At 69.4% G+C, this 43,083-nt stretch carries 30 protein-coding genes and 2 tRNA genes; 14 read left to right on the top strand and 18 right to left on the bottom strand.

Features of this window, described 5'->3' with window-relative positions:
- Nucleotides 1-107: 107 nt before the first annotated feature.
- Nucleotides 108-7,553 carry a non-ribosomal peptide synthetase gene (locus tag ACQR3U_RS21665; protein WP_230811433.1) on the top strand — a complete coding sequence of 2,482 codons (7,446 nt, stop codon included), beginning with the start codon at nucleotides 108-110 and terminating at the stop codon, nucleotides 7,551-7,553.
- Nucleotides 7,477-12,708, top strand: a complete 5,232-nt coding sequence (locus ACQR3U_RS21660) for a non-ribosomal peptide synthetase (protein WP_230811434.1) — start codon at nucleotides 7,477-7,479, stop codon at nucleotides 12,706-12,708. The genes ACQR3U_RS21665 and ACQR3U_RS21660 overlap by 77 nt, the downstream gene beginning before the upstream one ends.
- Here the strand turns inward: ACQR3U_RS21660 and ACQR3U_RS21655 are convergent.
- On the bottom strand, nucleotides 12,687-13,358 hold the full coding sequence (locus ACQR3U_RS21655) for a TVP38/TMEM64 family protein (protein ID WP_006551536.1): 672 nt from the start codon (nucleotides 13,356-13,358) through the stop codon (nucleotides 12,687-12,689). The two genes, ACQR3U_RS21660 and ACQR3U_RS21655, sit on opposite strands and share 22 nt — an antisense overlap.
- 278 nt (nucleotides 13,359-13,636) lie before the next feature.
- Here ACQR3U_RS21655 and ACQR3U_RS21650 point away from each other — a divergent pair, with 278 nt between their 5' ends.
- From ACQR3U_RS21650 to ACQR3U_RS21635, 4 genes are all read left to right on the top strand, one after another.
- On the top strand, nucleotides 13,637-15,502 hold the full coding sequence (locus ACQR3U_RS21650; RefSeq protein ID WP_033096641.1) for a methylmalonyl-CoA mutase family protein: 1,866 nt from the start codon (nucleotides 13,637-13,639) through the stop codon (nucleotides 15,500-15,502).
- Nucleotides 15,503-17,749: a methylmalonyl-CoA mutase gene (scpA, locus tag ACQR3U_RS21645; RefSeq protein WP_006551538.1), complete on the top strand. Its 2,247-nt coding sequence runs from the start codon at nucleotides 15,503-15,505 to the stop codon at nucleotides 17,747-17,749.
- Between the two features lie 7 nt (nucleotides 17,750-17,756).
- Complete coding sequence (meaB, locus tag ACQR3U_RS21640) at nucleotides 17,757-18,806, top strand: methylmalonyl Co-A mutase-associated GTPase MeaB (protein WP_230811432.1); 1,050 nt, start codon at nucleotides 17,757-17,759, stop codon at nucleotides 18,804-18,806.
- 186 nt (nucleotides 18,807-18,992) lie between these two features.
- On the top strand, nucleotides 18,993-19,412 hold the full coding sequence (locus tag ACQR3U_RS21635; protein WP_230811431.1) for a lysoplasmalogenase: 420 nt from the start codon (nucleotides 18,993-18,995) through the stop codon (nucleotides 19,410-19,412).
- Here the strand turns inward: ACQR3U_RS21635 and ACQR3U_RS21630 are convergent.
- From ACQR3U_RS21630 to ACQR3U_RS21605, 6 genes are all read right to left on the bottom strand, one after another.
- The gene (locus tag ACQR3U_RS21630; RefSeq protein WP_024100846.1) at nucleotides 19,394-19,651 is read right to left on the bottom strand and encodes a hypothetical protein; all 258 of its coding nucleotides are present in this window, start codon (nucleotides 19,649-19,651) and stop codon (nucleotides 19,394-19,396) included. The two genes, ACQR3U_RS21635 and ACQR3U_RS21630, sit on opposite strands and share 19 nt — an antisense overlap.
- A gap of 289 nt (nucleotides 19,652-19,940) precedes the next feature.
- Entirely contained in the window at nucleotides 19,941-20,978 is a 1,038-nt protein-coding gene (locus ACQR3U_RS21625; RefSeq protein WP_230811430.1) for a sulfite exporter TauE/SafE family protein, read from the bottom strand.
- Between the two features lie 293 nt (nucleotides 20,979-21,271).
- On the bottom strand, nucleotides 21,272-22,507 hold the full coding sequence (locus ACQR3U_RS21620; protein ID WP_230811429.1) for a saccharopine dehydrogenase family protein: 1,236 nt from the start codon (nucleotides 22,505-22,507) through the stop codon (nucleotides 21,272-21,274).
- Between the two features lie 14 nt (nucleotides 22,508-22,521).
- Complete coding sequence (locus tag ACQR3U_RS21615) at nucleotides 22,522-22,902, bottom strand: DUF2784 domain-containing protein (protein WP_006551544.1); 381 nt, start codon at nucleotides 22,900-22,902, stop codon at nucleotides 22,522-22,524.
- A gap of 61 nt (nucleotides 22,903-22,963) precedes the next feature.
- Nucleotides 22,964-23,332, bottom strand: a complete 369-nt coding sequence (locus ACQR3U_RS21610; RefSeq protein WP_006551545.1) for a universal stress protein — start codon at nucleotides 23,330-23,332, stop codon at nucleotides 22,964-22,966.
- A 123-nt stretch (nucleotides 23,333-23,455) separates the two neighbouring features.
- Nucleotides 23,456-24,925 (bottom strand): SDR family oxidoreductase, encoded by a 1,470-nt coding sequence (locus ACQR3U_RS21605; RefSeq protein WP_006551546.1) that lies wholly within the window; start codon nucleotides 24,923-24,925, stop codon nucleotides 23,456-23,458.
- Nucleotides 24,926-25,011: 86 nt separating this feature from the next.
- On the opposite strand from ACQR3U_RS21605, the gene ACQR3U_RS21600 reads away from it, so the two are divergent.
- Nucleotides 25,012-25,245: a PLDc N-terminal domain-containing protein gene (locus ACQR3U_RS21600; protein WP_230811428.1), complete on the top strand. Its 234-nt coding sequence runs from the start codon at nucleotides 25,012-25,014 to the stop codon at nucleotides 25,243-25,245.
- Nucleotides 25,246-25,320: 75 nt separating this feature from the next.
- Here the strand turns inward: ACQR3U_RS21600 and ACQR3U_RS21595 are convergent.
- Together ACQR3U_RS21595 and ACQR3U_RS21590 are read right to left on the bottom strand one after the other, a co-directional pair.
- Nucleotides 25,321-25,406: transfer RNA gene (locus ACQR3U_RS21595), tRNA-Leu, on the bottom strand.
- A 279-nt stretch (nucleotides 25,407-25,685) separates the two neighbouring features.
- A tRNA-Leu gene (locus tag ACQR3U_RS21590) sits at nucleotides 25,686-25,771 on the bottom strand.
- A gap of 133 nt (nucleotides 25,772-25,904) precedes the next feature.
- Here ACQR3U_RS21590 and ACQR3U_RS21585 point away from each other — a divergent pair.
- Nucleotides 25,905-27,257: a M20/M25/M40 family metallo-hydrolase gene (locus ACQR3U_RS21585; RefSeq protein ID WP_006551951.1), complete on the top strand. Its 1,353-nt coding sequence runs from the start codon at nucleotides 25,905-25,907 to the stop codon at nucleotides 27,255-27,257.
- Between the two features lie 30 nt (nucleotides 27,258-27,287).
- Nucleotides 27,288-27,830, top strand: a complete 543-nt coding sequence (locus ACQR3U_RS21580) for a YbhB/YbcL family Raf kinase inhibitor-like protein (protein WP_006551954.1) — start codon at nucleotides 27,288-27,290, stop codon at nucleotides 27,828-27,830.
- Between the two features lie 57 nt (nucleotides 27,831-27,887).
- On the opposite strand, the gene ACQR3U_RS21575 is transcribed toward ACQR3U_RS21580, so the two are convergent.
- From ACQR3U_RS21575 to ACQR3U_RS21540, 8 genes are all read right to left on the bottom strand, one after another.
- Nucleotides 27,888-28,958 (bottom strand): quinone-dependent dihydroorotate dehydrogenase, encoded by a 1,071-nt coding sequence (locus tag ACQR3U_RS21575; RefSeq protein WP_006551955.1) that lies wholly within the window; start codon nucleotides 28,956-28,958, stop codon nucleotides 27,888-27,890.
- Between the two features lie 46 nt (nucleotides 28,959-29,004).
- Complete coding sequence (locus tag ACQR3U_RS21570) at nucleotides 29,005-29,259, bottom strand: DUF5703 family protein (RefSeq protein ID WP_006551956.1); 255 nt, start codon at nucleotides 29,257-29,259, stop codon at nucleotides 29,005-29,007.
- A complete protein-coding gene (locus ACQR3U_RS21565) occupies nucleotides 29,259-30,281 on the bottom strand; it encodes a hypothetical protein (protein WP_064060331.1) in 1,023 nt (340 codons plus the stop codon). The genes ACQR3U_RS21570 and ACQR3U_RS21565 overlap by 1 nt, the downstream gene beginning before the upstream one ends.
- Nucleotides 30,282-30,420: 139 nt before the next feature.
- Nucleotides 30,421-31,293, bottom strand: a complete 873-nt coding sequence (locus ACQR3U_RS21560; RefSeq protein WP_372477739.1) for a heme ABC transporter ATP-binding protein — start codon at nucleotides 31,291-31,293, stop codon at nucleotides 30,421-30,423.
- Complete coding sequence (locus ACQR3U_RS21555) at nucleotides 31,284-32,381, bottom strand: FecCD family ABC transporter permease (RefSeq protein ID WP_121208744.1); 1,098 nt, start codon at nucleotides 32,379-32,381, stop codon at nucleotides 31,284-31,286. Before ACQR3U_RS21555 ends, ACQR3U_RS21560 begins: the two co-directional genes overlap by 10 nt.
- A 7-nt stretch (nucleotides 32,382-32,388) precedes the next feature.
- Entirely contained in the window at nucleotides 32,389-33,414 is a 1,026-nt protein-coding gene (locus ACQR3U_RS21550) for a heme/hemin ABC transporter substrate-binding protein (protein WP_230811426.1), read from the bottom strand.
- Between the two features lie 3 nt (nucleotides 33,415-33,417).
- The gene (locus ACQR3U_RS21545) at nucleotides 33,418-34,083 is read right to left on the bottom strand and encodes a heme oxygenase (biliverdin-producing) (protein WP_006551961.1); all 666 of its coding nucleotides are present in this window, start codon (nucleotides 34,081-34,083) and stop codon (nucleotides 33,418-33,420) included.
- A 95-nt stretch (nucleotides 34,084-34,178) separates the two neighbouring features.
- The gene (locus ACQR3U_RS21540) at nucleotides 34,179-35,117 is read right to left on the bottom strand and encodes an aldo/keto reductase (protein WP_006551962.1); all 939 of its coding nucleotides are present in this window, start codon (nucleotides 35,115-35,117) and stop codon (nucleotides 34,179-34,181) included.
- 211 nt (nucleotides 35,118-35,328) lie between these two features.
- On the opposite strand from ACQR3U_RS21540, the gene ACQR3U_RS21535 reads away from it, so the two are divergent.
- From ACQR3U_RS21535 to mshC, 5 genes are all read left to right on the top strand, one after another.
- Nucleotides 35,329-36,174 carry an undecaprenyl-diphosphate phosphatase gene (locus ACQR3U_RS21535; protein WP_174556291.1) on the top strand — a complete coding sequence of 282 codons (846 nt, stop codon included), beginning with the start codon at nucleotides 35,329-35,331 and terminating at the stop codon, nucleotides 36,172-36,174.
- Between the two features lie 36 nt (nucleotides 36,175-36,210).
- Entirely contained in the window at nucleotides 36,211-36,939 is a 729-nt protein-coding gene (locus ACQR3U_RS21530) for a histidine phosphatase family protein (protein WP_019289330.1), read from the top strand.
- A gap of 45 nt (nucleotides 36,940-36,984) precedes the next feature.
- Nucleotides 36,985-37,575, top strand: a complete 591-nt coding sequence (locus tag ACQR3U_RS21525) for a DUF3090 domain-containing protein (RefSeq protein WP_230811425.1) — start codon at nucleotides 36,985-36,987, stop codon at nucleotides 37,573-37,575.
- Nucleotides 37,576-37,579: 4 nt separating this feature from the next.
- Nucleotides 37,580-38,386 carry an SCO1664 family protein gene (locus ACQR3U_RS21520; protein ID WP_200360090.1) on the top strand — a complete coding sequence of 269 codons (807 nt, stop codon included), beginning with the start codon at nucleotides 37,580-37,582 and terminating at the stop codon, nucleotides 38,384-38,386.
- Nucleotides 38,387-38,461: 75 nt separating this feature from the next.
- Nucleotides 38,462-39,703 carry a cysteine--1-D-myo-inosityl 2-amino-2-deoxy-alpha-D-glucopyranoside ligase gene (gene mshC, locus ACQR3U_RS21515; protein ID WP_230811424.1) on the top strand — a complete coding sequence of 414 codons (1,242 nt, stop codon included), beginning with the start codon at nucleotides 38,462-38,464 and terminating at the stop codon, nucleotides 39,701-39,703.
- A gap of 51 nt (nucleotides 39,704-39,754) precedes the next feature.
- Here the strand turns inward: mshC and ACQR3U_RS21510 are convergent, their stop codons facing one another.
- On the bottom strand, nucleotides 39,755-42,973 hold the full coding sequence (locus tag ACQR3U_RS21510) for a DEAD/DEAH box helicase (RefSeq protein WP_230811423.1): 3,219 nt from the start codon (nucleotides 42,971-42,973) through the stop codon (nucleotides 39,755-39,757).
- Between the last annotated feature and the right edge of the window lie 110 nt (nucleotides 42,974-43,083).

Genomic DNA, 43,083 nt, shown 5'->3' with positions numbered 1-43,083 from the left:
GACACCACATCCGACAACCGCCGATCCGAGACCGGCTTCACCCATCCACTCCGAGGCACACCTCATCGTAACGCAAACCCCCCTAACTGAACGGTATTGTCGTCAACGTGGTTCCCCTGCGGATCCGGGTGGATCCGAGCGAACCTGTCGAGGATCTCGTCCGGCGGATGCAGGTCGAGCTCGTCGGAGCCCTCCGACACCAGGCGTGCGGACTCGACGACATCCGCCGGGCGACATCCGAACCGGTGTCCCGCTTCTCGGTCCCCCTGGTCAACGTCATGCTGTTCGATCAGCAACCCGTACTGGGCGACATCGTGGGAACACCACATGTCCTGTCGCGCGGGCCCGTCGGGGACCGGTTGATCACCGTCCACCGCCGCAGTGTGCCGGTCGGCACCGTGATCGAATTCCGGGCGAATCCGAACCGATACGAGGAGAACGAGATACAGGCGCAGTGCATCTGTTTCACCGAGATCCTCGAGCAGTTCGTCGCAGCCGACCCTCGAACGCCGGTCGGTTCGATCCACCCGCCGAGCGCCGGAGCGGCCGCACCTCGTTACCGGCGGAACACCGTGCTCGATCACTGGCGGCATCTTCTGGCCGGTGCACCTACCCCGCCCGCCCTGTCACCGTCCACGCAGGCACCTGCCGGTGGACGGGCGGGCAACGCGGGATCTGCTTCGGCGTGGGCGCAGTTCGTCCATCCCCTCGGCATCGGACCGGGTCGAGCGAGCGCCGAATGTGCCGACGATCGTGTCCCGATCCTGCAGGCTGCCACCGCGATCCTCGTCGCCAGGTCGAGTGGTATCGACGAGCCGTTCCGAGATCTCCTCGAGGACATCTCCCGGGGGACTCGGGACGCTCTCGCACACGCCGACATACCTGCCGCGACACTGCTCGACGCGCTGGCGCCGACACGGAACGGATCGCGCGCCCCACTCTTCCGCGTCACCGTCGAAGGACGGGGCGATGCGGACAGGGAGGTGGAGAACGCCGTCCTCGGCGACGTCGGCCTGCGTATCGATCTGGAGCGTCCGCGATCCGGCGACGGTGCCGGGCGCGAGTCGACGTCCACGGACGTGCTCCGCATCCGATACGCCACGGACGTCTACACCGCGCCGACCGTCGAGCGCATCGCCCGCCGACTGGAACGTATCCTCCTGACGGTCGAAGAGGATCCGGAGATACGGGTCGGCGACATCGATCTGCTCGACGCAGCCGAACGGACCGCACTCGCTCCCGTGACGGGTCCGCCGCCGGTGACCGAACGCCTGCTGCCGGAAATCCTCACCGACGCTGCACTCCGCACCCCCGCGGCCACCGCAGTGTCGTGCGGCGAGACCCGGATCGACTACCGGGAACTCGACGAACGATCGAATCGGCTGGCCCGCATGCTCGTCGAGCGCGGCGCAGGACCGGAACGTTTCGTCGCGATCGGCATGGCCCGGTCCGTCGACTCGATCGTCTCGATCTGGGCCGTGGCGAAGACGGGCGCGGCCTTCGTCCCGGTGGACCCCGCCTATCCACCCGTCCGGATCGAGTACATGCTGCGCGACTGCGGCGCCGTGCTCGGACTCACCACTACCGGCGAACGGTCCCTGCTTCCCGGCACCGTGCCGTGGACCGCGGTCGACGATCCGGAGGTGGTCACGGAGACGACGCGATACACCGGGTCTCCGGTGACCGAGACGGACCGGTGCGCGCCCGCGCGTTCGGATCAACCCGCCTACCTCATCTACACCTCCGGATCGACGGGACAGCCGAAAGGCGTGGTCGTCACCCACGGGGGACTGTCGAACCTCGTCGCGCACACCCGCACCCTCGCCGACCACGACGCGCGGGTCTGGCACGGGACATCCCCGAGCTTCGACCTGGCGGTACTGGAGTTGCTCGTGGCGTTCGGCTCGGCGGTGCACCTGGTGATCGGCCCGCCCGATGCGTCCGCCGGTGACGACCTCGCACATGCATTGCGCGCCGAGCGGATCACCCACTTCTGCACCACTCCTGCGGTCCTTGCAACGATCGATCCGGCGGTCCCCGAGGACCTGTCCTTCGTGAGCGTCGGCGGTGAGGACTGCCCGGCATGGCTCGTGGAGAAATGGGCGCCGGACCGCCGCATGGTCAACGGGTATGGGCCGAGCGAGATCACCGTGCAGATGGCGTCGGAGGACCTCGTGCCCGGCAGACCGGTCACCGCAGGCACTCTCGGACCCGGATTCCGGTCCGTCGTGCTCGACACACGCCTGAATCCGGTGCCGCCCGGGGTGATCGGCGAGCTGTATCCGGCAGGACCTGCCCTGGCGCGGGGATACCACCGGCGACCGGGGACGACGGCGACGCGGTTCGTCGCCGATCCGTTCGGGCCGGCGGGGTCGCGGATGTACCGCACCGGCGATCTCGTGCGGTGGTCGACGAACGACGACAGCGCAGAGAACGACAGCGCAGCGGCCACCTCGGGTCTGCGGCTGATCTACGCGGGGCGCGCCGACCTGCAGGTCAAGGTGAGGGGGCGGCGCATCGAACTCGGCGAAGTGGAAGCAGCACTGCTCCGCCACCCCGACGTCGAGCAGGCCGCGGCGGTGGTCCGGCGCGAGACCGGATCCGACCGGGTCGTGGCGTACGTGGTGCCGCGCACCGGTTCGGTCCCGGATGCCTCGACGATTCGTGATGCGCTCGCGGCGGAACTCCCGGATTTCATGGTCCCGGCTGCGGTGGTGCCGCTGGCAACTATGCCGATCACGGCCAACGGCAAGCTGGACCGTGCCGCGCTGCCGGCCCCGGACCGCCGGGGCGTGCTCCATCGTCCTCCGCGCACGGGGCTGGAACGGACTCTCACGGGGGTCTTCGCGGACGTTCTGCATCTGTCCCCGGATCGGGTCGGCGCCGACGACAACTTCTTCGAACTCGGAGGCGATTCCCTGTCGGCGACCGGCGTCGTGGCGGGGATCCGGTCCGCACTGCACGTCGAAGCACCCATCAGGATGCTCTTCGAAGCACCGACGGTCGCCGAGCTGGCACCGCGCCTCGCGGAGTGCGGTGTCGCCCGGACGCCGTTGACACCCCGACGCCGGCCGGACCGGATCCCGTTGTCCTACGCGCAGTCCCGGTTGTGGTTCATCCACCGTTACGAAGGTCCGTCGCCGACCTACAACATCCCCATGGCGGCACGCCTGACCGGACGGGTGGACATCGACGCGATGAGGGCGGCATTCGCCGATGTCGTGGCACGCCACGAGTCCCTGCGCACGGTCTTCGAGGAATCCGACGGAGTCGCCTTCCAGCGCATCCTGCCGGTCGAGCGGACCTCATTGTCGCTGCCTGTGCAGGCAGTGACCGCCGACGAGGAGCACGCGGCCGTGCGCGCCGAGGCGCGGCGGCCCTTCGACCTGTCCACCGACATTCCGGTGCGGGCCACACTGCTGCGGACCGGTTCCGACGACCACGTGCTGGTGCTCGTGCTGCACCACATCGCCGGCGACGGCGCGTCGATGGTGCCGCTGGTGCGCGACATGCTGCTGGCATACGCGGCCCGGTCGGCAGGGACCGAACCACGGTGGGATCCATTGCTGGTGCAGTACGCCGACTACACCCTGTGGCAACGGGACGTGCTGGGGGACGAGGACGAGACGGGAAGCATCCTGCACAGGCAGTTCTCCTACTGGCGAGAAGAACTCGCCGAGGTCCCGGAATGCCTTTCTCTTCCGCTCGACCGTCCCCGCCCCGCAGTGCAGTCCTTCCGCGGTGGCCGGGTGGAGTTCACGATCCCCGCGGAGCTGCGCCTCGCGGCGGACGACCTGGCTGCCGAGCACGGGGCCACCGCGTCGATGGTCTTCCAGTCGGCACTCGTGGTGCTCCTGCACAAGCTCGGTGCGGGAGACGACATCACGATCGGTGGTCCGGTGGCCGGGCGGACCGATGAGGCTCTCGCCGATCTCGTCGGATTCTTCGTCAACACCTGGGTGCTGCGCGTGGACGGCATCACCGGACGATGGACGCTCGCCGATGTCCTCGACCGCGTGCGGGCCAAGGCGCTGGCCGCCTACGAGAACCAGGACGCGCCCTTCGAACGGTTGGTGGAACTGCTCGCCCCGGCGCGCTCGACCGCCCATCACCCGCTGTTCCAGGTCGCATTCGCATTGCAGAACAACCCGCTGCCGAGCCTGGACCATCCGGACATCCACGTCGAGATGCTGCCCGTCGCGACCGACATCGCGCGGTTCGACCTGTACATCAGCGTGTCGGAGCGCGCGTCCGCCGAGGACGACGGGCTGCTCGGCAGCATCGAATACGCGAGCGATCTGTTCGAGCGCGACACCGTCGAACGATTCGCGGACCGGTATCTCCGTGTCCTCGACTCCCTCGTGAGTTCGCCGCACCGACGGGTCGACGCTGTCGACCTGCTCGATCGATCGGAGCGCGACCTGCTCCTCGACGCGTGGAACGGCCCGGCTGCCACCACCGATGACCGGACGGTTCCGGCCGTGCTCGCCGAACGGGTCGCGGCGACACCGGACGCACCGGCGCTGACCAGCGTCGCCGGCCGATGGACCTACCGCGACCTCGATGCCCGGGCCAACCGGCTGGCTCGTCTGCTTGTCGAGTTGGGTGTGGGGCCCGAGTCCGTGGTGGTCGTCGCCCTGGATCGGTCCCCGGCACTGGTCGTCGCTCTTCTCGCGGTGTCGGCGGCGGGTGGCGCCTATCTGCCGTTGGACCCCGCCTATCCGAGCGAACGCACCGCCTTCGTCCTCGCCGACGCCGCGCCCCGCGTGCTGGTCACCGACAGTCGATTCACCTCACATGCGACCCCCGCCGTCGTCGTGGTCGTCGACGAGGCGGGCCGCCCGACGTCCCACGCCCTGCCCGACGATGCGCGACCGCTCACCGACTTCGACAGGATCGCGCTGCTGCACCCGTCGAACACGGCGTACACGATCTACACGTCCGGTTCCACGGGTGTCCCGAAGGGCGTGGCCGTCACGCATCGGAATCTCGTGCACCTCGTCGAGCACGGATGGACCGGTTCGCGACCGCGACACCGGATGTCGCTGGTGTCCTCACCGGGTTTCGACGCGTCGGTGTACGAGATCTGGCCCGCCCTGAAAGGCGGTACCGAACTGGTGCTCGCGCCACCCGGTCTGCTCGATCCGTCGACGGTCGCGCGGATGATCTCCGAACACGGTGTGACGACGATGTTCGTCCCGACACCGCTGTTCCACGCCCTCGCCGACCCCGCCGTCGTTCCGGAGCGGGTGTGGGACGGTGTGGACCAGGTGGTCACGGCCGGTGACGTGCTGTCCCCGGAGGTCGCACGCCGCTTTCACGAATCGCATCCCTCGACGCTGCTCGTCAACGCGTACGGACCGACGGAAACGACGGTGTGCGCGACGATGTACCTCGTCGAGGACGCGTTCGCCCGCGGATATCCCGGTCGTCCGGCCACGACCGCGGCACGATTCGTGGCATCTCCGTTCGGCGGGCCGGGGGAGCGGATGTACCGCACCGGCGACGTCGTGCGGTGGATCCGCTCGACGAGCGATGCCGAGGGCCCGGGTGGGCACCTGGAATTTGTGGGCCGCTGCGACGATCAGGTCAAGGTCCGCGGCTTCCGGGTCGAACCCGGTGAGATCGAAGCGGTCCTGGGTGCGCATCCGGCGGTGGCCCGCGCCGCCGTGGTCGTGCGGGAGACTCCGGGCCACCACGAGACCGGACGACTGGTCGCGTATGTGGTGCTCGACCGGGAACAGACACTGCTCGCCGACCCGACCCGCGCGACCGGCACCGTCGAGCGGTGGAGGGCACTGTACGACGACGTGTACTCCGCGCCGCCGCCCGAGGACAGCGGCGACACCGGCGCCTTCGCGGGCTGGAACGCCACCGACACCGGGCAGCCCATCCCGGTCGAGCAGATGTGGGACTGGCGCGACGCCGCAGTGCGGGCCGTGCGGCGGTTCCGGCCCCGGCGTCTGCTCGAGATCGGCGTGGGCTCCGGTCTCCTGCTCCGAGAACTGGCCCCCGACTGTGCCGAGTACTGGGGCACGGACTTCTCGGCCCCGACGCTCGAGACGCTGCACTCCGCCGTGCGATCGCAGCCGTGGGCCGATCGGGTGACGTTGAGGACGCAACCGGCGCACGCGACCGAGGGGTTGCCCCAGCGGTACTTCGACACCGTCGTGCTCAATTCTGTGATCCAGTACTTCCCGGATGCGGCGTATCTGCTCGAGGTGCTCCGGAAGATCCTGCCGCTGCTCGCACCCGGCGGATCGATCCATCTCGGCGATGTCCGGAACCAGGCGCTGCTGCCGCACTTCGCCGCCGCTGTGGAACTCGCCCGTGCCCACGGCACCGAGACCGCGGACACGATCCGCGAACGCGTCCGCCGTGCCGCGCTCTCCGAACGGGAACTGCTGCTCGCCCCCGAGTTCTTCGCCGGTCTGCTCCGTCGTCTGCCCGGTGTCACCGGGGTCGACATCGAACTCGGCCGGATGCGGACGGCCAACGAACTCGGCCTGTACCGCTACAGCGTGGTGCTGCACACCGGTACCGGACCCAGGTCGCTCGCCGATGTTCCGTGCCGGACCTGGGCGGGATTCGGAACACTCGCCGCGTTCGCCGACCGGCTACGGACCGACCGTCCCGACGCCCTGCGCGTGACCGGCGTACCTCACACCGCCCTGCAGTCCGTGATCGCCGCGACGACCTCCCTCGATGCGATGCCCGGCCACACGCTCGTACCGGAACCGGACCTCCGGCCACGATCGGACGGCATCGGTCCTGCGGACTTCGATCTGCTCGGCGCCGAACTCGGCTACCGGGTGGCCGTGACGTGGTCGCAGGAACCGGGATCGATGGAGGTGATCGTCTTCCGCGACGACCCGGACGACGAGGCCGATGCAGCGCTGACCGATGTGTACCGTCCGGCCGATGACATCGGCAGCCTCGCCCGCTATGTCAACGACCCCGCCGCAGAGGAGCGACTCGACGACGTCCGTCGCTTCGTCCGAGAGCGGTTGCCCGACTACATGGTTCCGGCCGCGTTCGTCCACATGGCCGACCTGCCGGTGACGGTGCACGGCAAACTCGACCGCCGCGCGCTGCCGGCCCCGGAGGTCGCGACGCGGAGCGACAGCTACATCGCACCGACCACCGACACCGAACGGGCCCTCGCTCGGGTGTTCGCCGACGTGCTCGGCGTCGACCGGGTGGGAACACAGGATTCGTTCTTCGCTCTCGGCGGCGATTCGATCATGTCGATCCAGCTGGTCGCGCGGGCCAAAGCTGAGGGACTGGTGCTCTCGCCCCGAGATGTGTTCGAACACAAGACCGTTGTAGCGCTTGCCGCGGCGGTCACCCCTGGCCGGACGGGCCGAGATGACGCTCGAGGAACTGCCGGGTGGTGGCGTCGGCGACGTTCCGCTCACCCCGATACTGCGGTGGCTGGTCGGGCACGGCCGAACGTATCCGGGCTTCTGCCAATCGGTGTCGGTTCCGCTGCCGGATCGACTCCGCGAGGCCGACCTTCTCGCGGCCCTGCAGGCGGTCGTGGATCGGCATGACATGCTGCGGGCGCGGCTCCACGCGGAGCCCGGAACGCCTGACGCGCTGCATCTCGAGACACGGCCCATCGGATCCGTCTCGGCGTCGTCGATCCTGCGTCACGTCCGGGTCGACGACCTCACGGGGCCCGAATTCACCGCGATCGCCGCCGCCGAGCACGCTGCCGCGACCGGACGGTTGGATCCCGGCAGGGGAGTGATGTTGCAGGCGGTGCGATTCGAGGCGGGACCCGCGTCGCGGCTGTTGCTCGTGGCACATCATGCCGTGATCGACGGTGTCTCCTGGCGGATCCTGCTGGGCGACCTCGCTGCTGCGGCGGCTCGACTCGAACACGGACTCGACCCGGATCCCGCACCGACGGGCACCTCGATGCGCCGCTGGGCGCACGGTCTCGTCGAGGTCACCCGCCGCGGCACGCGCGCGGCCGAACTACCGTTCTGGATCTCGACCCTGTCGGGTCCTGATGCGCTGCTCGGCGCCAGAGAGCTGGACCCCGCGGTCGACGTCGGGGCCACCGTCGACACCGTCACCGTCGAGGTTCCCGCTCCCGCGACCACCGCGCTGCTGAGCGTCCTCCCGGTGGCCTTCCACGGGAGCATCGTGGACGGTCTCCTCGCAGCCCTGGCCGGAGCCGTCGTCGCGCAGCGCGCCGAGCGCGGGATCGACCTCGCTCGGGTGCTCGTGGCGTTGGAAGGGCACGGCCGGGAGGAGCAGGTCGTGCCGGGAGCCGATCTGTCCCGGACGGTCGGATGGTTCACCGCGGCCTATCCGGTGCGACTGGACCTGAACGGTATCGACGTGGAGGCCGTGGAACGCGGCGGCACCGCCGCGGGAACCGCGATCAAGACCGTCAAGGAACACCTGCGTGCCGTTCCCGACCATGGGATCGGATACGGGATGCTGCGGTATCTCGACGACGAGGGCCGCGCCGCGCTCGAACCCCTGCCGGCACCCCGGCTCGCCTTCAACTTCCACGGCCGGAGCACGCTGCCGGACGCCGTCACGGACATCGACTTCGGCGGTGGCCTCGATCCCGCTCAGCCGGTACCGGCGGTGATCTCCGTCAACGCCATGGTCGTCGACACCGCTGACGGTCCGGTGCTGCGCGCGGATCTCGCCTATGCGACCGGGGTCATCGCCCGCCCGGAGGTGTCGGATCTGGCCGAACGGTGGCGACGCATGCTGAGCGGCCTCGCCCGTCACGTCGCCGAACCGGGCGCGGGAGGGCACACCCCGTCGGATCTGCCGCTGGCCCCGTTGAGCCAGGAGCGCCTCGACGAGCTCGAGCGCCGTTATCCCGGCCTCGAGGACGTATGGCCTCTCACCCCCTTGCAGACCGGCTTCCTGTTCCATGCCCTCCGGAACGATTCGATCGACGCGTACACGGTGCAACTGACCCTGCACCTGGGCGGTGTCGTCGATCCGCGACGCCTCCGGCGGGCGGTGGCCGCCCTGGCGGCGCGGCATCCGAACCTGCGGGTGAACTTCGTCTTCGACGGGGAGTCCCCGCCCGTGCAGGTCGTGCAGGCGTCGGTCGAACTGCCGTTGTGTGAGCGGGATCTGAGCGATCTGGACCCCGAGGATCGTGTGGTGGCACTGGTCCGACTGCAGACCGAGGACCGGACGCAGCGTTTCGACACGGCGCACGGACCGCTGGTGCGCCTGAGCCTGATCAGGATGAGACCGGACGATCACCGGCTGGTGTTCACCAACCACCACATCCTGCTCGACGGTTGGTCGGCGCCGTTGCTGCTGAAGGAACTCCTCGTGCTGTACGGCACCGAGGCGGACACCGGGGTTCTCCCGCCGGTACGTCCCTACCGGGACTACGTGCGGTGGCTCGTGCAGCAGGACCCGGCGCCCGCGCGCGACGCCTGGTCGCGGTATCTGGCCGGTCCGGATCGGCCCACGCTGGTCGCCCCGGACGCCGAGCAGTCCTCCGTGCAGGCCCTGTCCGAGGAGACCACACGGGCGCTCGATCCTGCGGACACCCGGCGCCTGGAGGCCTTCGTCCGGGACCGCGGACTCACCGTCGGCACGGTGGTGCAGGTCGCGTGGGGGATCGTGCTGGCGAAGCTCACCTCGCAGCGCGACGTCGTGTTCGGATCGACCGTCTCCGGGCGGCCCGCGGAGGTCGACGGGGTCGAGGAGATGATCGGCCTGTTCGTCAACACGGTTCCCGTGCGGGTCCGGCTCGACCCGTACGAGACGCTCGCCGTGCTCGTCGAGCGAATCCGTGCCGAGCAGACCGCGCTGCTCGACCGGCATCACCTCGGCCTCACCGAGATCCAGCAGGTCGCCGGACCTGCCGCCGGGTTCGACACCCTGACGGTGTTCGAGTCGTATCCGGTCGACCGTGCGGCTCTGTCCGACGCGGTCGACATCGCGGGCATGCAGGTGCGCGAGGTCACCGGACCCGATTCCGGCCACTATCCGCTGACCCTCATCGCACACGTCGACGACGCGCTGCGGCTGCGACTGAGTTACCGTCCGGACCTGTTCGACGGGGCCGCGGCCGACGCGATCGTGTCGCAGGTCGCCCAGGTCCTCGAGGCCGTCGTCGACCGGCCGGAGGTGCCGCTCGGCCGCCTCCGCCTGTTCGGGGACGAGGTGCCGGTCGTGTCCGCTCCCGGCACCGCCCCTTCACGGATGTGGACGGAGATCCTCGACGACTGGATGTCACGGTCCCCGGAGTCCGTCGCCGTCGTCGATGCGGGCAGGCAGTGGACCTACGCGGAGCTGGACGAGCGGGTCGAGCGGCTCGCACATCTGCTCGTCTCCCGCGGAGCAGTACCGGAGACCACCATCCTGGTGGCGATCCGGCGATCGTTCCTGCGGGTCGTCGCGATGCTCGCCGTCGTCCGCGCCGGTGCCGTCTACGTGCCCGCCGACCCCGACCAACCCCGCGACCGCGTCACCGCGATGATCCGGACGGTCACACTGCTCTGCTTGCTCGTCGACGGACCCGAACCGGCGGTGCCCGACGGGGTATCCGTCGTGCCCGTCCGGGACCTCGACCTCGACGGTGCGCCGGCAACGCCGGTGCCGGATATCAACCGCCGCGTGCCGGTTCGCGCCGACAACACGGCGTACGTGATCTTCACGTCCGGATCGACGGGCACGCCGAAGGCCGTGACCGTGACCCATCGCGGTATCGCCGAGCTGGTCGATCGGCTCTCGACGGTCGCCGACCGCGAGTCGCGTGTCGCGCAGGCGATGCTGCCGGTGTTCGATGCCTCGTTGCTGGAGACGATCGTCGCGTTCTCGGCCGGGGCGCGGCTCGTCGTGGTGCCACCCGGTATCGCCGCCGGCGACGACCTCGAGCGTGTGCTCGCCGACGAGGAGATCACGCACCTGTACACCACACCCGCGGTGCTGGCGACGCTGGATCGGGACGCGCTGCCGGCTCTGACCTTCGTGAGCGTCGGTGGCGAGGCGTGCCCGCCGTCCCTGGTGGAGACGTGGGCCCGGAGCCGTCACATGGTCAACGGCTACGGTCCGAGCGAGGCCACGGTGATGTCGAACCTGCTCGATCCGCTCGTCCCCGGCGAGAATCCCACCGTGGGACCGCCGATGCCCGGTTTCGACGAGTACCTGCTGGACTCGTACCTGCAACCCGTCGCCGGCGGCGCGGTGGGGGAGCTGTACCTCGCCGGACCGGGTCTGGCGCGAGGGTATGCGGGACAACCCGGCCTGACCGCGACGCGTTTCGTCGCCGACCCCCTCGGCGCACCGGGGCGCCGGATGTACCGCACGGGGGACCTGATGCGCTGGACCCGCACCGCGGCGGGCGCCGAGCCCGTCTACGTCGGGCGCAGTGACTTCCAGATCCAGCTGCGCGGTCTGCGCATCGAGCTCGAGGAGGTCGAGGCGGCACTGCTCCGGCATCCGGCCGTTGCCCAGGCCGTGGTCGTAGTGCGTGACGACGGTAGCGGCGACCGGCTGGTCGGATATGTGGTGCCCACCGGGACCGTTCCGATCGAGGCGCCCGAGATCCTGCATTTCGCGGCCACCGGGCTGCCGCGGTACATGGTCCCGTCGGTGATCGTCGTGCTACCGGGCCTGCCCGTCACCCCGAGCGGGAAGGTGGACAGGTCGGCGTTACCGGCGGCCGCGCCGGTCGGGGCTGCCTACCGGGCGCCGCGCACACCGACCGAAGGTGCCGTGGCCCGCGCGTTCGCCTCCGTCCTCGAACGCGACCGGATCGGGATCGACGACAACTTCTTCGACCTCGGCGGCAACTCGCTCGCCGCGACCGCCGTGGCATCGAAGCTGCGCAGCGAGCTGGGCCGGGAAGTTCCCCTGTCCCTGGTCTTCCTCGACCCCACACCGGCCGGCCTCGCGGATCGCCTCGACGAGCCGACGGCGACCACTGCTCCGACGACCGGCATGTTCGATGTGCTGATCCCCCTGCGAGGGCACGGTCACCGCCCACCGGTGTTCTGCGTACATCCCGCGATCGGCTTGTCCTGGGTGTACGCGGGACTGCTGCGCCACCTGCCGGATCGGCCGGTGTACGGGCTGCAACTGCCGTATCTCTCGGGCGGACCCCTCGACGCGACGCCCGCCGAACTGGCGCACCGCTACGTCGAGGAGATGCGGGCCGTGCAACCGCAAGGTCCCTACACCGTGCTCGGCTGGTCCCAGGGCGGACTGATCGCCCACCACATGGGTGTCGAACTGCGCGCCGCGGGGGAGACCGTCGACCTGGTCGTCCTCGATTACTACCCGCTCGAACGCGAGCGGCGTGCCCACACCCACGCGGAGCTGCTGGCGGGACTGGGCATCGAACTGCCCCACGCGACGCCGGACGAGATGACCTCCGAGCAGCTGCTCGACGCGGTGAACCGCAGTCTCGGGCACGAGACCGGACTGTCCACCGCCGACCTGGAGCGGATCCTCACGGCCTATGCGCACGTCCATCGGGCCGCGCCGACGCTCGACCTGCGATGTTTCGACGGCGACCTGCTGTTCGTCGCCGCGGCGCGATCGCTCGGCACGGACGACGGTGCGTCACCGGCCCTGTGGCGGCCGTGGGTGTCCGGCACGATCACCGAGCACACGATCGACTGCGACCATCTGGAGATGATGACCCCGGCCGCGCTCGCCGTCCTCGGTCCGATTCTGGCCGACTATCTCGTCGCCGGATCCTGATCCGGCTCGACGACGGCGTCGAGCGCCGAACCGGCGGGCTCGGGGAGTCGAGCCTCGAGCAACAGCCCGGCGAGACCGAGCGCGATGCACACCCCGGTGATCACCATCAGCCGCGGATCGGTCTGCCCGGTCAGGGCGTCGCCGAGGAGTACGACCGCCACGGTGCCCGGCAGGATGCCCACGACCGTCGCGAGTGTGTAGGGGACGAGACGGACCGCCGAGACGGCGCAGCAACAGTTCACGACGAAGAACGGGGCGGCGGCGATCAGCCGCAGGGAGCCGACCGCGAGCCATCCGCGGCGTGCCAGCCGCAGATCGATCGCTTTCGCCGCCGGGTGCGTGAGGCGCGATTCCACGGCCTTGCGTCCGACGGCCCGCACGAGCAGGAACGCCAGGACGGCGCTGACCGTGGAGGCGGCGACCGTCACGCCGATACCGACGGCACTGCCGAACAGCACGCCGGCGCTGAGGGTGAACACCGTGCGCGGAATCGGGGCGATCGTGACCAGGGCGTGGACGGCGAAGAACGCCAGGACAATTGCCGGGCCGTGCACCGATTCCGACCACTCCCGGATCTGGGCGATCGTCGGATGCGGCACCACGAGAGCTACGACGACGAGAGCCGCCACCAGGCCCAGGATGCCGAGCACTCTGCGGTCTGCGGAAAGCCTCGTCACGAGCGTCCACACTACCGGCCGGGCGGTCTCTTGCATCCCCGCGAGCAGAGTGACGAAGGCGGCACGATAACGTTCCGATCGAGGACGTCGTTATCGAGCGCTAGAAAAACTGTGGTGATCCCCACAACGATCGCGCGATGTGCGGGGATAGCATCACACCGAAGGCAACCTACCCATTTCGAGGTTGCCCACCTCCGGCCGACAACGCCGTCCGTACAAAGCCTGCAAACCCGCAGTAGGAGGAATCGCCCGTGTCATTAGCTGCAGAAGCCGAGGATGCCGCGCGCGCATATGCGCAGTGGCAGGACGCGGTGGCGGGGGTGCTGGCCAAGTCCCGACGTGTCGACCCGGCCGAACTCGGACCCGAGCCGCAGCGTCTGCTCGAGACCACGACCTACGACGACGTCACCGTCGCGCCGCTGTACGGCGTCCGCGACGAGCGCGACGAAGCGCCGCTGCCCGGTGAGTTCCCGTTCGTCCGCGGCGGCTCGTCCACGCGCGACGTCAACACCGGCTGGCTCGTCGACGTCCGGTTCACCGGCACCGACGCGGCCTCGGTCAACGAGCGCATCCTCGACGCGCTGAACAACGGCGTCAGCTCGGTGTGGCTCGGTCTCGGCGCCGGCGCGGTCCCCGTGGACGCGCTCGACACCGCGCTCAACGGTGTGCTCCTCGACCTCGCGCCGGTCCGTCTCGACGCCGGTGCCGACGCGGTCGCAGCGACCACCGCCGTGTACTCCGTGCTCGACAACCGCACCGATATCGAGGACCGCGCCGCCGTGCGCATCTTCCTCGGTGCAGCGCCGCTCACCAGCGCGTTCTCCGAGCGTCCCGACGTATCTCTCGACGAGGCCGTCGAGCTGGCACGGGCCGCCGCCGACCGCACCGAAGCGGTGCGTGCCCTCACCGTGGACGGCACCGCCTTCCACAACGCCGGTTCGTCCGACGCCGAAGAACTCGGTGCCGCGATCGCCGCCGGCCTCGATTATGTGCGAGCACTCGTCGACGCCGGGGTTCCCGTTGCGGCCGCGCTCGGTCAGCTCGAGTTCCGTCTCGCCGCGACCGACGACCAGTTCCAGACCATCGCCAAGTTCCGCGCGGGTCGTCAGGTGTGGGCGCGCGTCGCCCAGGTCGCCGGTGCCCCCGAGGCCGGCAACGCTCCGCAGCACGCCGTGACCTCCGCGGCGATGATGGCCCAGCGCGATCCGTGGGTGAACATGCTGCGCACGACCCTCGCTGCGTTCGGCGCGGGTGTCGGTGGCGCCGACGCCGTCACGGTCCTGCCGTTCGACTCCGCACTGCCGGCCGGTGTGCTCGAGGTGTCCGAGGCGTTCTCCGCCCGGATCGCCCGCAACACCCAGCTGCTGCTGCTCGAGGAGTCCAACCTCGGGCGCGTTCTCGATCCCGCCGCCGGTTCCTGGTACGTCGAGGAACTGACCGCGCAGATCGCAGAGAAGGCATGGGGCTTCTTCCAGGAGATCGAGGCGGCCGGTGGCTACCGCGCCGCTCTCGAAGCAGGGCTGATCGCCGAGCGTGTCGCGCAGACGCGTGCCCGCCGCGAGTCCGACATCGCGCACCGCACGTTCTCGGTGACCGGGGTCAACGAGTTCCCGAACCTGGCCGAGAAGCCGCTGCCGGTCGGTGTCGCCGAGGCCGGCGCGTCCGCCGCGCGGTACGCCGCACCGTTCGAGGCGCTGCGCGACCGCTCGGATGCCTACCTGGCTTCGCACGGTGCCCGCCCGCGGGTGCTGCTCGCCCCGCTCGGGCCGATCGCCGAACACAACGTACGGGCGACCTTCGCGACGAACCTGCTCGCCGCCGGTGGCATCGAAGCGGTCAATCCCGGACCGCTCGATCTCGACGCCGACCTGTCGTCCCTGGTGGGCGACACCGGAACGTCCGTCGCCGTGCTGTGCGGCACCGACACCCGCTACGGCGAGCAGGCCGGTACGGCCACCTCTGCGCTGCGTGCGGCGGGGATCACGACGGTGCTGCTGGCCGGACCCGAGAAGGCCGTGAAGGACGCGCAGGGGGACGATCGTCCGGACGGCTTCCTCACCGCGCGCATCGACGCCGTCGCCGCCCTCACCGACCTGCTGAACACTCTGGGAGCGTAAGTGAGCATCGAACACGAAATCGGCAGCTTCGCCGACGTCCCGTTGACGGACCCGGCCGCGCCGGCGCCCACCGCTCCCACCGCGGAGCAGGCCGCCGCGCTCGTCGAGTCCGTCGCCGAGGCGAACAACTACAGCACCGAAGACGTCGTGTGGTCGACGCCCGAGGGCATCGACGTCAAGCCGGTCTACACCAAGGCCGACCGCGACGCCGTCGTCGCCGAGGGCTACCCGCTCGGCAGCTACCCGGGTCTGGCCCCGTTCGTGCGCGGGCCGTACCCGACGATGTACGTGAACCAGCCGTGGACCATCCGGCAGTACGCCGGCTTCTCCACCGCCGCCGAGTCCAACGCCTTCTACCGGCGCAACCTCGCCGCCGGTCAGAAGGGCCTGTCGGTGGCCTTCGACCTGGCCACGCACCGCGGCTACGACTCCGATCACCCGCGTGTACAGGGTGACGTCGGTATGGCCGGTGTCGCGATCGACTCGATCCTCGACATGCGTCAGTTGTTCGACGGCATCGATCTGTCGCAGGTGTCGGTGTCGATGACCATGAACGGCGCGGTGCTGCCGATCCTGGCGCTGTACGTCGTGGCGGCGGAGGAGCAGGGCGTCAAGCCCGAGCAGCTGGCCGGAACCATCCAGAACGACATTCTGAAGGAGTTCATGGTCCGCAACACCTACATCTACCCGCCGAAGCCGTCGATGCGGATCATCTCCGACATCTTCGCGTACACCTCGGCGAAGATGCCGCGCTTCAACTCGATCTCGATCTCCGGCTACCACATCCAGGAAGCCGGCGCGACGGCCGACCTCGAGCTCGCGTACACCCTCGCGGACGGCATGGAGTACATCCGCGCCGGACTCGACGCCGGCATGGATGTCGACAAGTTCGCGCCGCGCCTGTCGTTCTTCTGGGCGATCGGCATGAACTTCTTCATGGAGGTCGCGAAGCTGCGCGCAGGTCGCCTGCTGTGGAGCGAGCTCGTCGAGAAGTTCGGGGCGAAGAATCCGAAGTCGAAATCGCTGCGCACCCACTCGCAGACCTCCGGCTGGTCGCTCACCGCACAGGACGTCTTCAACAACGTCGCCCGCACGTGCGTCGAGGCGATGGCCGCGACCCAGGGCCACACCCAGTCGCTGCACACCAACGCGCTCGACGAGGCGCTGGCACTGCCCACCGACTTCTCGGCGCGCATCGCCCGCAACACCCAGCTGCTGCTGCAGCAGGAGTCGGGCACCACGCGGCCCATCGACCCGTGGGGCGGCTCGCACTACGTCGAGTGGCTCACCCACGAGCTGGCCGACAAGGCCCGCGCCCACATCGCCGAGGTCGAGGCCGCCGGCGGTATGGCGCAGGCGATCTCGGAGGGCATCCCGAAGCTGCGCATCGAGGAGGCGGCCGCCCGCACCCAGGCGCGCATCGACTCCGGTCGTCAGCCCGTCATCGGCGTCAACAAGTACCAGGTGACCGAGGACCACGAGATCGAGGTCCTCAAGGTCGAGAACTCGCGTGTGCGGGCCGAGCAGCTGGCCAAGCTCGAGCAGCTGCGCGCCGACCGGGACGAGGAGGCCACCCGCGCCGCCCTCGACGCGCTCACCCGCGCCGCCGGTGCGCAGAGCCAGGGTCTCGACAACAATCTGCTCGCGCTGGCCATCGACGCGGCCCGCGCGAAGGCCACCGTCGGTGAGATCTCGGACGCCCTGGAGAAGGTCTACGGCCGTCACCAGGCCGAGATCCGTACGATCAGCGGCGTGTACCGCGACGAGGCCGGCAAGGCCACCAACATCACCGCCGCAACCGAACTGGTCGAGAAGTTCGCCGAGGAGGAGGGTCGTCGCCCCCGCATCCTCGTCGCGAAGATGGGCCAGGACGGTCACGACCGAGGCCAGAAGGTGATCGCCACGGCCTTCGCCGACCTCGGATTCGACGTCGACGTGGGACCGCTGTTCCAGACCCCCGAAGAGGTCGCCCAGCAGGCGGCCGACAACGACGTGCACGTCGTCGGCGTGTCGTCGTTGGCCGCGGGTCACCTGACGCTGGTCCCTGCCCTCAAGCAGGCGCTGGCCGAGGTGGGCCGCGAGGACATCATGATCGTCGTCGGTGGTGTCATCCCGCCGGGCGACTTCGACGAGCTCTACGCGGCGGGTGCGGCGGCGATCTTCCCGCCCGGAACCGTGATCGCGGATGCGGCGACCGGTCTGCTGACCAAGCTCGCCGCGCAGCTCGGCCACCACCTCGGAGGCTGACGTCGGCATGAGCGACTCCTCGGTCGGCGCCGCGCAGACCCGCCGACGGCAGATCGACGTCGACGCCCTCGCCGAGGCCGTGCTCGCCAACGAGCGGGCCGGCCTCGCGCGGGCCATCACGTTGGTCGAGTCGACCCGCGACGACCATCGGGAGCGGGCGCAGCAGTTGCTGCTGCGCCTGCTTCCCAACGCGGGCAACGCGATTCGTGTCGGTATCACCGGTGTGCCCGGTGTCGGCAAGTCGACCTTCATCGACGCGCTCGGCATGCATCTGCTCGAGCAGGGGCATCGGGTCGCGGTGCTGGCCGTCGACCCGTCGTCGACCCGCACGGGTGGTTCGATCCTCGGAGACAAGACACGGATGGCGCGGCTCGCGGTGCAGCGGGACGCCTACATCCGCCCGTCGCCCTCGGCCGGCACGCTCGGCGGGGTCGCGAAGGCCACCCGCGAGACGATGGTGCTGCTCGAGGCTGCCGGTTTCGACGCGATCCTTGTCGAGACCGTCGGTGTCGGACAGTCCGAGGTGACCGTCGCGAACATGGTCGACACCTTCTGCTTCCTGACCTTGGCCCGCACCGGCGACCAGCTGCAGGGCATCAAGAAGGGCGTGCTCGAACTCGCCGACCTCGTTGCCGTCAACAAGGCCGACGGGGAGTTCGAACGCGACGCGCGGGTCGCCGCCCGCGAACTCGCCGGCGCGATGCGCATGGTGCATCCGCACGACGCGATCTGGAAGCCACCGGTGATCACCATGAGCGGCATGACCGGCAATGGTCTGGACACCTTCTGGGATACCGTGCTCGAGCACAAGAAAGTGCTCACCGAGGCGGGCATGTTCGACGAGAACCGGCGCCGTCAGCAGGTGGACTGGACGTGGACGATGGTGCACGACCAGCTGTTGCGTCGTCTCGAGACCTCCCCGCGCGTGCGGGCGATCCGCAAGGACGTCGAGGCCGGGGTGCGCGACGGTTCGCTGACCGCCGCACTCGCCGCGCAACGCCTGCTCGACGCCTTCGACGGGGTGCACGACCCCGGAACGTCCGGCGAGGACTCCTGATCCCGTGAGCCGCCGCACGATCGCCGTCACCGTTCTCGGTGCGTTCGCGATCGTCGCGGCGGCTCATCTCGTTTTCAGGTTCTCGCGCCCGATTCGGCGTTCACCGACGTTTCGCAGTGGTTCCTCATTCCGCTGCTCGCGCTCGGACTCGTTCTCGTCACGTCCGCACCGCGCGACCGGCTGGTCGTGGACCTCGTCGACGGTGATGCCGCGTTCCTGGTGCTGGTGGGTCTCGTCCTGTGCGCCCAGCTCACCTACATCGTCGCGTTGCGGCCGTACCGGCGGTCGAGCGTGCTGCGGACCCGCCCATGGGTGGTCGGTCTCTACATCTTCGCAGTGTTCGCCATGGTCGCCGTGTGTGCTTCGGCGGCAGGGATTCTCGTCGTCCCGGTGGCGATCTACGCGTCGTGCGTCGGGGAGTGGTTCGAGACCGCCGGTTTCGAGGTCGCTCGCCGACGGGACGTTGCCGGATCCCGGTGGCAGGACGATCTCCACCGACCGGATCTCGTCGAGGTTGGTGACGCTGTCCGGGGTCTCCCATGCGCAGTAGACGCTGTACTCGTCCACGCCGCTCGAGGAGCGCAGGCTCAGTGCCGCTCGATGTAGGGGGCGACGGCGGGCGCGACATCGTCGCACGAGTCGAAGCGGGCGAGGATGTCGCTGCCGAGGCCGGTCGGTTCGCTGACGGTGTCGGCGTCGAAGGTGGTGGTGTCGGAGGCTGCGGAGTCGGCGTCCGAGGCGGTGTCGGAGGTGGCGTCGTCGCCGGAGGAGCACGCTCCGAGGAGCAGGGCGCCGGCGAGGGTCGCGGATGCGACGGCGTATCGGGGCAGATTCCCACGGCGCATCGTAGCGTCCGTACGAGTTGTACGTGATCTTGGTTCTGCCCGGGCGGTCGAGGGCTGCGACACCGTGCGTTACAGCCCGAGAAGCTGCTTGGCGACCGTCACGGCACTGCGGGATCGAGGACCATCGCGGCCGCCGACGGTGGTCGACACGCAGGCCTGGGGGAGTTCGACGCCGGCCGCGGTGAAGGCGGTGCCGGGCCATGTCGATCGGCATGCTGTGCGCGGATCCGCCGGCCGCTTCGATGGCGGGATCGGGAAGCACCACCGCACGCGGGCATAACAGCGGTTATCAGGCCCCGTCGGGAGTCCGTGGTGACGTGGTGGAATTCAGGCGAGTTTCGTTGTGTCCGGGCACCTCCCGAGGCTCCGGACGGGCCCCGGGGAGAGGCGTCGCGTCGGTACCTTCGAGCAGTGCCGCCGGCGTCGGCTGCGCCAGCGGTTCGAGCGAACCGCTCTTCTCCGCGGAGGTGAGGCGCGAACGCTTCCAGGACACGATCAGCAGCGTGAGCCACGCAGCGACGATGGCGAGGTAGAGCACCGTCAGCGACGCGCCGGAGAGGTCGACAGTCTTGGCGAGCTTGTGCCCGTTGGTCAGCACGATGACACCGCCGACGCCGGTACCGAGCAGCGTCGCAGGGACGCGGCTGACCAGCCAGGCCGCGACCGGCGCCGCGAGGGCACCGCCGAGCGCGAGACCGGCGACGATCACGAGATTGCCGAGGGAGTCGTGGCCGAGCCCGAACAGGAAGCCGACGCTCGCCGCGACCGCGACGAGGAACTCCGACGCGCTCACCGAACCGATCACGGTGCGCGGTGCCGTCTTACCGCGGGAGAGCAGGGTGCTGGTGGTGATCGGTCCCCAGCCGCCACCGCCGCTCGCGTCGATGAAGCCGCCGAAGAAGCCCAGCGGCGACAGGAATTTCGCGGTGTGCGGGGAGGTGCGGGCGTGGGCGACCGCAGGGGGTCGTACCGAGAAGCGCAACGCGACGTATACGCCGATGGCCAGCAGGATTCCGGCGGTCACCGGTTCGGCGGCCTCGGTGGACAGTCCCGACAGCACGGTCGCGCCGAGGAAGGCGCCGATGGCACCGGGAACACCGAGTCGCAGCACGACCTTCCAGTCGATGTTGCGGAACCGCCAGTGCGAGGCACCGGAGACGAGGGTGGTTCCGACCTCGGCGAGGTGCACGGCGGCGCTCGCGTGCGCCGGACCGACACCGCTGAACAGCAGCAGGGTGGTCGCGGTGACACCGAAGGCCATGCCGAGTGCGCCGTCGACGAGCTGCGCGCCGACACCGACGAGCGTGAAGATGAGCAGATTGAACATGCGTTGGCTCCGAAAGCTGGAAGAACCCGAAAAGTTGGACGAGCGGCGAAGCGCTCAGCAACACTCCCGGGTGCAACACAGACAATCGAAGCAGGCGCCGCGACGGGTCGGCCAGAACGGCATGAGCGCGAGACGAGCGGCCGGAGCCATCTCGGTACTCGTCGCAGCCATGGTCACGTCCTCAGGTCTCGTTCCGCGCGCGGATCGTTCGGTCCGGTCGAGCATAGCCCGTCGAAGCGACGGAGCCACACTCGGCGGGCCCGGCGCGCCGATCGGGCGCGCCGGAGGCGAGGTCAGCCGAGGCGGCGCGCGGAGATCTCGAAACCGGCCGTGCGGAGCCGTTCGGTCAGCACGTCCCCGAAGGCCACCGCGGGGGTGAGGACACCGCCACCGGCGTGCAGGGCCGCGCCGCCGAGGGCGAGCGAGAGGGCGGACTCGCCGAGCATCACGGCCGTGGCCTTGTAACCTGGGTCGCCCTGCGCGGAGAACCGCGCGGTGTAGCGGGCTCCCGATTCGGTCGAAGCGTACAGATCCACCGTGAAGTAACCGTTCTCGCGGGTCTCCTCCGACGGTCCCTCACCGGGCGCGGGCAGGAGCTTGTCGAGGACGAACCGCGTGGGCGGGAACGACAGGCCGGCGGCGAGGGCTCCCGTGCCGAGTCCGACGAGCCCGGCGAGGACGGGGGAGAGCGGTGAGGAGCCGACACTCATCACCTCCCGGTAGCGGAACCGGCGTCCGTAGGCCCAGTCGCGCAATGCGTTGCTGCGTCGCACGATGCGGGTGTTGTAGGAGGCCATCACGAACGGTGCGAGCCGCCCCGAAATCTCCGGCGCCACGGATTTGCCGTCGACGAACGCGAAGTCGTTCTGGCGACCGAGATCGGGTTCCCGAGCCCGATCGGGGGACAGCGAGTACGGGCGCGCGGCGATCTTCCGTGCGGCGGCATCCTTGCGGACCGCGTCGAGCTGTTGCCGGAGCGAATCGATGGTTCCGCCGCTCACCCCGCCGCGGAAGGAGCCGAGCACGAAGGTCGTGTCGGTGAGCGGCAGGTTGCCGTCGGCCTCCGCGGCGCGGTAGAGCGCATGGACGCCGAGGTCGGACGGGACGGAGTCGAAACCGCAGGAGTGGACTATGCGGGCGCCGGTGCGCCGGGCCACGTCGTCGAATCGGTCGATGCTCTCGCGGTGGAAGAGCACCTCGCCGGTGAGGTCGACGTAGTCGGTGCCGGCCTCGGCGCACGCCTGCACGAGCGGCAGCCCGTACGTGACGTAGGGACCGACGGTCGTGATCACCACGCGGGTGGACTCGGCGAGCGCGGTCAGCGAGGCGGGATCGTCGGCGTTCGCCTCGATTAGCCGCCAGTCGGTTCCGAGGTCGGCGGCGAGCTTCTCGAGTTTGGTGCGTGAACGTCCTGCGAGTCCGACGGCGACGCCGTCGGGGAGGTTCTCGGCGAGATAGGCGGCGGTGAGGCGCCCGACGAAGCCGGTGGCGCCGTAGATAACGATGTCGAGATCCCGGGAGACAGTCATGCCCCTCACCCTACTCAGGAGTAAGTCTCGGGGGCGACCTTCGTCACACGGATCCGGCGCCACAGCACCACCCACGAGATGAGTACGGCGAGCGCGGCGAGGGCGCGGACCGCGCCGAGCGCGGACTCCGGGTAGATCACCCCGGTGAGGTAGTGATCGATGAATCCGCTCGGCGGCAGACCTTCCTGGCCGGCCTCGCGGCGTGCCCAGTTCTCCACCGCGGTCAGCGGGCAGTCGAACCCCACGGCCACCGAGGCCGCTCCCCACACCACCGCGACGACGTGCGCGACGATCGTGCGGGGCCACCGCCACGCGAGGAAACCACCGAACGCGACGTAGAGCACGAACAGCAGATGCACGAAGGCCGTGAGGTCGGCGACCACCCGGAACGCCATGTGCCCAGGGTAGAACGAACGGCCGCGGAACGAACGCGGTTGCCGGAGGGCGGGCGGTGCCTCAGCCGGCCTTGATGACGAGCACCGGCACCGACGACTCGGTGATCAGCCGCTGCACCGCCCGCTCGACGAGGAACTTGCCGGTCGCGGTGCGCCCGCGGCTGCCGATGACCACGCGTTCGGCGCCGCTGCGCGCAAGCAGTTCGACGGTCGTGCCGACCGGATCGCCGTCGTGGACGGCTGAGAGCAACTCCCAGCCGTCGGTACCGGCCACCTCGCTCACCTGTGCCCGCACGCCTTCCACCTCGTCGGGTTCGTCGAGCGGGTGGAGCACCACCAGCGACTGCTGCCGGTCGGCGGCCTCCCGCACCGCGGCCTGCAGAGCGATCCGGCCTTCGGGGGTATCGGCGTGAACGACAGCGACAGTCATGACTCTCCTCGTGCGGGCCTGCGGGGACGTCCTCCATTATCGCCGCGGCCCGGAGGCCGGGCCACGATCCTCGGTGTGGAACCGGTCTCCCCAAATCACGGGGTCCGGATCACCGGGTCCGGATCACCAGGGTGCCGGGCGGAAGTCCTTGAGGAAGCATCCGTACAGGTCCGTGCCGGCCTCGCCCTGGACGATCGGGTCGTAGACGCGGGCGGCGCCGTCGACGAGATCGAGCGGGGCGTGGAATCCCTCCTCGGCCAGCCGCATCTTGGTGTGGTGCGGCCGTTCGTCGGTGATCCATCCGGTGTCGACTGCGGTCATGAGGATGCCGTCGGTGAGCATCTCTTCGGCGCTGGTGCGGGTGAGCATGTTCAGCGCGGCCTTGGCCATGTTGGTGTGCGGATGCCCGGCGCCCTTGTAGCGGCGACCCCCGAATTGTCCTTCCATCGCGGAGACGTTCACGACGTACTTGCGGCGGGCCGGGGACGCGGCGAGCGCCGGACGCAGACGGTTGACGAGGATGAACGGCGCCACCGAGTTGCACAGCTGCACCTCGAGCAGTTCCAGCGGCTCGACCTCGCCGACGGTCTGGACCCAGCTGTTGGTGTGCACGAGATCCGGCAGCAGGCCACCGGCGTCGACGGCGACGCCGGCCGCGACCCGCTCGGGTGTCGCCGATCCGGCCACCAGTGCCAGCGAGGTCAACGAGTGCGCCGACAACTCGGCCGGCAGCGACCCGGCCAGAGCGGCCGGATGGGCGTCCGAGGGCTTGCCGAAGGTCAGGACCTCGGGGCGCGGACCGGCGGGCAGCGGATCGGCCTCCGCCTCGGCCAGCGCCGAGTAGGCACCGGGGGAGCGGCGCACCGTCTGCGCGGCGTTGTTGATGAGGATGTCCAGCGGACCCTGCGCGGCCACATCGTCGGCGAGGGCGACCACCTGGGCGGGATCACGCAGGTCGATGCCGACGATGCGCAGCCGGTGCAGCCAGTCGCCGCTGTCCTCCATCGCGGTGAAGCGGCGGATCGCGTCGTTAGGGAACCGCGTGGTGACGGTGGTGTGCGCGCCGTCGCGCAGCAACCGCAATGCGATGTACATGCCGATCTTGGCGCGACCGCCGGTGAGCAGGGCGCGACGGCCCCGCAGATCGGTGCGCGCGTCGCGTTTTGCGTGGTTCTCCTCGGCGCACGTCGGGCACAACTGGTGATAGAAGGCGTCGACGCGGGTGTACTTGTCCTTGCAGATGTAGCAGTGCCGCGGACGCAGCAGCGTTCCCGCGCTTGCACCGCGAGTCGACGACGCCAGCGGGAGTCCGGCGGTCTCGTCGTCGATGCGGGTGGGGGAGGCGGTGGCGGTCGCGGACAGCACCTGACGGTCGGCGTCGACGCGCTGCTTGCGGGCCTCGTTGCGGCGCAGCCGCTTGAACTTCTTGAACATGTGCCCCACGGCCCGCTGCACGGCGATCGCGTCGGGATGTTCGGCGTCGAGACCCGCTGCCTGGTCGAGCACCCGCAGACAGGTGGCCAGATCGTCGGGGTCGATGCGGGTGAAGCCGTCGGTGGCGGGTTCGGCGGTGGTGTCGCTGTGGGGGTTCATCTGCCTTTTTCCGTGTGCTGCTGTACGCCCGATCGTATCGGGCAGGATGATCGTGTCCGAATTCCCGTGCAGGTACCGGAGGAACGATGAGCCCGAGCTCCCCCTTGTCCGAGAAGAAGTTCGCCGAACTGAGCCGCCCCCAGCAGGTGCTGGTGGTCCTGCTCGCGGTGGTGCAGTTGTCGCTCGCCGTCGCGGCCTGGGCCGATCTGGCGAGGCGACCGGCCGACAAGATCAACGGCAGCAAGCTGCGCTGGGCGCTGACCATCGCGGTGAACTTCTTCGGCCCGATCCGTTACTTCCGCAAGGGCCGCCGGGACTGAGGGTCTGCTCGCGCCGACCCCGGACGGACCGAAGGCCCCGAACCGATATCGGTTCGGGGCCTTCGGGTTTCGGAGTGTCCGAGGGGGGACTTGAACCCCCACGTCCGTTAATAGGACACTAGCACCTCAAGCTAGCGCGTCTGCCATTCCGCCACTCGGACCGACGCCCACACGGGGCATGTCGGTAGAACCCGCTCCCGCGGGCGCTGAAGAAACAGTAGCGCATGGGGCGTCCGATCCCCAAAACGGCACTTCAGGCGCGCTCGCGGTACTCGACGCGCCTCGCGTGGATCCGCTCGCTTGTTCGTCATCCGCTACAGCACGTTGCCGCAGCGGATGACGAATGCGGTATCGGTTGTCGCCCGCTCGATCTTCTCCCGACAACGACGAAGGCCCCGAACATGATGTTCGGGGCCTTCGTCGTCTGTCTCGACTCAGAGTGTCCGAGGGGGGACTTGAACCCCCACGTCCGTTAATAGGACACTAGCACCTCAAGCTAGCGCGTCTGCCATTCCGCCACTCGGACCTGGTGCTCGCGCCCACTCGTCGTGGGCGCTGTGAAAGAGTAACCCACCACGCCCACGGTCCCAAATCGCCACCTCCACCTGCGGTGATCCGAACTGTCGAGATGGCGGACGGGCGGTGGTAGACATACGGCCATGGCCATTGACACGAGCGCCCACCAGCCGTCCCGGGCGGAGGAGGAGGTCGTCGACCTCGTCTCCCGCCTCATCCGGTTCGACACCTCGAACACCGGCGAACCCACCACTACCCGCGGCGAACGCGAATGCGCCGAGTGGGTGGCCTCCGTGCTCGAGGAGGTCGGCTACGAGACGACCTACGTCGAATCCGGAGCGCCGGGCCGCGGCAACGTCTTCGCGCGGCTGCCCGGCTCCGACCCGAGCCGCGGTGCCCTCATGCTCCACGGCCACCTCGACGTTGTGCCGGCCGAGGCCGCGGACTGGAGCGTGCACCCGTTCTCCGGGGCCGTCGAGAACGGTTACGTGTGGGGACGCGGCGCGGTCGACATGAAGGACATGGTCGGCATGATGATCGCCGTCGCCCGTTACTTCAAGGTCGAGAACATCGTGCCCCCGCGCGATCTGGTGTTCGCGTTCGTCGCCGACGAGGAGGCCGGAGGCAAGTTCGGTTCGCAGTGGCTGGTCGAGCACCGGCCCGAGCTGTTCGAGGGCGTGACCGAGGCCGTGGGGGAGGTCGGCGGGTTCTCCCTGACCGTGCCGCGTCCCGACGGCACCGAACGTCGCCTGTACATGGTCGAGACGGCCGAGAAGGGCATGCGCTGGATGCGCCTGACCGCCACGGGTGTCGCCGGGCACGGCTCCTTCCTGCACGAGGACAACGCCGTCACCGTCCTCTCCCGCGCGGTGGCCCGGCTCGGATCCCACACCTTCCCTCTGGTCGTCAACGATTCCGTGGCCGAGTTCCTCTCCGCCGTGAGCGAGGAGACCGGGCTGGACTTCGACCCGGCCTCGCCCGATCTCGAGGGGGCGCTCGCCAAGCTCGGGTCGATCGCCCGCATCGTGGGCGCGACCCTGCGCGACACCGCGAACCCCACGATGCTCGACGCCGGGTACAAGGCCAACGTCATCCCGCGCACCGCGCACGCCGTCGTCGACTGCCGTATCCTGCCGGGCCGGCTCGCCGAGTTCGAACGCACTGTCGACGAGCTGATCGGGCCCAATGTCACCAGAGAGTGGATCACCGGCCTCGAGCCGTACGAGACCACCTTCGACGGCGAGCTCGTCGACGCGATGAACGCCGCGATCCTCGCGCACGACCCGATCGGCCGGACGGTGCCGTACATGCTCTCGGCCGGTACCGACGCCAAGGCGTTCGCCAAGCTCGGCATCCGCTGCTTCGGTTTCGCGCCGCTGAAGTTGCCGCCCGATCTGGACTTCGCCGCGCTGTTCCACGGTGTCGACGAGCGTGTCCCCGTCGAGGCACTGCGCTTCGGCACCCGGGTCATGGAACACTTCCTCATGCACGCCTAGAACACATGAAACCGTCACGAAAGGACCGGAATGGCTTTCGATTACGACCCGTACAAGTTCCTGCCCGAGCTGCCCACCTTCGAGGTGACCAGCGCGGACTTCGCCGAGGGCGAGGAATGGAAACTCCCGCAGGCCAGCGGTGCGTTCGGAATCCCCGGGGGCGGCGACGTCTCCCCGCAGCTGTCCTGGTCGGGTTTCCCCGCCGAGACGAAGAGCTTCGTCGTCACGGTGTTCGATCCGGACGCCCCCACGGCGTCGGGTTTCTGGCACTGGGCCGTCGCGAACATCCCCACCTCGGTCACGGAGCTGCCGGCGGGTGCGGGTAGCGCCGACTCGGACGCTCTTCCGGAGCAGGCCGTCACGCTGCGCCACGACGGCGGAGCCCACGGGTTCATCGGTGCCGCTCCGCCGGCCGGCCACGGCCACCATCGCTACATCGTCGCGGTGCACGCACTCGACGTCGAGGCGCTCGAGGGTGTCACGCCCGAGTCGAGCCCGGCCTTCCTCGGCTTCAACGTCTTCGGGCACGCCATCGCCCGCGGTCTGCTGACCGGCACCTACGAGGTGCGCTGACAGGTCGTGACGGACGGGGCCCGGGTCGAATGCGACCCGGGCCCCGTCCGTTGCAGGTCAGACCCGTGCGGTGGCGCCCACCGCGTCGGCGATGGAGCGGTAGCCGTGCGCGCGCAGCTTGCGGGCGATGCCGCGGTTGATGCGCCGCGCCCAGAACGGACCGCCGTAGATGAAGCCGGTGTAGCCCTGGACCAGCGACGCGCCGGCGAGGATGCGCTCGAACGCCTGCTCCGGGGTTTCGATGCCGCCCACCGAGATCAGGGTGAGTCGATCGCCGACCCGCACGCGCAGTCGGCGCAGCACCTCGAGGGACCGCTCGGCGACCGGGGCGCCCGACAGGCCGCCCGCGCCGATCTCCTCGATGCGGCTCTGCGGAGTGTTCAATCCGTCGCGGCGGATGGTGGTGTTGGTGGCGACGATGCCGGCGAGCCCGAGTTCGAGTGCCAGGTCGGCCACCGCGTCGACGTCCTCGTCGGACAGATCCGGGGCGATTTTCACGAGCACCGGCACCGTCACGGTGTCCAGCACCGCGGCCAGGATCGGGCGCAGCGACTCGACGGCCTGCAGATCCCGCAGGCCGGGGGTGTTGGGGGAGGAGACGTTGACGACCACGAAGTCGGCGAGTGGGCCGAGGAGTCGTGCGCTCTCGGTGTAGTCCTCGGCGGCCTGCTCGGCCGGCACGACCTTCGTCTTACCGATGTTCGCGCCGATGGGAACGGTGCGGCGGCGTTGCCGGAGTCGATTGGCGGCCTCCCCGGCACCGTGGTTGTTGAATCCCATCCGGTTCACGATCGCCCGGTCCTCGGGGAGGCGGAACAGTCGCGGCTGCGGATTGCCCGGCTGTGCCTGGGCGGTGACGGTGCCGATCTCGGCGAACCCGAATCCGAGCGGACCCCACACGTCGACACCGGTCGCGTCCTTGTCGAAACCGGCCGCCAGGCCCACCGGCGTGGGGAACTGCACGCCGAAGACGGTGTTGCGGAGGATGGGGTCGTCGGTGACGAGCACCTTCGCCACCAGGGCGCGCAGCGGCCCGAAGCGAGTCGACCAGCGCATCGCGAGGAAGGCGAGGTGGTGGGCTCGTTCCGGCGGCAACAGGAACATGAGCCGAAGAAGATAGCGGTACACGAACTACTCCCTGCAAGCCCGGTCCACGACGGTCCGGGATCTGTTATCAACCAACGGTGGGTTCGGGGACGTGATGGGCGGTCTTGCGGCGGCGCAGCAGCACCCGCCGGCTCCCGTCCGGATACAGACGCACCCGGGTGAGTTCCCAGCCGTGGAATTCGGCGGAGATCGCCAGACGCATCGACGCGCTCACCCGGGACACGTCCCGGGGCAGCTTGAGCGGCACGTATTCGTATTCGTCGTTGCTGGTGTCCCAACCGACAGGCATCCGGGTCAACCGGCCGAGTCGCTCGTTCGCCATCACTGTCCTTCGATCGGGATCCGTTGCAGTCCGTCACCGGTTGCCGACGCGATCACCAGTGCCGCATCGGCCGGATCGACGGCGATCGAATTCGGTTGCCGCACCGTTGCGAAGCGGTGGCGTTCTCGCGGGATCCCGGTCGAAAGATCGTAGCCCACGACCTCGTTGCTGCCGGTCAGAGTCACCCAGATCAGGTCCCGCGTCTCGTCGTAGGTCACAGCGTACGGGGCGGGCCCGACGGGATAACGCTGCCGCAGGACGATCGCGTCGAGGGTGTAGACGAGCAGTTCGTCGCCGGTGGTGTCGGTGATCACGACGCGTCCGAAGGGGTCGGTGGTCAGCTGCGTCGCACCTTCGCCGGCACGCAGCGCGGGCCCGAGATGGGCGTCGGCGAGGTCGAGCTCGGTGAGGGAGGTCTGCCGGCGGTCGAGCGCCGCGACGGCGTCACCGGTGACGGCGAGGGCGTCGACGGAGGCGAGGCCACCGACGGTGGTGGCCACCTCGCCGGATTCGGGGTCGACGACGAGCACGCGGCCGTTGTCGGTGCCCACGGCCCAGCGGCCGTCGGACAGCACGGCCGCCGACGTGGCATTGCCGTCGACCGGGACCTCGGTGATGGTGCCGTCGGCGACGTCGATGCGCAGCACGGCCCCGGACACGGGGGTGAGCACACTGCCCTCGGGGCCGGTCACGACGGTGGCGGCGGACGACGGCAAGCCCACCAGGCGCGGTTCCGTCCCGGGACCGTCGAACGCCGTGTCGTCGAACAACGCGACCCGTGCTCCGTCGTCGACGAGCGCGGCGAAGGTACCCGTGGACGGTTCGACGACCAGCGCATCGACCTGCAGGTCGAGCGGACGGACGTCGCCGGCAGGGGACGGGCCGACCTCGGGGGCGGCCGCAGGAGTGGCGGGTTCGATGGTCTGCAGCACGTCCGGGGTGCTCTCCGACGAGCAGCCGGCCAGCACGACCATCGCGATCGCGCCCACCATCGTGACCGCTCGGATCCCCGCTCTGCCCATCGTTGCTCCTCGTCCTCGGATTCGATTCGCACCTGCCGGACGTGCTCCGGCGCCCGGCGCGCCGACCTTCAGTGTTCCTGATGCCGGTCGCGGGGAAGAAATCAGTGGGTCGTCCGACGGGCCGGATGTGATCTGCTGCTCAGGTCTGCGCCGAGGCGGACCGGTCGCGGTTCGGACGTCGCGGCAACACGAGCGGGGTGCCGGTCTCGGGGTGGCGGCCGATCGCCACGGGGTACTGGTAGACGCGGCCGAGGAGCTCTTCGGTGAGGACGTCGCCGGGTGCGCCGTCGGCGACGATGCGTCCCTGTTCGAGCACGCAGACGCGGTCGGCGTAGGCGGCGGCCAACCCGAGATCGTGCAGCACGACGACCACGGCGTGCCCGTCGTCGGCGCGGGCCCGCACGACCTGCATGACCGCCTCCTGGTGGCCGAGGTCCAGTGCCGCGGTGGGTTCGTCGAGCAGCAGTGTCTCGGTGTCCTGGGCCAGCACCCGTGCGAGCGCCACCCGGGCGCGTTCACCGCCGGACAGCGCGGGGAACGGCCGGTCGGCCAGATGGGCGACGTCGCAGGTCCCGAACGCCTCGGCGACGATGCGGTCGTCGTCGCCCTGTCTGGGGGTGCGCGCCCACGCGGCCCGTCCCATCCGCACGACCTGCCGGGCGGTGAACGGGAAACCGACGGTGTGCTGCTGCGGTAGCACGGCGCGGCGGCGCGCCAGGGCGATCGACGACCACCGCTCGAGGGCACGGCCCTCGACCTCGACGGTGCCGCCGCTGATCGGATGGTCGCCGGACAACGCCGCGAGCAGGGTGGACTTGCCCGCCCCGTTGGGGCCGACGAGCGCGACGACCTCACCGGTGCGCACCTCGAAGTCGACGCCGTGCAGGATCTCCCGCTCTCCGCGCCGCAGTCGCACAGCCACCGCGCGCATCGTCGCGGTGCCCGGTGCCGAGCGGGCCGGGACGGCCGCGTCCGGGGTTCCGAGGGAGCGGGGAAGCAGCCTCATGCCCATCCACCCTGCTTCGCGCGGGTGCGGCGCAGCATCAGGAAGAAGACCGGGCCACCGATGAGGGCGGTGATCATGCCGAGCGGCAGGTCGGCGTTCTCGACCAGCGTGCGCGCCCCCAGGTCGGCGGCGAGCAGGACGACCGCGCCGGCGAGCACACTCGCCACGACAAGCACCCGGTGGGCGGGGCCGAGAGCCAGGCGCATCAGGTGCGGAACGACCAGGCCGACGAACATGATGATGCCGGTGAAGGCGGTGGCGCCGCTGACCAGCACGGCGACCGCCAGGATCGACAATTGCCGCACGCGTTCGACGTCCACACCCAGATGCCGGGCGACGCTCTCGCCGAGCGCCAGCAGGTCGAGTTTCGGGGCGAGCAGGACCGCGACGAGTACACCGGCCAGGGTCAGCGGCGCGACCACCGCGACGATGTCCCAGGTGGCTCCGCCGAGACTGCCGAGCTGCCAGAACACGATCTGGTCGCGGGCGGCGGGACTGGCGACGAAGGTGAAGAACGCGATGAGCCCGCCGGCGACGGCGTTGACGGCGACGCCGGTGAGGATCACCGTGACGACTTCCGTGCGTCCGTTCGATCGGGACAGCGCGTAGACCAGCACGGTGGTGATCAGACCGGAGACGAGTGCGGCGCCGGCCAGCGCCCAGCCGGTGGTGAATGCGCCGCCGAGCACGATCACCGCCGACGCGCCGACGGCGGCGCCGGAGGACACACCGATCACGCCGGGTTCGGCGAGGGGATTGGCGAAGATGCCCTGCAACAGCGCCCCGGAACAACCGAGGGCGGCACCGACGAGCATCGCGAGCACCACGCGCGGGAAGCGCACCTCCCACAAGGTCACTTCCCCGGCGGGATGCGCGGGCACCGGGCCGAGGTCCAACCCGATGCGGTGCAGCAGACTGCCGACCACCTCGGCCGGGCTCGTGGGCACCTGTCCGAGGCACGCCGACGCGACGGCCAGGGCGAGCAGGGCAACGACGAGACCGACGAGGACGACGGTGGTGCGTCCCCGTCCGGCCTTCCGCAGTGCCTGCTCGGGAAGGCCGGTGGCCTCGGTGATTTCTCCGCTCACGGACATCCTGTGATCACGACCGGTCCGACGGGTAGAACGCCTCCACCAGAGCGGCCAGGACCTTGCCGGTCTGCGGACCGAAGCTGAGGAGGGTCGAATCGTCCATGTCCACGATGGTGCCCGTCTTCCCGGCCGGGGTCTGCGCGACCCCCGGGAGTTGTGAGAGCCCCTCCGGCCCGCCCACCGAGTCGAGGCTGTGCGTCATCACCAGGATGATGTCGGGCGCCGAGGCGATCATCGCCTCACTGGTGATGGGCACGAACTGCGAGTCCAGGCCGGCGAGGATGCCGGCGTCGCGACCACCGGCGGCCGTGACGAGCGCATCGGCCCCCGATCCGGGGCCGCCGAGCATCTTGATCGCCGAACCGCGCAGATAGAGGAAGGCGACGGTGGGTTCGGGATGGTTGGCGGGAATCGAGTCGTTCGCCGCGGCGATCTCGTCGAGCGTCCGCTGCGCGAGCGCGGCGCCGGCCTCGGGCACACCGAGCGCGGCCGCGACCGCGTCGATGTCGTCGGCGACGGTGTCGAGGGAGCGTTCCGGGTCGACGAACACCACCGGCACGCCGGTCGCGCGGATCTGTTCCTGCACCGCCAGCGGACCGATGGAGGTGTCGGTGAGCACGACGGTCGGGTTCAACGCGAGGATCGCCTCGGCGTTGAGACCGTGCCCGCCGGGGGTGACATTGGGGACGTCCTGGATCGCGGGGAAGGACGCGGTGGAGCGGCCGACGAGCTTGTCGCCGAGTCCGAGGGCGTACACGGTCTGCGCCAGGGTGCCGGAGCGGTCGGCCACCACGATCCGGGAGATGTCGGTGATCGTGGTCTCGACGCCGTCCACGCCGCGCACCGTGGCCGGCAGCGCGGGTGCCGGGTCGGAGGTGATCGGCTCGGGTTCGGCATCGACCACGGCGGTGCGCGGACCGGTCGCGACGTCGGTGACGGTCGTGCCGTCGGTGGTGGGGGCGCTGCATGCGGCGACGAGGAGGACACCCAGCACTGCGATCAGCGCGACCGGGAGGCGGAGGAGGGAACGGAACATCGGTCAGGCACGCACCCGATACCGGTCGATATCGCGCGCGAGGTCGGCGAACAGGGCACCGTTGAGCCCGTACACGAGGTTCGCCTCGTCGATGACGGTCTGTTGCTGGTCGCCGTCGAGCGGTGCGGCGTCGAGCTTCGCGCGGTAGGCGTCCTTGAACGGCTTGGTCTTCGGGATCCCGTCGAAGATGTAGAAGCGCAACCCGTCGCGCTCGTAGCCGTAGGCGCGTTCGAGCATGCGGCGGATGATCTGGCCGCCGGACAGGTCGCCGAGATAGCGCAGATAGTGATGCGCGAGGAAGGCTTCCGGGGACACCGCCGCGACCTGCACGAGCCGGTCGACGTAGGCGACCGTTGCGGGCAGCGGCGTGATGCGGTCGCGCCAGTCGGAGCCGACGAGGAAGTCGAGGTCGGCTTCGAGCGCGGCGGTGCGGAGCAGTTCGTCGCTGAGGAAGGGACCGGCGATCGGGTCGTCGGCGTAGCTGCGGCCGATCCGCTCGAGGCTGTCGTAGACGAACCAGGTCTGCGCGATGAGCGCGGCGTGGGCCTCGGTCGACAGCTTGCCGCCGAGCAGTTCCGAGACGAACACCGAGTTCTCGGTGTCACTGTGCGCCTGCTGGGTCTCGAGCCGGATCCGTTCGGCGAATCCGACGACTTCGGTCGTGGCCATCGACCGACCTCCCCTCACATTGCCTGTACCGAATGTACTCGGCAGGCTAGCCTAACCTTCCGGATAAGGGCAGGGTGCGGGCGGTGTCGCGGAGATCACGCGCTCACGTCGTCGAGCGCCGCGGCGATCGCCGGCGGCAACGCCAACTCCTCCGCGACCAGCACTCCGGTCAGTTGCGCGAGATCCCGGGCACCCACGAGCGTCGAGGCCACGTGCGGTCGGTCGCGCACCCACGCCAGCGCGACGGCCAGCGGGGAGGTGCCCAGCCCGTCGGCGGCCGTGGCGACCGCGTCGACCACGCGCACCGCGGATTCGGTGAGATAACGGCGCACTTCCTCGGTGTGCACGTCGTCGGCGCCGCGCGAATCCGCCGGCACCCCCGACCGGTACTTACCGGTGAGCACACCGCCGGCGAGCGGCACGGCCGCGAACACACCCACGCCGTGGTGGGCCGCGGCGGGGATCAACTCGTCCTCGACGCCGCGGGCGAGCAGGGAGTACTCGACCTGCGTGCTGATCAGCGGCGCCGGGCGCCGGGCCGCGGCCGCGGCGGTCGCGAGCTGCCAGCCGAGATAGCCGCGCACCCCGACGTATCGCACGCGCCCGCTGGTGACGGCGAATTCGAGGGCGTCCATCACCTCGTCGACGGGGGTGTGCGGATCCCACGTCGCAACCTGCCACACGTCGAGGTGGTCGGTGCCGAGTTCACGCAGGGTCGCGTCGAGCTGGTTGAGCAGGCCCGAGCGGGAGCAGTCCACGCGGCCGGAACCGAGTGTGGTGGTGTCGATGCCGGAGCTGCCCGACAGCACCAGCTGGTCGCGGGGCACCACGTCGTCGAGCAGCTCGGCGAGGATCCGTTGCGCGACCCCGTCCCCGTAGGCGGGGGAGGTGTCGACGAGCGTGCCGCCCACATCGACGAAGGCCGACAACTGGGCTGCGGCCTCGTCGCCGTCCGTTCCACGACCCCACGTCAAGGTGCCCAGGCCGAGCCGTGAAACCCGCAGGCCGCTCGCACCGACTGTCCTGTATTCCATAACCGTCCGCGTTTCCTCCCGACACGACGGGACGTCGCCGCGCTCGGCCACGACCCTGGTACTGCACCCTAATGCGCAACAGGCGCGCGGCAGCGTCCGGCGCGCCGACCGGTCGGGTTCCACGTACCCTTCGCCGAGTGAGAACTGCTCCCTGCATCCGCGACCACCGATCCGTCCCCACCGCAGCCTTCGTGCCGGGGGTCGCCGCATGATCGGCGAATCGATGACCTGGCTGCAGACGATCGTCCTCGGCATCGTGCAGGGCCTCACGGAGTTCCTGCCGATCTCCTCGTCCGGCCACCTGCGGATCGTCTCGGAGATCTTCTTCGGAGAGGACGCCGGCGCGTCCTTCACGGCAGTCACCCAGTTGGGCACCGAGGCCGCCGTTCTGGTGTTCTTCGCCGGGGACATCTGGCGGATCCTGCGGGCCTGGTTCCGCGGCCTGTTCCACAAGGAGCACCGCTCCGACCACGATTACAAGATGGGCTGGTACGTCATCCTCGGCACCATCCCGATCGGCATCCTCGGCGTGCTGTTCAAGGACGACATCCGCACCGTCGCCCGCAATCTGTGGCTCGTCGCCACCATGCTCATCGTGTTTTCGATCGTCATCGCAGCTGCCGAGTACTTCGGCAAACAGCGGCGCGACGTGAGTCAGCTCACCCTCAAGGACGGGCTGATCATGGGTTCGGCGCAGGCGCTGGCCCTGATCCCCGGCGTGTCCCGCTCCGGCGGCACCATCTCCGCCGGTCTGTTCCTCGGGCTCACCCGCGAGGCTGCCGCCCGATACTCGTTCCTGCTCGCCATCCCCGCCGTCGTCGCCTCCGGTCTGTTCAGCCTGCCGGACGCCTTCGAACCGGCCGGGGAGGGGCTCAATGCCTCGGGGGCGCAGTTGCTCGTCGCGACCGTGATCGCCTTCGCGGTCGGCTACGCTGCGATCGCCTGGTTGCTGCGCTTCGTCGTCAACCACTCGATGTACTGGTTCGTCGGCTACCGCGTGATCCTCGGCGTGATCGTGCTCGGACTGCTCGCCACCGGCGTGGTCTCCGCCACCTGAGAGGCTGCCGACAGGCGGTACCTCTAGGCTGGGCGCATGACGGTCATCCTGCTGCGGCACGGACGGTCGACGGCGAACACCTCGCACGTGTTGGCCGGTCGTTCCCTCGGTGTCGAACTCGACGAGGTCGGCCACGTCCAGGCGAAGAATCTCGTCACCCGGTTGGCCGGGCTCGAGATCACCGAGATCGTGCGGTCGCCGCTGCTGCGGTGCCGGCAGACAGTGCAGCCGCTGGCGACCGATCGTGGACTCGAACCGGTCGTCGATGAGCGACTCGCTGAGGTCGACTACGGGCAGTGGACCGGACGCGAACTGAAGGAACTGGTCAAGGAACCGCAGTGGGCGGTCGTGCAGCAGCACGCCTCCGCAGCGGTCTTCCCGGACGGTGAAGGGCTCGCGCAGGTGCAGTCCCGCGCGGTCGCTGCGATCCGCGAACACGACCGGCGTCTGCGCGAGGCGCACGGCAAGGACGTCGTGTGGATCGCGTGCAGCCACGGCGACGTCATCAAGTCGATCCTCGCCGACGCGCTCGCGACGCATCTCGACAGCTTCCAGCGGATCGTCGCCGAGCCGGCGTCGATCAGCGTCGTCCGCTACACCGACACCCGGCCGTTCGTGCTGCGCGTGAACGACACCGGTTCGGACCTGTCCGGGCTTGCCGGGCCGTCCGAACCCAAGTCCGTGCCCGGCGGCGAAGTGCCCGGCGCGGTCGAGGAACCCGGCGACCCACCGCAGGGGCACCGACAGGAGACGGCACGCGGATAATGGCAGTGTCCGTCATGGCAGAGTGTGGGGACTCGAGGAGGTGTGATGGCCCGCGCGATACACGTGTTTCGAACACCTGATCGGTTCATCGCCGGCACTGTCGGTGAACCGGGCGACCGGGTGTTCTACCTGCAGGCCGTGCACGAGTCCCGTGTAGTGAGCGTGCTTCTGGAGAAGCAGCAGGTGCAGATCCTGGCCGACCGGATGGGGCTGTTGCTCGAAGAGGTACAGCGCCGCTTCGGCACCGTGATCCCCGACGACCCCGAGGTCGACGTCAGCCCGTTGGTGACACCGATCGAGGCCGAGTTCCGGGTCGGCACCATGGGTCTGGGCTGGGACGCCGACGCCGGATCGGTGGTGGTGGAGCTGCTCGCGGTCACCGACACCGAACTCGACGAGTCCGTGGTTCTCGACGACACCGAGGAAGGTCCCGACGCGGTGCGGGTATTCCTCACCCCGGTGCAGGCCCGCGAATTCGCGGCCCGCTCCGAACTCGTCGTCTCGGCCGGGCGCGCGCCCTGCCCGCTGTGCGGCGAACCGATCGGCGCCGACGGACACATCTGCGTCCGCACCAACGGTTACCTGCGTACCCCCGGATACGATCCGGCCGCGTGGTTCGGCGAGGAAGAAAGCTGACCGCGTGACGGCGCCGGACGTGCGGAGCGTGCTGACCGATGGCGACCTCGACGTCGTCGGGCAGATCGCACACGCAAGCAACGCGACCCTCGTGTGCGACGCGCAGCTCGGCGACACCGAGGTTCGGTGCGTCTACAAACCCGTCCGCGGGGAGCGGCCGTTGTGGGACTTCCCCGACGGCACCCTCGCCGGACGCGAGGTCGCCTCGTACCTGATCTCCGAGGCACTCGGCTGGGACGTCATCCCGCTCACCGTGCTGCGCGACGGCCCGTACGGTCCCGGCATGGTGCAGCGCTGGATCGACACGGTCGACTCCGCGCAGGGCGGAACGGAACGCCTGGATCTGGTGGACCTGTGCCCGGCCGGTGCGGTCGCGCAGGGGTGGCTGCCGATCCTGCGTGCCCGCGATCTGGACGGCGCCGAGGTGGTGCTCGCCCACGCCGACGATCCGCGCCTGCAACGCATGGCGGTGCTCGATGTCGTCCTCAACAACGCCGACCGCAAAGGTGGGCACGTCCTCGAAGGTCTCGACGGACACGTCTACGGCGTCGATCACGGCATCTGCCTGCACCAGGACGACAAGCTGCGCACCGTCCTGTGGGGATGGAGCGGCGACCCGGTCGACCCGGTTCTCCTCGCCGACCTCGACAAGCTGCTGCGCCGGTTCGACGGTGGGTTCGCCGAGGAACTGTGCGAGCACATCACCGCCACCGAGGTGCGTGCCCTGCAGCGCAGGATCACCCGCTTGCTCGAACACCCCGTGATGCCGCATCCGCGCGGCGACCGGCGTATTCCCTGGCCCGCCTTCTGAGGCTGCGGCCGTTCGCCTGCCGCACGCCCGGGTGCCCGCGTGGAGCACTTTCGCGACTCCATTAGGCTCGTAGTCATGCAATCTTGGTCCGACGTCGCGATCCCGTCCGTCCCCGGTCAGGGGCCTCCGTTGCGGTTGTTCGACACCGCGGACCGAGCGGTGCGTCCGGTCACCCCGGGCGACACGGCAACGATGTACGTGTGCGGCATCACCCCCTACGACGCCACGCACCTCGGCCATGCCGCCACCTACCTGACCTTCGATCTGGTCAACCGCATCTGGCGCGACGCCGGCCACGACGTCCATTACGTGCAGAACGTCACCGACGTCGACGACCCGCTGTTCGAACGCGCCGAGCGCGACGGTGAGGACTGGGTCGTCCTCGGTATGCGCGAGACGGCCCTGTTCCGCGAGGACATGGAGGCGCTGCGCGTGCTGCCGCCGCGCGACTACATCGGTGCCGTCGAATCGGTGAACGAGGTCGTCGAACTCGTCGAGAAGCTCGTCGCCTCCGGTGCCGCCTACATCGTCGACGACGCCGAGTACCCGGATGTCTACTTCCGGACCGACGCCACCGAGCAGTTCGGCTACGAGTCCGGCTACGACCACGACACGATGATGCGGTTCTTCGCCGAGCGCGGCGGCGACCCGGAGCGTCCCGGAAAGCGCGACCCGCTCGACGCCCTGCTGTGGCGTGCGCAGCGGCCCGGTGAGCCGGCCTGGCCGTCGCCGTTCGGCGACGGCCGTCCCGGTTGGCACATCGAATGCGCGGCCATCGCGCTCAACCGCATCGGCTCCGGTTTCGACGTGCAGGGCGGCGGCAGCGACCTGATCTTCCCGCACCACGAGTTCTCCGCCGCGCATGCCGAGGCCGTCACCGGCGACCGGCGCTTCGCGCGGCACTACGTACACACCGGCATGATCGGCCTCGACGGCGAGAAGATGTCCAAGTCGCGCGGCAATCTGGTGTTCGTCTCCAAGCTGCGCGGTGAGGGCGTCGACCCCGCCGCCATCCGGCTCGGGCTGTTGTCGGGGCACTACCGCGTCGACCGTCCGTGGACGTCCGAGGTCCTCGCCGCCGCCGAGGCGCGACTGGCGTTGTGGAAGCAGGCGGCGGCGCTGCCGTCGGCCGCCTCCGCCGAGGACACGGTCGCGCGCCTGCGCCAGCACCTCGCCGACGACCTCGACACCCCGAAGGCCCTCGATGCCCTCGACGGGTGGGCGACCTTCGCCGTCGAGCGCGGGGGAGACGACGCATCGGCGCCGGGTCTGTTCGCCGACGCGGTCGACGCGCTGCTTGGTGTGAACCTGCGCTGAGGCGTCGGTGCGTGGTGTGGTAGCAGGCATTACCAGGACCACGCACCGTAGCTACGCCAGCAGGGCGCGGATGTCGTCGGCGGTGAATGCCGACGAGAACATCTCTCCGTCGTCGACGACCGACGAGAACAGCTCCGCCTTGCGTAATTGCAGCGCCCGCACCTTCGTTTCGATGGTGTCGCGGGCGATCAGCCGGTACACCATGACGTTGCGGGTCTGCCCGATGCGGTGGGTACGGTCGACGGCCTGCGCTTCGGTCGCGGGGTTCCACCACGGGTCGAGCAGGAAACAGTAGTCCGCTTCCACCAGATTCAGGCCGAACCCGCCGGCCTTGAGGCTGATGAGGAACACCGGCGCCACCCCGGACTTGAAGTCCTCGAGCACTTTTCCGCGTTTGCGGGTCTTGCCGTCCAGATACAGGTAGTCGATTCCGGCAGCGTCGAGCCGTGTCCGGACCCGGTCGAAGAACCCGGTGAACTGGCTGAACACCAAGGCCCGGTGCCCGCCGGCGATCACGTCGTCGAGCTGTTCGAGCAGCGCATCGATCTTCGCGGAGCCGACTGTGCCGTGCGCGTCGTCGACCAGCGCCGGATCGAGACTCATCTGCCGCAGCAAGGTCAGCGACCGCAGGATCGTGAAGCGGTTGCTGTCGAGGTCGTCGACGAGCCCGAGAATCTTCTGCCTCTCCCGCTGCAACTGCCGGTCGTAGAGGGCACGGTGTTTCGGTGCGAGCTCCACCTCGAGCACCTGCTCCTGTTTCTCCGGCAGGTCGGTGGCGACCTGTTCCTTCGTGCGACGCAACATCAGCGGTTTGATGCGCTGCCGCAACTGCACCAGCAGTTCGGGGTTGCTGCCTGTCTCGATGGGTTTGCGATAGTAGTCCTGAAACTTCGTCGGATGAGGGAACAGGCCGGGCGCCGTGATCGACAGCAGCGACCACAACTCCATCAGATTGTTCTCCATCGGAGTGCCGGTGATTGCGACCTTCAGTGGTGCCTCGATCTGCCGCACGCACTGATACGCCTTCGCCCGGTGGTTCTTGACGAACTGCGCTTCGTCGAGCAGCAGAATCGACCAGTCCCGGTCGAGGTACTCGTCGATATCCAGGCGCAGCAACGTGTACGACGTGACGACGACGTCGCTGCCGTCGAGCAGGTCGCCCAGCGACACACCGCGTTTTCCCGACGTCTCGGTGATCGCCACGACGTGCAGGTCCGGCGCGAACCTCCGTGCCTCGGTAGCCCAGTTCGGAACCACCGAGGTCGGCGCGACGATGAGTACCGGGGCATCCGCGGGTCGCTTCGCGCGCGCGTGGCAGATCAGTGCAAGCGACTGCAGGGTCTTGCCGAGGCCCATGTCGTCGGCGAGGATTCCGCCGAGCCCGTGCGTCCACAAGAACGTCAACCACCGGAATCCGTCGAGCTGGTACGGCCGCAGCGTCGCCTGTAATGCCTTCGGCACCCGGGTCTTTGCTGTGGCCTTCACGTCGAGAAGTCCTTGTACCTGTTTCTTCCAGGCCGCGGCCTGCTTGTCGACGACACCGAGCGCTGCCAATTCCTCCCAGATTCCGGCCTGGAATCGGCTCAGCTGCAACCGATCCGGATCGTCGTCTTCGTGCAGCGCGCGGGCTTCGTCGACGAGCCGGCGCAGTTGCTGCAGTTCGGGCTTGTCCAGCGGCAGGTAGGCCCCGTCGGGCAGCATCAGATACGCCGCCCCGTCGCTGAGTGCGGTGAACACCTCGCGGAACGGGATGGTCGTGCCGTCGAGTTCGATGGTGATGTCCAGATCGAACCAGTCGGAGTCGGCGGTGGCCTTGGTGGACAGTCCGATGCGCAGGCTGTCGCCGACGTCTCGGTAGTCGGCGGGGGTGCCCTCGACGCGCACCTGCACGTCGTCACGGCCGGACAGTAGTGGCAACACCTCGGACACCAGGCGTGCCGTATCGAGTGCTGCGAAGGTGAGATGCGAGAGCAGGCGCCCATCGACGGAGTTGTCGAGGCCGAACGGAGCGACGACCGGCCGGATCTCGGCGAGCAGTGCGTCCTCTGCGTCGCGGTCGCGGACGGTGTCGCCGAGACGTTCGTACAGCTCGGCCGTGTACTCGCCGTCACCGACTGTGTAGACGAACTGCCAGTGCAGATCGGCGCGATGCTGGGGATGGAACGTCACGTGCAGCACGAGCGTCGGCCCGCTGACGCTCGGGGCTGTGAACGAGCCGTCGGCGGAGGTGACGGTCGCTGCTCGGTGCAGACGCGGGTAGTAGGTGGTCGCGAACCGCGGCACCTGATCTGCCGGCACGGTGAGCGCACCGCTGCTCTGCAGCAGTTGCTGCATGCCGGCGGCAACGGGGTTGCGGAGTTGCGCGAGACGGAACGGTAGATCTGCCGGCGCGCCGCCGTCGTGATCCCCTGAAGGGAGGTAGACGACGCCGTGGGCGGGGGTGCCGATGAACGCAACGGCGGTCCCGGTCGAATCGTCGCCGATGTGCAGGGCTGGGGTGACGGTCAGGCCGTCACCCGAATCGGCGACGTCGACATGCACATCGGCGGTGCCTGGCGGCGGCACCGCACCGTGCTTCTTCGTCGCGTAGCGCAACTCGATCCCGAGGCGGTGGGCATCGTCGAGCAGCGACCACAGTCGCGGCGACACCGCCGACAGATCGAGGGTGGTCTGGGCGGAAGTGTAGTAACTCCGTGTCGAGGCGTGTACCAGCGCTGCGAATTCGAGCAGCAACTGCCGGTGTTGCTCGTTCACGTCGTAGGTGTAGGCGATGTTCTGCCACGAAATGTTGCCGGAGACCCATCCCGTGCGTCCGGGGCGCAGCACCCGCGCGGTGAGCATCGGCGCCGGAGCGTGCGTTCGCTGTGTCAACGCCAGTTGCAGGGCAAGGGGCACGCCGCTACCGGTCTCGTGGTCCGCGAAGAGAGCTTCGAACGGTGCTTCCCACGAGGGCGTGTCCGGGGTCATGTCCTCCTGTGGGACAAGCAGCGCAAGCAGAAGCGCCACGGTGTGCTTGCAGTCGTAGCCGACCGGGCACGAGCATTCGCCGTACTCGAATTCGAGTCCTCGCGGTCCGGGGTGGAGTTGCACGACAGCCTGGTACACCCGGGTACCGGCAATTCGTCCGAAACCGACGAGATTGTCCTCGTCGAATCCGCAGTCGACGACCGCGCCTCGATCGGCGTAGCGCATGCCGCGGTCGAAGGCGGGTCGGCCCACCGCGGCGATCAACGACTCGATGAGGTGGTCGAATGCGGGATTCCCGGCCATGGGTGAGCAGTCTAGGTGTAGTTCCCAGGCAGGTTGTGAACGGCGTGCCGCCACGAGATAGGTGAGGACCTTCGGTATCGGTGTGGTTACCACACACACCCCGACTACCG

Source organism: Rhodococcus sp. IEGM1339 (assembly GCF_050321925.1).
In the GTDB taxonomy this organism is placed as follows: domain Bacteria; phylum Actinomycetota; class Actinomycetes; order Mycobacteriales; family Mycobacteriaceae; genus Rhodococcus; species Rhodococcus pyridinivorans.
Note: the sequence above shows the minus strand (reverse complement) of the source record. Positions and strands in the feature narration are given on the sequence as shown.

Coding starts and splice junctions, on each gene's coding strand:
- meaB (WP_230811432.1), top strand. CDS start 17,757: ATGAGCGACTCCTCGGTCGGCGCCGCGCAGACCCGCCGACGGCAGATC.
- ACQR3U_RS21630 (WP_024100846.1), bottom strand. CDS start 19,651: ATGCGCCGTGGGAATCTGCCCCGATACGCCGTCGCATCCGCGACCCTC.
- ACQR3U_RS21625 (WP_230811430.1), bottom strand. CDS start 20,978: ATGTTCAATCTGCTCATCTTCACGCTCGTCGGTGTCGGCGCGCAGCTC.
- ACQR3U_RS21620 (WP_230811429.1), bottom strand. CDS start 22,507: ATGACTGTCTCCCGGGATCTCGACATCGTTATCTACGGCGCCACCGGC.
- ACQR3U_RS21615 (WP_006551544.1), bottom strand. CDS start 22,902: ATGGCGTTCCGGGTGGTCGCCGACCTCACGGCCTTCGTGCATCTGCTG.
- ACQR3U_RS21610 (WP_006551545.1), bottom strand. CDS start 23,332: ATGACTGTCGCTGTCGTTCACGCCGATACCCCCGAAGGCCGGATCGCT.
- ACQR3U_RS21605 (WP_006551546.1), bottom strand. CDS start 24,925: ATGAACCCCCACAGCGACACCACCGCCGAACCCGCCACCGACGGCTTC.
- ACQR3U_RS21600 (WP_230811428.1), top strand. CDS start 25,012: ATGAGCCCGAGCTCCCCCTTGTCCGAGAAGAAGTTCGCCGAACTGAGC.
- ACQR3U_RS21585 (WP_006551951.1), top strand. CDS start 25,905: ATGGCCATTGACACGAGCGCCCACCAGCCGTCCCGGGCGGAGGAGGAG.
- ACQR3U_RS21580 (WP_006551954.1), top strand. CDS start 27,288: ATGGCTTTCGATTACGACCCGTACAAGTTCCTGCCCGAGCTGCCCACC.
- ACQR3U_RS21570 (WP_006551956.1), bottom strand. CDS start 29,259: ATGGCGAACGAGCGACTCGGCCGGTTGACCCGGATGCCTGTCGGTTGG.
- ACQR3U_RS21565 (WP_064060331.1), bottom strand. CDS start 30,281: ATGGGCAGAGCGGGGATCCGAGCGGTCACGATGGTGGGCGCGATCGCG.
- ACQR3U_RS21560 (WP_372477739.1), bottom strand. CDS start 31,293: ATGGGCATGAGGCTGCTTCCCCGCTCCCTCGGAACCCCGGACGCGGCC.
- ACQR3U_RS21555 (WP_121208744.1), bottom strand. CDS start 32,381: ATGTCCGTGAGCGGAGAAATCACCGAGGCCACCGGCCTTCCCGAGCAG.
- ACQR3U_RS21550 (WP_230811426.1), bottom strand. CDS start 33,414: ATGTTCCGTTCCCTCCTCCGCCTCCCGGTCGCGCTGATCGCAGTGCTG.
- ACQR3U_RS21545 (WP_006551961.1), bottom strand. CDS start 34,083: ATGGCCACGACCGAAGTCGTCGGATTCGCCGAACGGATCCGGCTCGAG.
- ACQR3U_RS21540 (WP_006551962.1), bottom strand. CDS start 35,117: ATGGAATACAGGACAGTCGGTGCGAGCGGCCTGCGGGTTTCACGGCTC.
- ACQR3U_RS21530 (WP_019289330.1), top strand. CDS start 36,211: ATGACGGTCATCCTGCTGCGGCACGGACGGTCGACGGCGAACACCTCG.
- ACQR3U_RS21525 (WP_230811425.1), top strand. CDS start 36,985: ATGGCCCGCGCGATACACGTGTTTCGAACACCTGATCGGTTCATCGCC.
- mshC (WP_230811424.1), top strand. CDS start 38,462: ATGCAATCTTGGTCCGACGTCGCGATCCCGTCCGTCCCCGGTCAGGGG.
- ACQR3U_RS21510 (WP_230811423.1), bottom strand. CDS start 42,973: ATGGCCGGGAATCCCGCATTCGACCACCTCATCGAGTCGTTGATCGCC.